Source organism: Brevibacillus sp. SAFN-007a (assembly GCF_051967035.1).
GTDB lineage: Bacteria > Bacillota > Bacilli > Brevibacillales > Brevibacillaceae > Brevibacillus.
Genome location: NZ_JBQCKK010000020.1, coordinates 1 through 52,887 on the forward strand (window position 1 = coordinate 1; position 52,887 = coordinate 52,887).

Annotated in this window: 58 protein-coding genes, 2 riboswitches and 1 other annotated feature; of the genes, 38 read left to right on the forward strand and 20 right to left on the reverse strand. The window is 54.4% G+C overall.

All coding sequences use genetic code 11. The features are described from left to right. Positions 1–187 precede the first annotated feature (187 nt). Positions 188–453 (forward strand) — a binding site (T-box leader). A gap of 110 nt (positions 454–563) precedes the next feature. Then, entirely contained in the window at positions 564–1,829 is a 1,266-nt protein-coding gene (gene ilvA / locus ACTHO6_RS17660) for a threonine ammonia-lyase IlvA (protein ID WP_440243113.1), read from the forward strand. 181 nt (positions 1,830–2,010) lie between these two features. Further along, a complete protein-coding gene (gene yhfH, locus ACTHO6_RS17665; protein ID WP_440243055.1) occupies positions 2,011–2,172 on the forward strand; it encodes a protein YhfH in 162 nt (53 codons plus the stop codon). Positions 2,173–2,284: 112 nt separating this feature from the next. Here the strand turns inward: yhfH and ACTHO6_RS17670 are convergent, their stop codons facing one another. Beyond that, complete coding sequence (locus tag ACTHO6_RS17670; protein WP_440243056.1) at positions 2,285–2,590, reverse strand: hypothetical protein; 306 nt, start codon at positions 2,588–2,590, stop codon at positions 2,285–2,287. 174 nt (positions 2,591–2,764) lie between these two features. On the opposite strand from ACTHO6_RS17670, the gene ACTHO6_RS17675 reads away from it, so the two are divergent. From ACTHO6_RS17675 to ACTHO6_RS17685, 3 genes are all read left to right on the forward strand, one after another. Then, positions 2,765–3,328, forward strand: a complete 564-nt coding sequence (locus ACTHO6_RS17675; protein ID WP_440243057.1) for a hypothetical protein — start codon at positions 2,765–2,767, stop codon at positions 3,326–3,328. 79 nt (positions 3,329–3,407) lie between these two features. Continuing rightward, positions 3,408–3,977: a biotin transporter BioY gene (locus ACTHO6_RS17680; RefSeq protein ID WP_440243058.1), complete on the forward strand. Its 570-nt coding sequence runs from the start codon at positions 3,408–3,410 to the stop codon at positions 3,975–3,977. 113 nt (positions 3,978–4,090) lie between these two features. Further along, positions 4,091–5,434 (forward strand): cytochrome P450, encoded by a 1,344-nt coding sequence (locus ACTHO6_RS17685; RefSeq protein WP_440243059.1) that lies wholly within the window; start codon positions 4,091–4,093, stop codon positions 5,432–5,434. A gap of 153 nt (positions 5,435–5,587) precedes the next feature. On the opposite strand, the gene ACTHO6_RS17690 is transcribed toward ACTHO6_RS17685, so the two are convergent. From ACTHO6_RS17690 to ACTHO6_RS17700, 3 genes are all read right to left on the reverse strand, one after another. Beyond that, a complete protein-coding gene (locus ACTHO6_RS17690) occupies positions 5,588–6,967 on the reverse strand; it encodes a sensor histidine kinase (RefSeq protein WP_440243060.1) in 1,380 nt (459 codons plus the stop codon). Then, on the reverse strand, positions 6,968–7,687 hold the full coding sequence (locus ACTHO6_RS17695; RefSeq protein WP_440243061.1) for a response regulator transcription factor: 720 nt from the start codon (positions 7,685–7,687) through the stop codon (positions 6,968–6,970). A 220-nt stretch (positions 7,688–7,907) separates the two neighbouring features. Next, positions 7,908–8,429 (reverse strand): C40 family peptidase, encoded by a 522-nt coding sequence (locus tag ACTHO6_RS17700; protein ID WP_440243062.1) that lies wholly within the window; start codon positions 8,427–8,429, stop codon positions 7,908–7,910. Between the two features lie 4 nt (positions 8,430–8,433). Continuing rightward, positions 8,434–8,571: riboswitch (cyclic di-AMP (ydaO/yuaA leader) on the reverse strand. 308 nt (positions 8,572–8,879) lie between these two features. Between ACTHO6_RS17700 and ACTHO6_RS17705 the strand changes: the two genes are divergently transcribed. The 7 genes from ACTHO6_RS17705 to ACTHO6_RS17735 all read left to right on the forward strand — a co-directional run bounded on the left by ACTHO6_RS17705 (position 8,880) and on the right by ACTHO6_RS17735 (position 14,354). Next, the gene (locus ACTHO6_RS17705) at positions 8,880–9,284 is read left to right on the forward strand and encodes a LiaF transmembrane domain-containing protein (protein ID WP_440243063.1); all 405 of its coding nucleotides are present in this window, start codon (positions 8,880–8,882) and stop codon (positions 9,282–9,284) included. Positions 9,285–9,351: 67 nt separating this feature from the next. Continuing rightward, complete coding sequence (locus ACTHO6_RS17710; protein WP_440243064.1) at positions 9,352–10,047, forward strand: PspA/IM30 family protein; 696 nt, start codon at positions 9,352–9,354, stop codon at positions 10,045–10,047. 92 nt (positions 10,048–10,139) lie between these two features. Beyond that, a complete protein-coding gene (locus ACTHO6_RS17715; protein ID WP_440243065.1) occupies positions 10,140–10,718 on the forward strand; it encodes a class I SAM-dependent methyltransferase in 579 nt (192 codons plus the stop codon). A 14-nt stretch (positions 10,719–10,732) separates the two neighbouring features. Beyond that, the gene (gene liaF / locus ACTHO6_RS17720; protein WP_440243066.1) at positions 10,733–11,620 is read left to right on the forward strand and encodes a cell wall-active antibiotics response protein LiaF; all 888 of its coding nucleotides are present in this window, start codon (positions 10,733–10,735) and stop codon (positions 11,618–11,620) included. 13 nt (positions 11,621–11,633) lie between these two features. Next, positions 11,634–12,782, forward strand: coding sequence for a HAMP domain-containing sensor histidine kinase (locus ACTHO6_RS17725; protein WP_440243067.1), 1,149 nt, complete (start codon positions 11,634–11,636; stop codon positions 12,780–12,782). 7 nt (positions 12,783–12,789) lie between these two features. Next, positions 12,790–13,419: a response regulator gene (locus ACTHO6_RS17730; RefSeq protein WP_440243068.1), complete on the forward strand. Its 630-nt coding sequence runs from the start codon at positions 12,790–12,792 to the stop codon at positions 13,417–13,419. Between the two features lie 113 nt (positions 13,420–13,532). After that, positions 13,533–14,354 carry a metallophosphoesterase gene (locus tag ACTHO6_RS17735; protein ID WP_440243069.1) on the forward strand — a complete coding sequence of 274 codons (822 nt, stop codon included), beginning with the start codon at positions 13,533–13,535 and terminating at the stop codon, positions 14,352–14,354. Here the strand turns inward: ACTHO6_RS17735 and ACTHO6_RS17740 are convergent. Together ACTHO6_RS17740 and ACTHO6_RS17745 are read right to left on the reverse strand one after the other, a co-directional pair. Continuing rightward, on the reverse strand, positions 14,339–14,632 hold the full coding sequence (locus tag ACTHO6_RS17740; RefSeq protein ID WP_440243070.1) for a hypothetical protein: 294 nt from the start codon (positions 14,630–14,632) through the stop codon (positions 14,339–14,341). The genes ACTHO6_RS17735 and ACTHO6_RS17740 overlap by 16 nt on opposite strands. An 18-nt stretch (positions 14,633–14,650) precedes the next feature. Beyond that, entirely contained in the window at positions 14,651–15,466 is an 816-nt protein-coding gene (locus tag ACTHO6_RS17745) for an N-acetylmuramoyl-L-alanine amidase family protein (protein WP_440243071.1), read from the reverse strand. A gap of 152 nt (positions 15,467–15,618) precedes the next feature. Here ACTHO6_RS17745 and ACTHO6_RS17750 point away from each other — a divergent pair, with 152 nt between their 5' ends. Together ACTHO6_RS17750 and ACTHO6_RS17755 are read left to right on the forward strand one after the other, a co-directional pair. Beyond that, a complete protein-coding gene (locus ACTHO6_RS17750) occupies positions 15,619–15,849 on the forward strand; it encodes a YneF family protein (RefSeq protein WP_440243072.1) in 231 nt (76 codons plus the stop codon). A gap of 18 nt (positions 15,850–15,867) precedes the next feature. Beyond that, positions 15,868–16,053 (forward strand): hypothetical protein, encoded by a 186-nt coding sequence (locus ACTHO6_RS17755; RefSeq protein WP_440243073.1) that lies wholly within the window; start codon positions 15,868–15,870, stop codon positions 16,051–16,053. A 125-nt stretch (positions 16,054–16,178) separates the two neighbouring features. Here ACTHO6_RS17755 and ACTHO6_RS17760 read toward each other — a convergent pair whose 3' ends face one another. Continuing rightward, positions 16,179–16,952, reverse strand: a complete 774-nt coding sequence (locus ACTHO6_RS17760) for a TSUP family transporter (protein ID WP_440243074.1) — start codon at positions 16,950–16,952, stop codon at positions 16,179–16,181. A gap of 191 nt (positions 16,953–17,143) precedes the next feature. On the opposite strand from ACTHO6_RS17760, the gene ACTHO6_RS17765 reads away from it, so the two are divergent. Then, complete coding sequence (locus ACTHO6_RS17765) at positions 17,144–17,752, forward strand: superoxide dismutase (RefSeq protein ID WP_440243075.1); 609 nt, start codon at positions 17,144–17,146, stop codon at positions 17,750–17,752. 222 nt (positions 17,753–17,974) lie between these two features. Then, on the forward strand, positions 17,975–18,769 hold the full coding sequence (locus tag ACTHO6_RS17770; protein WP_440243076.1) for a dioxygenase family protein: 795 nt from the start codon (positions 17,975–17,977) through the stop codon (positions 18,767–18,769). An 84-nt stretch (positions 18,770–18,853) separates the two neighbouring features. Here the strand turns inward: ACTHO6_RS17770 and ACTHO6_RS17775 are convergent, their stop codons facing one another. After that, positions 18,854–19,849, reverse strand: coding sequence for a metal-dependent hydrolase (locus ACTHO6_RS17775; RefSeq protein WP_440243077.1), 996 nt, complete (start codon positions 19,847–19,849; stop codon positions 18,854–18,856). Between the two features lie 157 nt (positions 19,850–20,006). Between ACTHO6_RS17775 and ACTHO6_RS17780 the strand changes: the two genes are divergently transcribed. Further along, the gene (locus ACTHO6_RS17780) at positions 20,007–20,300 is read left to right on the forward strand and encodes a hypothetical protein (protein WP_440243078.1); all 294 of its coding nucleotides are present in this window, start codon (positions 20,007–20,009) and stop codon (positions 20,298–20,300) included. A 20-nt stretch (positions 20,301–20,320) separates the two neighbouring features. Continuing rightward, entirely contained in the window at positions 20,321–21,436 is a 1,116-nt protein-coding gene (gene mutY, locus ACTHO6_RS17785; protein ID WP_440243079.1) for an A/G-specific adenine glycosylase, read from the forward strand. Positions 21,437–21,616: 180 nt separating this feature from the next. On the opposite strand, the gene ACTHO6_RS17790 is transcribed toward mutY, so the two are convergent. Both ACTHO6_RS17790 and ACTHO6_RS17795 read right to left on the reverse strand, forming a co-directional pair. Further along, positions 21,617–21,775 (reverse strand): YrzI family small protein, encoded by a 159-nt coding sequence (locus ACTHO6_RS17790; RefSeq protein WP_440243080.1) that lies wholly within the window; start codon positions 21,773–21,775, stop codon positions 21,617–21,619. 141 nt (positions 21,776–21,916) lie between these two features. Continuing rightward, positions 21,917–22,069: a hypothetical protein gene (locus ACTHO6_RS17795; RefSeq protein WP_440243081.1), complete on the reverse strand. Its 153-nt coding sequence runs from the start codon at positions 22,067–22,069 to the stop codon at positions 21,917–21,919. A gap of 497 nt (positions 22,070–22,566) precedes the next feature. On the opposite strand from ACTHO6_RS17795, the gene ACTHO6_RS17800 reads away from it, so the two are divergent. From ACTHO6_RS17800 to ACTHO6_RS17830, 7 genes are all read left to right on the forward strand, one after another. Beyond that, a complete protein-coding gene (locus tag ACTHO6_RS17800; protein ID WP_440243082.1) occupies positions 22,567–24,534 on the forward strand; it encodes a methyl-accepting chemotaxis protein in 1,968 nt (655 codons plus the stop codon). A 206-nt stretch (positions 24,535–24,740) separates the two neighbouring features. Beyond that, a complete protein-coding gene (gene fabL / locus ACTHO6_RS17805) occupies positions 24,741–25,499 on the forward strand; it encodes an enoyl-[acyl-carrier-protein] reductase FabL (protein WP_440243083.1) in 759 nt (252 codons plus the stop codon). Between the two features lie 110 nt (positions 25,500–25,609). Then, entirely contained in the window at positions 25,610–26,023 is a 414-nt protein-coding gene (locus ACTHO6_RS17810; protein ID WP_440243084.1) for a GNAT family N-acetyltransferase, read from the forward strand. Positions 26,024–26,071: 48 nt separating this feature from the next. Beyond that, positions 26,072–26,608 (forward strand): DUF402 domain-containing protein, encoded by a 537-nt coding sequence (locus tag ACTHO6_RS17815; RefSeq protein ID WP_440243085.1) that lies wholly within the window; start codon positions 26,072–26,074, stop codon positions 26,606–26,608. A gap of 144 nt (positions 26,609–26,752) precedes the next feature. Further along, positions 26,753–28,564 carry an ABC transporter ATP-binding protein gene (locus ACTHO6_RS17820; RefSeq protein WP_440243086.1) on the forward strand — a complete coding sequence of 604 codons (1,812 nt, stop codon included), beginning with the start codon at positions 26,753–26,755 and terminating at the stop codon, positions 28,562–28,564. Next, on the forward strand, positions 28,564–29,784 hold the full coding sequence (locus ACTHO6_RS17825) for an MFS transporter (protein WP_440243087.1): 1,221 nt from the start codon (positions 28,564–28,566) through the stop codon (positions 29,782–29,784). The genes ACTHO6_RS17820 and ACTHO6_RS17825 overlap by 1 nt, the downstream gene beginning before the upstream one ends. A 113-nt stretch (positions 29,785–29,897) precedes the next feature. Beyond that, complete coding sequence (locus tag ACTHO6_RS17830; protein WP_440243088.1) at positions 29,898–31,154, forward strand: MFS transporter; 1,257 nt, start codon at positions 29,898–29,900, stop codon at positions 31,152–31,154. Between the two features lie 254 nt (positions 31,155–31,408). On the opposite strand, the gene ACTHO6_RS17835 is transcribed toward ACTHO6_RS17830, so the two are convergent. The 6 genes from ACTHO6_RS17835 to ACTHO6_RS17860 form a co-directional block, all read right to left on the reverse strand. Continuing rightward, entirely contained in the window at positions 31,409–32,095 is a 687-nt protein-coding gene (locus ACTHO6_RS17835; protein WP_440243089.1) for a hypothetical protein, read from the reverse strand. Positions 32,096–32,394: 299 nt separating this feature from the next. Continuing rightward, entirely contained in the window at positions 32,395–33,258 is an 864-nt protein-coding gene (locus ACTHO6_RS17840; protein ID WP_440243090.1) for an NAD(P)-dependent oxidoreductase, read from the reverse strand. Positions 33,259–33,264: 6 nt separating this feature from the next. Beyond that, a complete protein-coding gene (locus ACTHO6_RS17845; RefSeq protein ID WP_440243091.1) occupies positions 33,265–34,098 on the reverse strand; it encodes a pyrroline-5-carboxylate reductase family protein in 834 nt (277 codons plus the stop codon). A gap of 109 nt (positions 34,099–34,207) precedes the next feature. Next, complete coding sequence (locus tag ACTHO6_RS17850) at positions 34,208–34,888, reverse strand: zinc metallopeptidase (RefSeq protein ID WP_440243092.1); 681 nt, start codon at positions 34,886–34,888, stop codon at positions 34,208–34,210. A 255-nt stretch (positions 34,889–35,143) separates the two neighbouring features. Further along, entirely contained in the window at positions 35,144–35,284 is a 141-nt protein-coding gene (locus ACTHO6_RS17855) for a hypothetical protein (protein ID WP_440243093.1), read from the reverse strand. Positions 35,285–35,396: 112 nt separating this feature from the next. Then, positions 35,397–36,689 carry a glutamate-1-semialdehyde 2,1-aminomutase gene (locus ACTHO6_RS17860; protein WP_440243094.1) on the reverse strand — a complete coding sequence of 431 codons (1,293 nt, stop codon included), beginning with the start codon at positions 36,687–36,689 and terminating at the stop codon, positions 35,397–35,399. Between the two features lie 204 nt (positions 36,690–36,893). Here ACTHO6_RS17860 and ACTHO6_RS17865 point away from each other — a divergent pair, with 204 nt between their 5' ends. From ACTHO6_RS17865 to ACTHO6_RS17875, 3 genes are read left to right on the forward strand one after another with little or no spacing between them, the layout of a single operon-like run. Then, positions 36,894–37,904, forward strand: coding sequence for an ABC transporter ATP-binding protein (locus tag ACTHO6_RS17865; RefSeq protein WP_440243096.1), 1,011 nt, complete (start codon positions 36,894–36,896; stop codon positions 37,902–37,904). Then, positions 37,897–38,691, forward strand: a complete 795-nt coding sequence (locus ACTHO6_RS17870; RefSeq protein ID WP_440243097.1) for an ABC transporter permease — start codon at positions 37,897–37,899, stop codon at positions 38,689–38,691. Before ACTHO6_RS17865 ends, ACTHO6_RS17870 begins: the two co-directional genes overlap by 8 nt. Positions 38,692–38,694: 3 nt before the next feature. Next, positions 38,695–39,492, forward strand: a complete 798-nt coding sequence (locus ACTHO6_RS17875) for an ABC transporter permease (protein WP_440243098.1) — start codon at positions 38,695–38,697, stop codon at positions 39,490–39,492. 201 nt (positions 39,493–39,693) lie between these two features. Here the strand turns inward: ACTHO6_RS17875 and ACTHO6_RS17880 are convergent, their stop codons facing one another. Continuing rightward, positions 39,694–39,789, reverse strand: a complete 96-nt coding sequence (locus ACTHO6_RS17880) for a putative holin-like toxin (protein WP_012684786.1) — start codon at positions 39,787–39,789, stop codon at positions 39,694–39,696. 231 nt (positions 39,790–40,020) lie between these two features. Next, positions 40,021–40,179, forward strand: a riboswitch (FMN riboswitch). A 257-nt stretch (positions 40,180–40,436) separates the two neighbouring features. Here ACTHO6_RS17880 and ACTHO6_RS17885 point away from each other — a divergent pair. Further along, positions 40,437–41,045, forward strand: a complete 609-nt coding sequence (locus tag ACTHO6_RS17885; protein ID WP_440243099.1) for an ECF transporter S component — start codon at positions 40,437–40,439, stop codon at positions 41,043–41,045. A 328-nt stretch (positions 41,046–41,373) separates the two neighbouring features. Then, the gene (proS, locus tag ACTHO6_RS17890) at positions 41,374–42,840 is read left to right on the forward strand and encodes a proline--tRNA ligase (RefSeq protein WP_440243100.1); all 1,467 of its coding nucleotides are present in this window, start codon (positions 41,374–41,376) and stop codon (positions 42,838–42,840) included. Positions 42,841–42,984: 144 nt separating this feature from the next. Here proS and ACTHO6_RS17895 read toward each other — a convergent pair whose 3' ends face one another. Next, the gene (locus tag ACTHO6_RS17895) at positions 42,985–43,617 is read right to left on the reverse strand and encodes a helix-turn-helix domain-containing protein (protein WP_440243101.1); all 633 of its coding nucleotides are present in this window, start codon (positions 43,615–43,617) and stop codon (positions 42,985–42,987) included. A 152-nt stretch (positions 43,618–43,769) separates the two neighbouring features. Here ACTHO6_RS17895 and bcp point away from each other — a divergent pair, with 152 nt between their 5' ends. From bcp to ACTHO6_RS17915, 4 genes are read left to right on the forward strand one after another with little or no spacing between them, the layout of a single operon-like run. Beyond that, positions 43,770–44,240 carry a thioredoxin-dependent thiol peroxidase gene (gene bcp, locus ACTHO6_RS17900; protein WP_440243102.1) on the forward strand — a complete coding sequence of 157 codons (471 nt, stop codon included), beginning with the start codon at positions 43,770–43,772 and terminating at the stop codon, positions 44,238–44,240. A gap of 34 nt (positions 44,241–44,274) precedes the next feature. After that, positions 44,275–45,327, forward strand: coding sequence for a M42 family metallopeptidase (locus ACTHO6_RS17905; RefSeq protein ID WP_440243103.1), 1,053 nt, complete (start codon positions 44,275–44,277; stop codon positions 45,325–45,327). Positions 45,328–45,336: 9 nt separating this feature from the next. After that, entirely contained in the window at positions 45,337–46,095 is a 759-nt protein-coding gene (locus tag ACTHO6_RS17910) for a class I SAM-dependent methyltransferase (RefSeq protein ID WP_440243104.1), read from the forward strand. Positions 46,096–46,134: 39 nt separating this feature from the next. Further along, a complete protein-coding gene (locus ACTHO6_RS17915; RefSeq protein ID WP_440243105.1) occupies positions 46,135–46,683 on the forward strand; it encodes a cob(I)yrinic acid a,c-diamide adenosyltransferase in 549 nt (182 codons plus the stop codon). A gap of 125 nt (positions 46,684–46,808) precedes the next feature. On the opposite strand, the gene ACTHO6_RS17920 is transcribed toward ACTHO6_RS17915, so the two are convergent. After that, positions 46,809–47,714 carry a complex I NDUFA9 subunit family protein gene (locus ACTHO6_RS17920; RefSeq protein ID WP_440243106.1) on the reverse strand — a complete coding sequence of 302 codons (906 nt, stop codon included), beginning with the start codon at positions 47,712–47,714 and terminating at the stop codon, positions 46,809–46,811. Positions 47,715–47,841: 127 nt separating this feature from the next. Between ACTHO6_RS17920 and nth the strand changes: the two genes are divergently transcribed. From nth to ACTHO6_RS17935, 3 genes are all read left to right on the forward strand, one after another. Beyond that, entirely contained in the window at positions 47,842–48,552 is a 711-nt protein-coding gene (nth, locus tag ACTHO6_RS17925) for an endonuclease III (protein ID WP_440243108.1), read from the forward strand. A 160-nt stretch (positions 48,553–48,712) separates the two neighbouring features. Beyond that, positions 48,713–49,147 carry a peroxide-responsive transcriptional repressor PerR gene (gene perR, locus ACTHO6_RS17930; protein WP_440243109.1) on the forward strand — a complete coding sequence of 145 codons (435 nt, stop codon included), beginning with the start codon at positions 48,713–48,715 and terminating at the stop codon, positions 49,145–49,147. A gap of 261 nt (positions 49,148–49,408) precedes the next feature. Beyond that, positions 49,409–51,160: a glycosyl hydrolase family 18 protein gene (locus ACTHO6_RS17935; protein ID WP_440243110.1), complete on the forward strand. Its 1,752-nt coding sequence runs from the start codon at positions 49,409–49,411 to the stop codon at positions 51,158–51,160. Between the two features lie 75 nt (positions 51,161–51,235). On the opposite strand, the gene ACTHO6_RS17940 is transcribed toward ACTHO6_RS17935, so the two are convergent. Beyond that, positions 51,236–51,610, reverse strand: a complete 375-nt coding sequence (locus ACTHO6_RS17940) for a YgzB family protein (RefSeq protein WP_440243111.1) — start codon at positions 51,608–51,610, stop codon at positions 51,236–51,238. A gap of 115 nt (positions 51,611–51,725) precedes the next feature. Between ACTHO6_RS17940 and ACTHO6_RS17945 the strand changes: the two genes are divergently transcribed. Further along, a complete protein-coding gene (locus tag ACTHO6_RS17945) occupies positions 51,726–52,601 on the forward strand; it encodes a hypothetical protein (RefSeq protein ID WP_440243112.1) in 876 nt (291 codons plus the stop codon). Positions 52,602–52,887 lie beyond the last annotated feature (286 nt).

Here is a 52,887-nt window from a genome sequence, read left to right on the forward strand (position 1 = left end):
CTAGGGAATTCAGGGCTACAGCCGCCTAATAATACAGCCTCAATTAATATCTGTCTACTTGACAGGGGTCAGACCATGGTGTGCGCTCTCTTTTTTTGTTCCCGCGCCCAAGCAGGATGTTGGTTTTGTTTGACAAGGAAACAGAGCCGCCTTATAATTTGTAACTAATCATTTGAATAGTTTGATAGTTGTTGCGTAGAAAAGGAAGAGTAGGAACAGTGAGCAGCGTACAGAGAGCCGTTCCCCGTGCTGAAAGAATGGCCGCCTAGCCTGTTTTGAAAATCACCTTGGAGCAGTGTCCTGGAAAGCGACCCGCCAGCGGGGGCAAGTAGAGGACAACGGTTTTCGTCTCCGTTACCGGACGGGAGTTCCCGGCGTGGAACTTCTCTCAAGTCTGTTTTTCGCGAGGAAGACAGAGAAGCTGAGTGGTACCGCGATGCCTTCGCCTCAGCCAGCCGTGCGCAAACCAAGCGCGGCTGGCGGGGCGGAGGCTTTTTCTATGGAACAGGCCAACGCCAATCCCAAAAAAGAGAGAACGAACAGGAGGAAGGGGTATGAGAGACATGCATACGATGAGAGTCGTGCCTACAGGGAGAGTGGAAGAAATTGTGGTGGCGAACCACGGATTGAAAGACGTGGTGGAGAAGACACCGCTGCAAAAAAACGACGTGCTGTCCGAGCGCTACGGCTGCAACGTCTATTTGAAGCGGGAAGACTTGCAGGTCGTCCGCTCCTTTAAAATTCGCGGAGCGTACCATTTCATGCGCAGCCTGTCAGAAGAGGAGCGCGAGCGCGGAGTCGTGTGCGCCAGCGCGGGCAACCACGCGCAAGGAGTCGCGTACTCGTGCCAGCATCTGCAAATCCGGGGCACGATTTTCATGCCGACGACGACCCCGCGCCAAAAAATTTCCCAGGTCAAACGGTTCGGCGGCTCGTATGTGGAGGTCGTGCTGATCGGGGACACCTTTGACGACTCGTTCGCAGAAGCGATGACCTATTGCCTTCAGGAAGACCGGACGTTCGTCCATCCGTTCGACGATCCGCTGGTGGTGGCAGGACAAGGCACGGTAGGGCTGGAGATCATGAACAATCTGGAAGAGCCTGCTGACTTCGTGTTCATGAGCATCGGCGGCGGCGGTCTGGCGGCAGGGGTCGGCACGTATGTCAAAGGCATCAGCCCGGACACGCAGATCATCGGGGTGGAGCCGGCGGGAGCGGCTTCCATGAAGGCGGCGCTGGAGCGCGATGAGGTTGTGACGCTCGAAGAAATCGACAAGTTCGTGGATGGCGCGGCAGTCAAGCAGGTCGGGCAGCTGACCATGAGCATTTGCCGTGACGTGCTGAGCGATATCGTGCTGGTGCCGGAGGGAAAAGTATGTACGACCATCCTGGAGCTGTACAACAGCAGCGCGATCGTGGTGGAGCCTGCCGGAGCCTTGGCGATTGCCGCGCTCGACTACTACAAGGATCAGATCGCGGGCAAAAACGTCGTCTGCATCATTAGCGGCGGCAACAACGATATCGACCGGATGCAGGAGATCAAGGAGCGGTCTTTGCTGCACGAAGGCTTGAAACACTATTTCATTATCAACTTCCCGCAGCGTGCCGGGGCTTTGCGCGAGTTCATGGAAAAGGTGCTCGGTCCGCACGATGACATCACGCGCTTTGAGTACACGAAAAAAACCAACAAGGAAAACGGTCCGGCTCTCGTCGGCATCGAGATGAAAGGCCCGGAGGACTATCAGCCCCTGATTGGTCGAATGAAGCAGCACGGCATTCGCTATGTCGAGATCACGCATGATCCGTATTTGTTTAACCTGTTGATTTAGAGGCGTGTGTTGCAACAGATGCGAAATTGACAAAAATGTGTGAATACAGCGAAAACAGAAGTAAAACAGAGCATGCGAGCGAAAGAAGCAGATATTACACCATAATGTATTATAACAAACTTTTATAAAACAGACGCTGTTGTAGTACAATACAGATATCAAAACACGGGGGGTTATCCTGATGACGCCAATCACTTCTTTTTTCCGGCATCTCGAAGCAAAGTGCTGCGCAGCTTGCGGCCAAACCATTAACGAGCAGGCTGAGTCGTACGCAAACGAATGCTTTACTTGCCAGGAGCAGGCATCCTACGACGCCTACAAGCATTACCACCAAAAACGGTGAGCAGATGAATACAGCATAGACCAGGCGTACCAAACGGCTGCAAGCCAGAGGGTATGCCTTTTTTGTGCGTGCACGCCTTGAGCGCCGGTGCCTGACAGCGGCGCTTTGCCTTTCAGGGAGATTTGGCTTTGGACTTGGCGGCCTGTTCCTTGACGTAGTCGATCAGGCCAAGCTGGAAGCCCTCCTGCGTCAACAAGCGCTGGGCTTCATAGGTGCCCGCATAGTAGGCTTGGACGTGCGGATCGTTTTCCAGCACATGGCGGCAAGCTTCGTCGCGCGAAAGCTCCTTGTACCAATCCGCCTCCTTGATTTGCGCGACCAGCTCCTCATAGGCCGGCTCGGGCTTTTTCCATGGATTCAGCCTGTGAAACAGTTCACCGAAGATCGCAACGACGACTAAAATTCCAATGAGAAACATGTTTGTCACCTCTGACGTTGGTTCCCTCTCATCGTACCACTCCCGGGTTGCTTTTCGCCATGGGGAAGTCTGCTCTTGCTTGCAAATGCGCGAAAAAGCAGGCATGCTAATGGGAGAAAAACGTGCCAAAGCCTGTTCACAGGTATGGCCGTGAGAACAAAAGGAGGGCACCTCATGTTTCATCCGCTGGTATTTGACAATATCAGAGTGGTGCTGGAAGGCGCGGTGTACGACCGCGATTTTGACGGAGCGATCACGATTACCAATCGGTCAGACGTCATGGATATGGCGACGTTCCAACGTTTGTTCCAGATTGACTTCCAGTTGGCCGGACAAGCGGACAACGAACGTGCCGTGCGGGCGCAAATACAGCTGCGCACGAGCCTTTCCGACATAGCCGCGGAGCAACTGGAAACGCCGCTCGTGGAGCATATCGGCTGCACGATTTGCATTCATTTTGTCATGCAACTGGAACAGCCGGACGACATGCCCGGCGAGGCAAAAGAGATTACGGCGATTCTCAACGACATCTGGGGACAGCGTCCGTACATTACCCAGACGCTGTCGGCAAAGCTGCCGGAGCACCGGATGGAATGGCCGCCGCAAAACTGGGAGAACCGCGTGACGCTGGACTTTCACCGCAAGATCGACGAGGGCAACATCGACGACCTGCGGCTGTTGATCGAACACACGATTCAATCGCTGGTCGGTTTGCAAAACTACGTCGATCAAACATAGGGATTTACATTTTCAAGCATGCGTATTATCATTTTGTTAACCTTATTCTATTTTTAGTTAACATTGGAGGCTACTACGCATGAGAAACGAACGTTTGAGATGGCTTTTGTTGTCCGCCATTTTTGCCGCTGTCACGGCCGTGCTGTCCCAATTGACCGTTCCGTTGCCGCTCATTCCGGTTCCGTTCACGGGGCAGACGTTGGCGGTAGGGCTTGCCGCGACGATTTTGGGCAGTCGCTACGGCACGCTCGCTCTTTTGATTTACGTGCTGCTTGGTGCGGTCGGCTTGCCTGTCTTTGCGGAAGCAAGCGGCGGGGTGCAAGTGTTGGTCGGCAAAACGGGCGGGTACATTTTCGGCTTCATCGCCACTGCCTATGTGACGGGCCTGTATTTGGAGAAGCTCGGCTTCACCCTGAAGCATGCGGTCATCGCCAACATCATCGGCATGTTCGTGACGCTCGCCTTCGGCTGCGTTCAACTCAAATACGTGCTGGACATTCCGTGGGACAAAGCGATTGCGTTCGGAGCTACGCCGTTTTTGGTCGTAGGCGTGATCAAAGCGGTACTCGCCGCGCTGATCGGAATCAAGGTACGGGAGCGCCTGATCGCCTCTCGCCTGCTGCGCGTGGAGCAGTCTGTCACACGCTAATGACGGCAAGCATTTTCGCCACCTGATTCTTTCAGGTGGCTTTTTTTCGCATAAACTCCTTTTCATGCCGGATACTATCGGTGATCGAATCGAAGCATAGGAGGAGGATTTTCATGGTGGTGACAATCTCAGGGCCACGCGGTTTGCCGATTTCGGGCAATTTGCTTGCGTTTCGCAAAGACCCGCTCCAGTTTATCCGCGAGGCCGTTGCCGAACACGGCGAGGTCGTTCACTTTCGTTTTGGCCCGAAGCGGCATGTCTATTTGCTGACCAACCCCGACCAGATCAAAGAAGTGCTTGTGACCAAGCAGGATCATTTCAAGAAAGGAAAAGGCTTGCAGGTCGCCAGAGCGGTAGTAGGCGACGGCATTCTCACCAGCGAAGGCCAGAAGCACATGCGCCAGCGCCGATTGATGCAGCCGGCTTTTCACCGGGAGCGGATTGCCGGCTACGGGCAGGTGATGGTGCGCCAGGCTGTCGAGCTGATGGACGATTGGAAAGCAGGCGAAGTGCGTGATATCCACGACGATATGATGCGGGTGACGCTGGCGATCATTACCGAAACGATGTTTGGGAAAAGCATCAAGGAGGGGGCCGACAAAATCGGACAGGCCATCGACGTCGGACTGAAATATGTCGCGAAAAGAGCTTCGTCCTTCATCGACATTCCGCTGTCTGTTCCGACAAAAAGCAATCGACAGTTTCTGGAGTCGAATGAAACGCTGGATCAAACGATTTATTCCTTGATCGAAGAAAGGCGAAGCAGCCAAGACGACAGACAGGACGATCTGTTGGGGATGCTTCTCGCGGCGCGGGATGAGGACGACGGCCAGGGGATGACAGACGAGCAGGTGAGAGACGAGGTCATGACGATTTTCGTGGCGGGTCACGAGACGACAGCCAACACGATGTCGTGGATCTTTTATTTGTTGGCGACTCATCCGCAGGTCGAGGCCAAGCTGCACGAGGAGCTTGCGACTGTATTGGACGGCAGGCTGCCTGCGGTCGAAGATTTGCCGAAGCTCGTCTACACAAGCAATATCGTTTCGGAAACGCTGAGACTGTATCCGGCTGCCTGGACAATCAATCGGGAAGTGGTAAAAGAGGTGGAAATCGGCGAGCATACGTATCAGCCCGGCGAGACGCTGATGATGAGCCAGTTTGTCATGCATCGTCTGGAGCGCTACTACGACAAACCGGATGAGTTTATGCCGGAGCGATTCGCGGGCGATCTGCTGAAGCGCAACCCGACGTATGCCTATTTTCCGTTTGGGGGAGGGCCGCGCATTTGTATCGGGAACAACTTTGCCCTGATGGAGGCTGCTTTGCTTTTGACGACGATCGCACAGCGCTACCGTCTGCGGCTGACAGAACCGGGACAGGTAGTGGAGCCGGAGCCGCTCGTGACGCTGCGTCCGAAAAACGGATTGCCGATGCGCCTGGAAAAGCGCGAGTAAGGCAAAAAAAGAGGCATCCTTGCACTACGGTTTCGCCGTGATGCGCCAGATACCGAACTGGGGGTTATTTATCACTGAAAGCAATATGCTTACAAGAGATACTGTAACAGAGAAATATAAAAAATAAATGAACTGCGCATAAATCTATATAAACTACTTGTGATAAAAGGGAATGGTGAAGGAGAAGCTGCTGCCTATTCCCTGTTCGCTGTTGACCGTGAGCTCGCCGCCGTGGTGGCGCACGATGCTTTGGCAGATGGTCAGTCCAAGTCCCGTGCCGCCATTGTTGCGGTTGCGGGACTTTTCCGCACGGTAAAACTTGTTGAAGATCTTGGGCAAATCCTCGGCGGCGATTCCCTCCCCTTTGTCGATGACGGAGAACAGCACGTGGCCTTCCCGCTGGTCGCAGGTAAGCAAAATGGAGCCATTCGGCTTGTTGTAGTGAATCGCGTTGTTCAACAGGTTTTCCATGACGCGGCGCAGCTTGGTTTCATCGGCCTCGATGTGCAGCTCATTGGACACGCGCAGTTTCCAGTGGAAGGTCAATCCGGCTTCCTTGATTCGCGCGAGGTAGTCCTCGATAATTCCTTTCATAAATCCTTTCACATGAATGCGGCTAATGTTGAGTCGCACTTCTGTGCTTTGCACCGTAAAGTCCTGCAATTCGTCCAGCAGTTTTTCCAGATCGCTCGTCTTCACTTCGATTTTGCTCATTTGCTTCTGAATCCGCGTCAAGTCCGTAACCCGGCCGGAGCCGATATACGAGGCGTAGCCCTTGATCGTGGTCAGCGGCGTGCGAAAATCATGGGCGATGGAGGCGATCATTTCCGATTGCCTTTCTTCGGAAAAGCGCAACTCGTCGACCATATCGCCAAAGTAGCGGAACAGTTGTCCAAACTCGTCATGGGAGCGATACGTAAACGTCACGAGCCGTTTGCCCTCGCGAATTTCCTGCGTCACGCGGGACAGCTCATTGACCGGACGCAAAATCCAGCGGACGAACAAGGCGAGCAGCAGCAGACCGACCAGGACAAGGCTTCCGTAAATAAACCAGAGCATCATGGAGACTCCGGTCGTAGCCATGATATCGTTATCGTCCGTGTAGAAGTAGATGACGATTTCGCCTTCACGGGGCGGTTCCTGTTGAAAATGATACTCGGCGACGACTTTCAGATCGCTTATCTTGGCAGCAGGCTGGCTGGCAGAAGAGGAAGGCATCTTCAAGGTGTAGGCGTGCGACGGCCTGTCGTAGATCGTGTTGCCGTTCGCGTCCTTGACAACCATCCGGTACATGATGTCTTGCGGCAGTTGTTTCTCCAGCTCCTGCCGTTCGATCGGGTCCTTGAAGTTGCTGGAGAGCAGCAACTGGTTGAGCCGGACCTTTTCTGCCGCTTCTTTTTCATATTGATACTGGTTGTGACGGTCGTTTTTCAATTGCTCGACGATGATGTCCTGGAAGACGAACTTGAACAGCAGGATGTTGAGGGTAATCAAGGCGATAAAAGAAAGAAAAAGCTTTTTGCGAAGACTCATCTACAACTTCTCCCCGATGAATACGTAGCCTGTCCCCCATTGTGTTTTAATGAACTGCCGTTCTGTTTCCAGCTTTTCGCGCAAGTTCTTGATGTGTACCGTTACCGTGTTAAGGGAGCCGTAGCCGTATCCCCAGACGCGGTCGTAAATTTGCTCCCGCGTGAACACGATGCCTGCATGTTCAGCGAGGAACGTCAGGAGCTGAAACTCCTTCGTGGACAGCTCGATTTTTTTGCCGTTGACATAGACGGAGTACGTTTCTTTATGGATTTCCAAATCCTTGAATTTCAGGACCGTGATCGGGGAACTGGACGTTTCTTTTTCCGGCTGCTCCTCGGTATGCTTGCGGATGCGCTCGTAGCGTCTCAGATGGGCGCGGATGCGAGCCAGCAGTTCCTCCGTGTCAAACGGCTTCGTAATGTAATCGTCGGCGCCGATTTCGAAGCCGACGACTTTGTCTACCGCCTTACTTTTCGCGCTGAGAAACAAGATGGGCAAATCCCATTCGCGACGGATTTGCGAACACAGCTCGTAGCCGCTCATGTTCGGCATCATGATATCGAGCAAAATGAGATTGGGCCGCTCCCCCTGGCTCAGGAGGGCAAGTGCGTCGTCGCCATTTTCCGCAGAGGAAACCTGAAAGCCTTCGCTCTCCAAAATATCTTCCAGCAGTTCAATAATCTCCTGATTGTCGTCCACGATTAAAATATGTTCTTTCACCGGAATTACCCCCAGTTGCTTCTATATAATGAAGATGAATAAGCGGTATGGCCTACAGGACTAATCCTGTCTATCATATCATGTATTCACGCGATAAGGACAAGTATCGGCCCATTCATGCCGTTTTCCGGACAGGTAGGGCCACCTCTTTAGACCTGGTCCTAAATTTCGACAGAAAAAGCCAGAGACGTGTTGTCCCTGGCTTTTATTTTTTGCCGAACTACTTCTTTTGTGCTTGATTTTCCGGCAACGATGCAGCTTGCACCGCGTTTTCCTTTTTCGGAGCTGCCGCTTCCAGAACAGGTGTGTTGATGCGCTTGGCGCCAACATAACGCTTGCTCCAGTAGTAGGGGTCGTTCAACTTGGTGTTGACGACGCCGCGGCCCGATTCCGAATGCACGAATGTGCCGTTCCCGATGTAGATGCCTACGTGTGAGATGCTTCGTCCATTGGTATTGAAGAACACAAGATCTCCAGGCTGCAAGTCTTTCTTGGCAACCGCTGTCCCCAGTTCATACTGGGCGGCAGAATTGTGAGGCAGGTCTACACCTAACGCATCAAATACGTAGCGTGTGAAACCGGAGCAGTCAAAGCCCTTTTTAGACGTACCGGATGATTTGTAAGGGACGCCATACAGCTCGCTGACCACGTCTTCGAGTGTCGCGCTCTCAGCTGCATGTGCAGCGCCGGCCCCCATTGTAAGTATTCCGGCCATAAGTAAAGAAAGTACCATCTTGCGCAAAAGAAACTGCTCCTTTCGTGAGCCTACGAAGTTAGCTGAAGGGTTCGGTCGAAAGGACGCCCTAGATTGCCAACAGACAACCATTCACCCCAAAAAACTGGTTCCCCCGCTTCCGTCTTGCGGAATTCGGCTATTTTCGATGTTTTTTTACACGCACTTTACGAAGATTCTACGCTTTTCCCGTTTTCCCTCTTTTGTAACGGCTTGTTCATCTTTTTGTCACAAAATTTTGTCTGATGCTGTAACGATTGGCTTCGACAAGGCAAGCGCTGGATGACGAAATGGGCAGGAGCAGGCTCGTCCGATTGTGGCAGGAAAGGCTCTCCGTCCAGGGACGGAGGGAAAAACCAACCGCACGCCCGTTATGGGGAGCCTATGCCGGGGACTACAATAATGGCATAAGGTTCAACAAAGCACCACACGCAAGAGACGATAGGAGGGAAGCGAGCAATGAGCGAACGGTCTGGAAAGGTTTTGCTCGGGCTGGTTCTCTTGCTGATCGGCGGGTTGGTTCTCCTGGATCAGGTAGGGATCGACTTTGGTGATCTGCTCGGGATATTGGTTCCCGCGATCATCATGCTGTACGGCGCTCGAAAGATCATGGGTCGATCCGGTTCGCGTTTTTGGGGAATCGTGATCTTCCTGCTCGGGTTCCTGATGCTGATCGGCAAGCTTCATCTGCTGTTTCATGGCTTGCTGGCCATTGGCGTGATGTATCTGGGGTATCGCTTGCTGCGCCCTGGCCACGTCCCCAAGGAAGCGCCACCGGCCTGGGAGCGTCAGTGGGCGCAAACCGTATTAAAAGAAGACGCGCTGGACGCGTGGGAAAAAGAAGTCATCCGCCGCCAGTTGTAAGTCACCATGTCGCAAGAGCTTTTTGAATGAAATGACACGATGTGATAGGATGAGGAGGAATTCAAACATGAGTATTTTCAAACGTCTGCGTGACCTGACAGTAGCTTCGGTCAATGATGCCCTGGATGCGATGGAAGATCCGGTCGTGATGCTGAATCAATACATGCGCGACATGGAAGTGGAAATCGGACAAGTCGAAGTGGCCGTGGCCCGTCAAGTCGCATTGGAAAAGAAATTCCGCCAGCAGCTGGATGAAGTGAACGCTTTGATCGAAAAGCGCGACCGTCAAATCAAGCTCGCCTTGACGGAAGGGGAAGACGAGCTTGCCCGCCGCGCCCTTGCGGACAAAAAGCAGTACGAAGCGCGCGCAGCCGAGTACGAAGCCCTCTACCGGACCGCGTCCGAGGCCGCTACGCAAATGCGCGAGAAGCTGGCCGAGTTGAAGGAAGAGTTCTATAAAATGCGCGCGAAAAAATTCACGCTCCTGGCACGGGCGCAGGTAGCGCGCACACAAAAGCAGGTGAATCATGCGGTAGCAGGGATTGGCAATCAGTCCGCGAGCCGCGGGTTCGCTCGCATGGAAGAAAAAGTGATGCGCATGGAGGCAGAGGCCCAACTGAGCGGCCAATGGCGCCAAAGCAACCTCGCTTGGGAAACCGCGTTGTCTGATCTGGAAAAAGACGATCTGGATGCGGAGCTTGCGAGCATCAAGGCATCGTTACAAGAGAAAAAACCAGTGTCCGCCCAGCCGGAACAATCTTGATTGGACAGGAACTGGGGGAATGGTTGTAGAATAGAGTGTGTCAATCAGGCAGCCTGTCCAGCAGGCTGCTTTTCCCCTAGGAGGTACGATTCTTGGCAGACTTCATGGTCTTTTTGCGAAGGTTCATTGCGGAGCCTGGACGTATCGGCAGCGTGATTCCCAGCTCGCGGTATTTATGCAAGCGAATGTTGAGCAGCGTCAACTGGGCTTCCACCGATGTCATTTTGGAGCTGGGACCTGGCACAGGCGCATTTACCCAAACCATTTATCAAAAAATCAAACCGGATACGGACTATGTGCTTGTGGAGCGTGACAGCCAGTTTCGAGCCATTCTCCACTCGCGCTTTCCGGATCTTCCCGTCAAGGAAGAAGCGACGAAAATCGGACAATATTTGGAGGAACTGGAGCTTGGCAAGGCAGATGTCATTATTTCCGGCCTGCCGTTTGCCAATTTTCCGAAAGAGTTGCGTACAGCGATCCTGGACGAAGTGCAAAACGCACTGAAACCAGGCGGTCTGTTCATTACCTTCCAATATTCGTTACAACTTCAGGCTGAGCTGCAGGCGCGTTTTCCCTGGGTAGAGACTGACTTCACCTTGCTGAATATCCCACCTGCGTTCATCTATACATGTCGGAACGGACAAAGGGAAAACGATCGGCATGGGGCGTAAGAGAGGAGACTTTTGTGAAACTGTCCCGCTTGCACACAATGTTGGCTGGCGTCCTGGTTATTTTGACAGGCATCGGCCTTTTCTTAGACAGCTTGCATATTATTTCGTTCGGTCTGTTTGATCTGTGGCCGATGGCGCTTGTCTACTTCGGCGTTCGCCTGTGGGGTCAGAACAAGCGGATTGGCGGCGGCCTCCTGTTTTGTTTCGGACTCATGATTGCGCTCGATATGTGGTTTGGCATCGGCGTGGACGATTTGTTTCACCTCGCTGTGCCTATTCTGTTTATTTATTTTGGCTTTCGCTTGATTCGCGGCAAGACCAGGGAGAGAGGAAACCGTCCCCCTCTGCCGCCGTTTTCCGTTCCGGACGAGCGGACAGCATCCGCCACCAGCGGAGGGAGTCACAGGCAAGCGAGCGGGATTCGCCAGGAAGCTGCCCAATGGCTGGACAGCTGGAGCAGATGGAAGAATCCTGCGCGCGGCAAGCTGCCTCTGCCGGAGGGGGAGACTGTCTATCGGGAACGGATCCTGCCCAGGGATTCCCGCAGTTCGCTGATCGGAGACTACCATCTGACCTCCGGACGGTTTGAGCTTGGCGCCCTGCATATCTGGCACGGGATCGGGGATGTGGTCATTGACCTGTCCCGCGCCGTGCTGATGCAGGAGGAAGCGCTTCTGGTCGTGGAAGGCTGGGTGGGAGATGTCACGATTTACGTTCCTGTCGATCTCCCGGTTTCCGTGAACGCCGAACTGAGCCTGGGCGATCTGGAAGTGCTGAGCCACCGTCAGGGAGGAATCAACCGCAGTATCATGATTCGCTCTGACCAGTACGAAACGGCGGCTCAAAAAGTGAATCTCCATATCTCGCTGCTTGTCGGCGATATAAAAGTCAAGTACATCTAGGAGGTACTGGCGGATGCGTCGACAGCGATTGGCGAGTATTCAGTGGCAATACGTGCGCTACGGCGTCCTGCTGGCCGGAAGTGCAGTGATCGTTTCGTTTGTTTGCTTTTTTTGGCTGTATTTTGTGTGGAAGGATATGCCCGAGGTTCATCGCTGGTACCAAAGCCTGGTCGGCGATCCGAAGGTGGTTCTGTGGGCCGAAGATTATTTGGGAGTGGCCTTGCCCGCACAGCCTGACGGGCTGGTGCAGCTGGCGGCGTTTGTCGTGTCGCTTCCGGTCGGTGTGCTGGTTGCCCTGATCGTCTCCTATATTGCCGGGAACTTGTTGAAGAAAAGGCTCAGCGTGCTGTGGGAAGCGGCGATGAAGCTGGGGCGGGGGATGCTCTCCTACCGTGTGCCTGATCTGGGGGGCGATGAGGTCGGCGAGCTGGGCTGGCAATTGAACCGGTTGGCCGCGCAGTGGGAAGAGCAGGTCGCGTCCTTGCAGCGTCTGTCCAATCACAATGCGGCCCTGGCTGAGCAAGTCAAGCAAGCGGCCGTGACGGAGGAGCGGCAGCGCCTGGCGCGCGAACTGCACGATGCCGTCAGCCAGCAGCTGTTTGCGATCGCCATGACGACGGCGGCGATGCGACGGCTGGTGGAGAAAAATCCGCAGCGCGCCGCCCAGCAGATCGAGCTGGTGGAAGAAATGGCAGCGGCGGCCCAGGCGGAGATGCGGGCATTGCTCTTGCATCTTCGTCCCGCCACGCTGCAAAACAAGTCGCTGAAGCAAGCGATTTTGGAACTGTTGGATGAGCTGACGCGGAAAAATGCGATGGAGCTGACGTGGGAGATTGAAGACATCGAAGGCTTGCCGAGCGGCATCGAGGATCATCTGTTCCGGATTTTGCAGGAGTCGTTGTCCAATACGCTGCGGCATGCCAAAGCCAGCCAGATTGCTGTCAAGCTGTTTACCTTGCAGGATCAGGTGCGGCTCAGGGTGACGGACGATGGCGTCGGATTTGATCCGGATGGCGAAAAAATGACGTCATACGGTCTGCGCAGTATGCAGGAGCGGGTGGCAGAGGTCGGCGGCTCGATGGAGATTTATTCAGCGGTCGGCAAGGGAACGCAAATTGAGGTGCGGATTCCCCTGATGTCACAGCCGGAACGGGAAGGGTGAAATTTCTGTGATTCGCGTATTACTGGTAGACGATCATGAGATGGTGCGGATGGGACTGGCTGCCTACCTGTCAACCGAGGAGGATATCGAAGTGGTAGCAGAAGCGGCCAGCGGAGAAGAAGGCGTGCGGCTGGCGGCAGAACTGCGGCCGGATGTCGTGCTCATGGATCTGGTCATGGAAGGCATTGGCGGCGTGGAAGCAACCCGGCGCATTCGCGAAGCTTGTCCCGCCAGCAAAGTTATCGTCCTCACCAGCTTTATTGACGACGAAAAAGTATATCCGGTCATTGAAGCGGGGGCGTTCAGTTATTTGCTCAAGACCTCGCGCGCGGCCGAAATCGCCAGAGCGATCCGCTCGGCAGCAGCCGGAGAGCCTGTACTGGAGTCGCGCGTGGCAGGAAAAATCATGGCCCGCTTCCGCCATGGACAGGAATCGCACCCGCACGAGCAGCTAACCCCGCGCGAGCTGGAGGTATTGAAGCTGATCGGCCAGGGCAAGTCCAACCAGGAAATTGCCGACGAGCTGATTATCGGAATCAAAACGGTAAAGACGCACGTCAGCAATATCCTTGCCAAGCTGAATGTCGAGGATCGCACCCAGGCGGCCATTTACGTCCACACACATCATCTTGGTTGATACGAAAGGGAAAACGGCGAAAAAAGCTCCTCGTGACGGGGAGCTTTTTTGAGTTTTTTTTGCGGATGTGGTAAAGATAGTAAGTAATAGATTGGGAAAGGAGGGGACGGGCTATGAGGCACAAACCTCAGACACGCTCCAAGGTGTTTTCGGCGGATCATGGCGTGGACATCATCGGAGATATCCACGGCTGCTACGACGAGTTTATGGAATTGATCCAGCGCCTGGGGTACGAACGGAGCCGGGACGGCACCTATCGTCACCCGCAGGGCCGAAAGCTCCTTTCCCTCGGAGACATTACAAGCCGCGGGCCGCATTCCATCAAGATGCTGCAATTTTTCCACCTCCACGTTACAGCCGGGCTAGCGGAGATGGTAGACAGCAATCACGGCTGGAAAATCGCGCGCTGGCTGGACGGAAGGCCGGTGACACTGGCGCACGGCGATGAAAAGGTAGAGGAGGAGCTGCGTCTCTACCAGCAAGAGTTTGGACCGAAAAAAGCGTCTCTTTTGCGGGAGCAGAGTCGGCGCCTCTTATTCTCCTCGCCATCGCACATGATGATTCGCCGCCATGACAAGCTGGAAGCCGTTGCCGTCCATGCAGGAATCAAGGATGACTACATCGGCATGGATTCGCCGGCAGTCTATACGTTTTGTCGGTACGGGGACGTAGCCGGAACCGGACCGGATGGCCGCCCGATCCGCAGGGAGTGGGCGAAGGAACGCAAGGCCACAAGCCCGCTCATCGTTTGGGGACACGATCCCCACCCGGAGCCGAAACGAAAAAACGGCACCATCAACATCGACCAGGGCTGCGTGTTTGGCGGAATGCTCACCGCCTATCGCTTCCCGGAGGACGAGGTGTTGAGTGTGCCGGCCAGGAAAAACTATTCAGGTCTGGCGGATACGCCGCTGACCCGTTATACGGCAGATTGAGAATTGTTTTTCTTGTTTCTGCTATTGCTGACTTGCTCGATCGTATTTTTCGCGGACGAGTGAATACCGACACTGGCCAGGCCCGCTGTTACGCCTTCCATCAGCGCTGTTTTCCAGTCAAAGTTCGGCGAATACAGCCATTGGTTGGCCGTGTACAGCCCGACAATCAAGACAACCGCTACCCAACTGCGCAGCTTTTTGGGGATGCGAAGCACATCCGACAAGGTAGCGGTGCCTGCCAGGGCGAAAGCGATGATCAAACCGAGATCAAAGCCCATGTGATCCTGCCTCCTGTTTTATTTTTTCAATTGCTCATACAGACGCTTCAAGATGATGGCCTCCGCCCAGAGCGGCAATGGCTTGTCAGCCTGGTTCCGCCAGTCTTCATTGGTCAAAAGGCCCTGATCAAACATCCAGTCGATTCCTTCCTGTTTCCAATCCGGCAACGTTCCTCCACCTCCATTTCCAGGGCTGGGAGTAGTCGTGGGCGACGGGGTGGGGGCGGGAGTCGGTGCTGGCGTTGGAGCGGGGGTAGGAGCAGGTGTAGGTGCGACGGGAGGACGGTAGGGCAGCTTGGCATATTCGCAAAAAGCGCGGACAACCGCTTCGGCGAGCTGTTTCCAGTCCTTGACGAGCTTATCGGCGTCCAGCGGGTTGTCGGCGAAGCCGTATTCGATAATAACCGTTTCGACGCTGCCGGTTTCCCTGTGCATGTAGTAGTAGTCCAGACTGGGGTTGTTCGGGAGCGTTCGGGTGAAAATCCGGCGATTGGGCATTCCTTCCGCTTCCAGCTCCTCCTGGATCATGCGGGGGAATGCGGCGGAGCCATAGATCGAATAGATGACCTCCGACCCTCGTCCGCCGCCTGCGTTGATATGGTTGGATAGGCAGTAGCGGGCGCCGCTGTTTCGGACAAGCGCTGTCCGTGCATCGCTCGACAGCGTCGTATCGCTTGTTCGCGTCATCGCGACCGGAATGTTCAGTTCCTTGAAGCGATTGAACTGATACAAAGAAATTTGCAGAGTCATATCCTTTTCGAGAAATTGGGCGTTGTTGCCGCCGCCAGGATCGACTCCACCATGCCCGGCGTCCACAATCAGGATAGGAGCCATTTGTGCATCACCTCTTGTTAGTAGGATATGCGGGGGATGGCCAAGATGGCTTGGGGCAGTCTCATCAATTTCAAGCGTTGTCATGTACAGAATGCCCATCTATGGTACAATGAAAGAGTTCGTAACTACGCAAAGAGGATGGTAATGAATTGATGGCTTGGTACAACTGGGTAATCCCGATCGTTACATTGATACTCGGCCTTGTGGGCGGTTTTGCCGGAGGCACCTATTACTTGAAAAAACAGCTGTCCAACATGCAGATGGACGAAAAACAGCTGCAAGCCATGGCGCGTTCCATGGGGATGAATCTCAACCAAAAACAGCTGAAACAAATGAGCCGTACCATGAAAAACATGAAAATGCCAAATAAATTCGGGAAGTAGTGCGGAGGGGGTGGCGATATGGGACCGACCCGTCTGCGCTACACGATGATCGGTTTTATTGCCGGTGTGCTGGTCGTGTACTTGAAAGACCTGCCGATGGGGGAAGGGACTCGATTCGCAGCCCCTTTTTACGGAGCGGGCATCGGCCTTCTTATCGACGGCATCATCGTGCGCTTGAAGCAGCGAAAAGGGAAAGACGAGTAGGGGGGAGCTTGGCGATTGCCAGGCTTTTTTATTTGGCAGCTGCACGGGCGAAAGCCGTGTTTTTCGCATGGGCAGGACAAAGCCGGATCACGATACCGCGATCCGGCTGGTGGAGGGGCGCCTGTTTAGGAATGGGAAAAAATCAGCTCGTAGATCATTTTCGTAATCAGAACGATGGATACGATCAAAAACAGCGGACGGACGTAGCGAACGCCGGTTTTGATGGCGACCCTGGCGCCGATGCTGGCGCCGAGCAGCATGGCAACCCCCATGACAAGCCCGGTCAGAAAAATGACCTTGCCCTCCAGATAGAAGACGAACAGCGCAGAGAGGTTGCTGGCCAGATTCAAAATCCGCCCGTTTCCGGCCGCGATCACGAAGTCATAGCCGAACAGCAGCACCATCAAAAAAACGAAAAAAGAACCGGTCCCCGGTCCGAAGAAGCCATCGTAAAACCCGATCAAAAAGGTAAAAGGAATGCCGAGGCCAAGGGTGAACCTGGTCATCCCTTTGTAGTTGGAGTCTTGGCCGAACCGTTTGTTGAACAAGGTGTAGACAAAAATCAGCCCCATCATCACGATGACGAGCACCTTCAACAGCTCCTGGGGAACGAACAGTACCGTCTTTGCTCCGAAATAGGCGCCTGCGAGCGAAACCGGGAAGAGAATGCCCATCAGCTTCTTGTCGTATTTGCCCGAGCGGATAAAGGTAAAGGAGCTGGTCGCCGAAGAAATCGTGCCGGCAAGCTTGTTGGTGCCGAGCGCCAGATAGGGAGGCATGCCCAGACCGAGCAGAGCAGGCAGCGAGATAAGGCCGCCGCCGCCGACCGTGCTGTCGATGAAAGCGGCGACAAATCCGAAGAAAGCGAGAAACAATACTGTCAATAAGTCCATGTCCATAGCGATCACCTGGTTTTTTTAGGATGGGATACCCCCAGTCTAGCACTCTCCCTTTTGATTGCAAGCGGGAAATCGCGAAAAAGAATGCTAGATTACTATACTTTGCATACCGATTTGTTGTAAAAGTGGTGGTCTTGCAGTATAATAAAGTCGTAGCTTGACCCATACATATTTTGAGGAGGAATGTTACAATGGCACATCAACTTCCTGCATTGCCTTACGCACATGATGCACTGGAACCTCATATCGACGCGCAAACCATGGAGATCCACCACGGACGTCACCATGCTACTTATGTGAACAACCTGAACGCAGCTCTGGAAGCTTATCCTGACCTGCAACAAAAAAGCGTGGAAGAGTTGATTAGCAACCTGGACGCTTTGCCTGAATCCATCCGCACGGCTGTTCGCAACAACGGCGGTGGACATGCCAACCACACCCTGTTCTGGGAAATCCTCAGCCCGAACGGCGGCGGCGCACCAACCGGCGAACTGGCTGATGCGATCAACGCAGCTTTTGGCAGCTTCGATAACTTCAAGGCTGAATTCGCCAAAGCAGCTACTACTCGCTTCGGTTCCGGCTGGGCTTGGCTGACTGCTGAAGGCGGCAAAGTAGCCATCTCCTCCACTCCTAACCAAGACAGCCCGATCATGGAAGGCAAAACGCCTATTCTCGGTCTGGACGTGTGGGAGCATGCTTACTACCTGCGCTACCAAAACAAACGCCCTGACTACATCAACGCGTTCTGGAACGTAGTAAACTGGGAAGAAGTAAGCAAGCGTTTCGCTGCTGCGAAGTAATCCTGGTTCTTTTTGCAATCATAAAGGCTTGTCGCATCTGTATGGCGGCAAGCCTTTTTTATCGTATCCGAAAAAGAGGCTAGCTGCCCGTGAGAAAGCATCGGCGCTGGACTTGGGGCGAGCCGGACTTTCTTTTTTCCGCAGGATGGTCAGGCGAGCGAAGATCCGTTATAATACTTACTAAAAGTAACTTAATTTAAAAAATAAAGAGAGGTGTTTCTCATGCTGCCGGCTTTGTTCGTTGCCCATGGCGCTCCGCTGCTTGCGCTGGAAAACAATGCCTATACCCAAGCCTTGCAACAGTTGTCCAGCCAATGGCCGCGCCGTCCGCGCGCGATCGTGATGTTTTCCGCTCACTGGGAAGCTGTTGACCAGATGGTGGGTACGATGGAGACGTTTCCCACGATCCACGATTTTGGCGGCTTTCCGCAAGAACTGTACGAGATTCAGTACCCGGCAAAAGGCGACGCTGCCGTGGCGCAGGAGGTAGCGCAGCTGTTACGGGACGCTGGCGTGCCTGTCGTCCTGGATACGACAAGAGGGCTCGACCACGGTCACTGGGTCGTGCTGCGCCATCTGTTCCCGCAAGCCGATGTGCCTGTCGTGGCCCTGTCCGTCAATCCGAATTTGACTGTCATGCAGCAGTACATGATCGGCAAGGCCCTCAGTCCTCTGCGGCAAAAAGACGTACTGATTATCGGCTCTGGCGGTACGATCCACAACTTCTCCTACCTCAACTTGCGCGAGACGTCGGACGGTGCCTTCGACTGGGCTCTGGAGTTCGAAGACTGGCTCCAGCAGACGTTGACCGCGTGGCAGATCGAGGATTTGGCGCGTTATCGCGAGCTTGCGCCGCATGCGGACAAAGCGGTGCCCGTCTACGGAAGCGAGCATTTTGTACCGCTCATTTACGTGATGGGGGCGGCCGATGACGAGCGCGCGGCGCAGCGGCTGCATATGAGCTTTCGCTACGGCAGTCTGAGCCATACGATCTGGCAGTTTGGACATTCGAAATAACGGAGGGAGCATGGAGCAGCTCAGTTGCAAAAAAAAACCACCCTTTTTCCTGAAAAGAGCGGTTTTGCGGTCGTGGCTTGCGAGCTACCCGAGCTGTCGCTTCGAGGCCAGCTTTTTCGCGAGCTGCTCCTCTCCGCGGTGAATCCAGCCGACGAAGGAGTCCTTGATATTCAGCTCGTAATCGAGATGGACCACGGCGACGAACATGTAATGGCTCTTGCCTTGAAAACGGGAACGGTAGCGCAGATCAATCCATTTGACTTCGTAGCCGAAGGGGCGTTCCTTCGTTTCTACGTGAGCATGGTGTGTGAAGGCGAGAAAGGATTGGACGTTGGAGCTTTTTTTGGCGGCGGCAATCACTTCGTTTTCAGGCTTGATGGAGAAAGTGTCCAAAATCACCACGTCGCCGGAATGCACCTCGCCCACGTACCAGTGCTGCTCGGTTTTGGCGACAAAGGTCCAGTGCGTCCAGGAAAGGGTAGGGATGATGGTGTACATGCCAGGCTTGCCGATGCGTGCGCGCACCAGCTCGGTCGTCCGCTTTTGCACTTGGCAGCGCCAAGAGTAATACAGGGCGATCACGAGGTAAATCAAGAGAAAGCTCCGCCCGGGATGTGCGCCTGCTGCCCAGAGCATGAAGCCGACGAGATGGGCGGCAAATATGAACGGGTCAAAAATGAAAATGGCGTTGAGGGCGACCCATTTATCGCGAAACGGATACAAGCCCTTTGTGCCATAGGAATTAAACAAATCGACGAAAACGTGCAGGCAGACTGCCAGAAAGATCCAGGCTAGCAGATGAAGCCAGTCGGTCTGCGGCATTAATGCCTGAATGAGGACAAAAATAGCTCCTGTCCAGACAAACAAGGCCGGTACAGAGTGAGAAACGCCCCGATGGTTGCGTATATAGGCAGCTGTACCGCGGAGGCGGACCAACCCATCCAGATCGGGTGCTTGCGAACCGATGACCGTTCCGATCATAACAGCTGCCGCAAGCGAGGGAGAAGAAGCGACGACAGGATCAAGGTAGGCGAGCCCGGCCAATCCGAAGCCCATGGCAAAGTGTGTGGCAGTATCCATGAAATCGTTGTTTTCCTCCTTTCCTTCCAGACTGTTGTTATTGTTTATTATAGCGTGTGAGGCGACATAATTCTCTCCCCTGCTGAAAAAAATTGTGAGCTTGTTCCCGCTTTTGCAAAAAGGGTATGATGAATACGAGCAAGGAGGGACATCTCGCATGTTAACCGTGTTTATCGAGTACAAGCTGCAATCGGACAAACGGGATCAGGCTCTGCGGCTGCTCGCATCCATGGCTGAACGCATGGAAGCGTTGGGCGCGCGCCAGTACCGCTGTATGGAAGGGCTGGATCAGCCGGGTTTGTTTGTCGAAGCCTTTGAAGTTGAGACTGTGCGCGCATACGAACAGATCAAGGCACACCGCTTGGCAGACCGCGCGTTTTGCGACTGTGTATCGGGCGGAGCGGACAAGCTGCACGTTTGGGCGTTTCGTCCAGCCGCGTTACCACAATAGAAGGAGCAGACGACGAAGAAATGGCAAGGAAAAAAGAAACCGGCTTGCGGTACACTCTCCCGGAGGAATTTCACGTCTTCGGCTTTTCGCGCGATTTGCTAGCCTGGTACGACTCGCAGAAGCGGGACCTGCCATGGCGGATCAACCGTGACCCCTATCGGGTCTGGGTGTCGGAAATCATGCTGCAGCAGACGAGAGTCGAAACCGTTAAGCCTTATTATATGAATTTCATGGAAAAATTTCCGACGGTGGTCGATTTGGCACAAGCACCGGAGGAGGAAGTATTAAAAGCGTGGGAAGGACTTGGCTACTATTCCCGTGCCCGCAATTTGCAGGCGGCAGCGCGCGAGGTGACGGTCCGCTACGGGGGAGTCGTGCCGGACACGCCGGAGGAGATCGCCACCTTGAAAGGCGTAGGGCCGTACACAGCCGGCGCGATTTTAAGCATTGCCTACGAAAAGCCGGAGCCTGCTGTCGACGGGAACGTCATGCGCGTCTTTTCCCGGCTATTGTACTTGACGGATGACATTGCCAAGCCCGCTACCCGCATCAAGATCGAGCATCTCGTGCGCCAGGTGATCCCGGAGGGCCGAGCGGGCGATTTCAACCAGGCGCTGATGGAGCTGGGGGCGATGGTCTGTGTGCCGCGTTCGCCCCACTGTCTGACCTGTCCCGTGTTTGATTACTGTATGGCCCGACAGGAGGGTGTGCAGGAGGAGTTGCCGATCAAGGGCAAAGCGAAACCGCCCCGTCCTGTCGATCTGCAAGTGGCGATCATCGAACGCGACGGCAAGGTGCTGATTAACAAACGCCCCGATCAGGGGCTGTTGGCAGGCATGTGGGAGTTTCCCATGGTGGAGACAGAGCAGCAAAAAGATGCCGCCAAAAGAGAGGCGCTGGCGCGTGGAATCAGCGAACGATTCGGAATCGACATCGAGGTTCTGGAGCCGCTCGGCGCGGTGCAGCACGTCTTTTCCCATCTACAGTGGAACATGCAGGTCTGGTCCTGTGACTGGATTGAGGGAGGCGAACTGCCGGGCCATGCCCGTTTTGCCAGCTGGAGCGAGCTGGACACGTATACGTTTCCTGTCGCCCACCACAAAATCCGCGAGCTGTTCGGGCAAAAAACGAAATAGCGCACGACTTCTCAAAAAACTGGCGAGGCTCTCTCGGCAGTTTTTTGTCCAAGTAGCGCTAATGCTGCCCAACCTGGCGCGCGCTGGATGCCATGCTTTTCGCCCCCTCCCAAAAAAGAAGATCATGCCAAGCGGGACATGATCTTCCGGGATTTTATCGTTGTTTGCAAAGCGGATGGCTTATCGGTAGAGAAATTCCGGAAACTGCATCGCGATCTGATGCTTCCGATCTTCCCATTCTGCGATCGCTTTTTGCTGCAAGTACTGCTTTTCGAGCTGCTCAGGCGTCGGTTTCCGTTTCTCGATGATAATCGTGAAGAAAATCATTGGAATGTACATGAAGGTCCACCTCCCATCCCTGTTGTGTGGTGCAGTCAGCCGCCGTCTATCGCTTTGACTCCTGTAAATCTCATCATTTGACGTCTTTGTCTGTTTTTCATCAACAATCCCTCCCAGTGAGTGTTATGCGAATCCCAACCATTAGATGCGGCTGACAAGTTGTGCGGCTTCCATCGCGTGAGCCTCGGCGCGTTCCTCCAGATAACGAGCGCGGGCATAAGCTGCCAGGCGTTGTTTCGGGGGAACCTGTTTGCGCTCGATCTTGACAGTGAACAGCAAGAAGTTCAGTACCATAGAGAATCACCTCCTTTCAAATGGGAAAATTTGGGTTTTAGTCGCCAAGAAAAAGACCACGGGCGAATGCCTGCGGTCTGTTGGCTGCACGAAGAAATCGAAAGACCACAAGCTACAACGCCTATGGCCTGGTCATGGACGAATGAGAATGCAAAAGATGCGAAACCATCTACCGTTCGTCGGTCCAGGAGGCGCTGTTATATGCAGTTTTGGCAACGATTGAATGATCGGCGAATGCAAGTGGAAAAGCCAATACAGGTATCATCATGTTGCAGCCTCCTTCCTTCGAGTAGTGGGATCGTAAAATGTAAACTTAGCATATGGCATTTTTTTCTTGTTGTAAAGCACTTTTCACCTAATTTACAAAAGAAAGTGAATTCAGAAAATAATAAAATATAATAAAAAGTAAAGATATGCGCGATTATTGGTTTAGCCAGCGCGATAGAGCGGGTAAGTATATGTGACGACGAGACTATGCGAAAAGGTGATGAATTCGAATGAAAATGCCCAGATTGACCGTTCGAACCAAGCTGATTGCTTCGTTCTCCTTTATTTTGATTGTTCCCGTGCTCGCTCTTGGCCTGCTCTCCTACCAGAGCGCCAAGGATCGGCTGGAGGAGCAGCTGCTGGTGACAGCCTCCGAGAACGTTCGCCTGGTGGACGAGCTTTTGGACCGCACGCTGGAGGCGCAATCCCGCGATTTGGCGCTGATCGCCTCGGAGGTCGGGAGAGAGGAGCTGACGGAAGAGGCCAGAAGCGCAACCCGCGCCAAGCTGCAAACCTTCCACAAGCTGCATCCTGACATTGGCGAGGTCTACATCGGCGAGGAAAACGGCAAGATGATGATGGCGACGGACGCCAAGCTAAGCGACGATTTCGATCCGCGAAAACGCCCCTGGTACCAGGCGGCCATGGCTCAGCCTGACAAGACGATCATTACGGACCCTTTTATTGATGCGGTGACGGGCAACGTAGTCGTAGGGTTGGCCAAAGCTTTGTCGGACCGCTCCGGCGTCCTTGGAATCGACATTCAGTTGACCACGCTCAACGAAACCGTGAAGCAAGCGAAAATCGGCGAGAAAGGATACCTGTCCCTCCTCGACGCCAACCGCAAGCTGCTGCTCCATCCGACCGGAACAGCAGGCGCCGATGTGACGCATCCGTGGGTGGATAGCCTGTACGCCCAAGCCAATGGGCAGTTTGACTTCGAGGATGAAGGCTACGCGGCGCGAGCGACTTTTGTCACCAACGAGCAAACAGGCTGGAAGCTGATGGGCGTCATGTACCGTACAGAAGCAGAGACCGCCTCCAGTCCGATCTTTTACCGGATGCTTGTGGTCATCGGGATCACGATCGCCATCGGCGCGGGAATCGTGTACAGCATTTTGCGCTCGCTGTTGCGTCCACTGCAACAATTGACGGATGCAGCGGAAAAAATGAGCCAGGGTGACGTGACGCAGCAGGTCGAAGTTAAAAGCGACGACGAGTTGGGCGTATTGGCCAAAACGTTCAACCATATGGCCGAATCGCTGCGTTCCCTGCTGTACTCGGTGAACGATTCGGTTCAGCAGTTGGCTGCATCCGCCGAGCAGCTCTCGGCAAGCGCAGAACAGACGAGCAAGGCGACCGAGCAGATTGCGACGACGATGCAGGACATGGCGGCAGGCACCGAGCAGCAAGTGTCCCACACCCAAAAGAGTACCGCGGCAGTCGGGCAAATGTCGCAACGGATTACCCAAATCGCTGATTATACGCACGAAGTATCCGAAACGGCAAAGCAGACGGCAACCGTGGCGGCGGAAGGAAACCGCTCCGTACAATCGGCGGTGCAGCAAATGACTGCCTCCAGCGAATCGATCCTGAGTCTGGCCAAAGTGGTGGACAACCTGGGAGTGCGCTCGCAGGAAATCGGCAAAATCGTCGACGTGATTACGGCCATTGCCAGCCAGACCAATTTGCTGGCGTTGAACGCAGCCATTGAAGCGGCGCGGGCGGGCGAGTCCGGTCGCGGATTTGCGGTAGTAGCGGACGAGGTGAGAAAACTGGCCGAGCAGTCATCTGCGTCGGCAGAGCAGATCAGCCATTTGATTGCGGCAATCCAGCAGGAGACGGAAATTGCCGTTGACGTCATGGAAAAAAGCAAGCGGGAAGTGACGGAGGGGATCGGAAAAGTATACGAGGCTGGGCGTTCGTTTGACCAAATTCAGTCGGCGGTCGATGAAGTGGCGCTAAAAATTGGCCGAGTCTCCCAAGCTTCGCAAGATATTTCCGAGCAGACCCAGTTGGTCGTCCAGCTCATCAACCATATTTCCGAGGTGACCCTGCAGGCTTCGGATGGGACGCAAAGCGTATCGGCAGCAGCCGAGGAGCAGCTCGCCTCCATGGAAGAAATCGCGTCCTCCGCTACATCTCTGGAGCGATTGGCGGAAAATCTGCAAGATCAGATCGGCAAATTCAAGATGTAAAGCAAAAACCCGGTGCAACGGACAGCTCGTCTGCCGTGCAGCCGGGTTTTTTCGCCTGTTTCGAAGGGCATAGGGCGACAGGGCTTAGGGCAGCAGAGATTTTGGCTCCCGGTAGCAAAAGCAGGAGCGGAGTTGTATAATGAATAAGTAATTTTGATTGATTAGTACCTGATATTAATAGTTGGTGTGTAGGAGGCAATGCTTTTATGAATACGACAAACAAAGTGGCATTGGTGACTGGCGGGACGCGCGGCATCGGCAAAGCGATTGCGATGCAGCTGGCTGAGCAAGGCTACGATCTGGTTTTGAACTATTTGCGCAACCGTTCCGCAGCGAGAGAGGCAGCTGCGGAGCTGGAGGCAAAGGGAGTGCGCGTGCATCTGGTCAAAGCCAACGTAGGTGACGTGGCCAAGATCAAGGAGCTGTTTGCAGAGATTGACCGCGAGTTCGGTCGACTGGATGTGTTTATCAACAATGCGGCTTCCGGTGTTCTGCGTCCGTTGATGGAGCTGGAAGAGAGCCATTGGGACTGGACGATGGAAATTAACAGCAAAGCCCTGTTGTTCTGTGCGCAAGAAGCGGCAAAACTAATGATCAAGGGCGGAAATGGCGGGAAAATCGTCAGCCTGTCCAGCCTCGGCTCCATTCGCGTACTGGACAACTACACAGCGGTTGGCGTCTCGAAGGCGGCGGTAGAAGCGATTACACGCTACCTGGCTGTCGAGCTGGCACCGCACAATATCGTGGTCAATGCGGTCTCCGGCGGCGCCGTGGATACAGATGCGCTCAAACACTTCCCGAATCGCGAAGAACTGCTCGGCAACTCCGCGCAACGCACGCCGGCAGGGCGGATTGTAGAACCGGAAGACCTGGCGAACGCGGTGATGTTCCTGATCTCCGACAAGGCTTGGATGGTGCGCGGACAGACCTTGATCGTTGACGGAGGCATTTCTCTTTTGACCTAATTCGTCCTCATGCGGTGACCAGGAGTTGGCGACTTTGACGCCTGACTACACAAGACAAAGTTGTCCTTGTGTTGTACAATAGAGGAAGAAGGTTACGAAGGAGGCAACGTATGCTGATTCGTCCGTTTCGACTCGGTGACTATTCGGCTATCACAAGTATCTGGCAACAGACGGGTTTGGACCAATCGGGCACGGAGTCGTTGAACGATTTGGCCCAACAGTTGGCATGGGACAGCGATTTGGTTATGGTGGCGGAAAAAGACGGCAGAGTTGTTGGAGTCGTGGTCGGCACGATTGACGGAGCGCGCGCCTATTTTTACCGGCTGGCGGTTCTCCCCGAGATGCAAGGTTCCGGTATTGGCCGCGAACTCGTGTCTGCCATCGAAAAGCGCTTCAAACAACGCGGCGTCAATAACGTCCTGATTATGGTCAATCAGGCGAATCCGGAAGTCCTTCCGTTTTACCTTTCGCTTGGCTACGAAGTACAAAAATTTGTAACGCTTTCCAAAAAGCTCTCTTCCTAAAGGAGGCTTGTCCCCATTCAAATAGAGAAGAGAAGAAAGGGGAGAGTCATGTCACCAACTCCGGGCTCCAATATCCGCATTGAAAGTTATAAACATGATCATTCGCTGCACCGCATTTGGGACAAATCTACGCTGATCCATACCAGTGATGCGGTGGTGATTGGGGGGAACGATCGGGTCAAGGTGACAGAAGCAGACGGGCGGGAGTGGCGCACGCGCGAGCCGGCCATTTGTACATTTGGTCGGGGCCAGTGGTTCAATACCATTGCCATGATTCGCGACGACGGCATCTACTATTACTGCAACATTGGTTCGCCCTTCACCATGAAGGGACAGCTGCTCAGCTACATAGACTATGATCTCGATGTAAAGGTGTTTCCCGATATGACGTATTCGATTCTGGATGAAGAGGAGTTTCTGTTGCACAGCAAACAGATGAACTACCCTCCGTTTGTCGTGGAAAAAGTACAGACCGCGCTGCGAGAAGTGCTGGATTGGATCAGCGCGCGCCGCGGCCCTTTTCAGAACGGCTTTGTGCAACGCTGGTACGAGCGGTATCTTTTAGTGCGAGACGATGAGGAATAATCCCTTTCCCGTGATCCGGGGGAGGGATTTCCTTGTCCTGTCGGAAACTTGAAAAAAGGCGAAGCACGATCACCTGCGTGCAAAATTGGCTGTGCCTGGACGAATCGGGCACAGCCACGTTTCTATGTAAGGGAGGTATGCTGGTTGAGCATACGTCGCTATTTGGCCTATGTGATGCCCTACTGGAAACAAATCGTGGGCACCATATTCATAGGCATCATCAAATTTTCCATTCCGCTTGCTCTGCCGCTCATCATCAAATATGTGATTGACGATTTGCTGCCAAGCCCGATGCCCCGCGAGGAAAAACTGGCGCAGCTGTTCTGGCTGATGCTCGCCGCGTTTTTTGTGTTTACGGTGGTGCGTGCGCCTGTCGAGTACATCCGCCAATACTTCGCGCAGTGGGTTTCCAGCAGAATCTTGTTTGACATTCGCAATCAGCTCTACTCGCATTTGCAGCGACTTTCGATGCGGTACTACAACAACACGAAGACGGGCGAGGTCATTTCCCGGGTCATTAACGACGTGGAGTCCACAAAAAGCTTTGTGGAGACAGGTCTGATGAATCTGTGGCTCGATCTGATTACGATCGGGCTGACGCTTTTGATTATGTTCTCGATGGATGTGGAGCTGACGCTGGTCGCCATCGTCGTCTTTCCGCTGTACAGCTTTTCCGTCAAATACTTTTACAAAAGGCTGCGCCAGCTGACGAGGGAGCGTTCTGCGGCGCTTGCTCGGCTGCAAGGCTATTTGTACGAGCGCGTGAACGGCATGTCGCTGATCCGCAGCTTTGCGCTGGAAAGCCACGAGAGCAAAAGCTTCGCCAAGGAAAACAATCAGTTTCTGGACAAAGCGCTGGAGCATACGCGCTGGAATGCGCGGACGTTTTCCGTCGTCAATACGGTCACCGATATCGCGCCGCTTTTCGTCATCGCCTACGCGGGCTACCAGGTGATCGGCGGCAGCATGAGTGTAGGGACGCTGGTAGCGTTTTACGCCTATTTGGAGCGGCTGTACACGCCGCTGCGTCGTCTGGTCAATTCCAGCACGGTGTTGACGCAAGCGATCGCCTCCATGGACAGGATGTTCGAGTTTCTCGATGAATCGTACGACATCGTGGACAGCCCCCATGCGCGCGAACTGCCAGTCGATCCCGCGACGGGACGAATCCGGGGCGAGATTTGCTTTGAGCATGTTTCGTTTCGCTACCGGGAAGACGGGCCGCTCGTGTTGCAGGACGTGAACCTGACGATGAAACCGGGAGAGACAGTGGCGATCGTCGGGATGTCCGGTGGCGGCAAATCGTCGCTGATTAGCCTGTTGCCGCGCTTTTGGGACGTGACAGAAGGGCGGATTACGATAGATGGCATCGACATTCGTGAGCTGAAGCAGCAAAATTTGCGCCATCATATCGGCCTGGTGCAGCAGGATACGATTTTGTTTAGTGAATCGGCCAGAATCAATATTTTGATGGGAAATCCTGCGGCGGATCAGCAGGCCGTCGAGGAAGCGGCGCGCGCGGCGAACGCGCATGAATTCATCAGCGAGCTGCCGCAGGGCTACGACACCGAGCTGGGCGAGCGAGGCGTGAAGCTCTCGGGGGGCCAAAAGCAGCGAATTGCCCTCGCGCGGGTTTTCCTGCGCAATCCGGGCATTCTCATTTTGGACGAAGCGACCTCTGCCCTTGATCTGGAGTCGGAGCACATGATTCAGGAGTCGCTGGCCCGCCTGACCAAAGGCCGAACGACGCTGATCGTAGCGCATCGTCTGTCCACAATCACGCATGCGGACAAAATCGTCGTCATGCGCGAGGGGCAGATTGTCGAGCAAGGCAAGCACGAGGAACTGCTTGCGCAAAAAGGAGTGTACGAGAGCCTATGGAGCGTCCAGGATTTTGGAGGTGTGTCGGAAACAGGCGTGCGGGATGAGCGCTCAGGGCGAAGGGAGGGATTCTGATGGAGATATGGCGACGCAATTTATACGTGCTCTGCGGATCGCTGTTTGTCGTCATGCTGGCGATGAGCATGATTATGCCGTTTTTGCCGCTCTATATTCAGCAAGACTTCGGGATAGACGATCCGCACCAGGTGACGGCATGGGCGGGGATAATTTTTGGCGCCAATTTTTTGACCGCAGGGCTTGTGTCCCCGATCTGGGGCAATCTCGCTGACAAGCACGGGCGCAAGATCATGATTTTGCGTTCCGGCTACTTCATGTCGATCACGGTTGCGTTGACGGGCTTTGCCGGAAGTTTGTGGCAGCTGTTGGCGCTGCGGCTGATTAACGGGCTTGTGGGCGGGATCATTCCGGCCAGCACGGCGCTCGTAGCTTCGTCTGTGCCGAAAGAACGGATCGGCTGGGCGCAGGGGTTGCTGCAATCGTTTATTACGGCGGGCACGATCATGGGACCGCTTTTTGGCGGTGTGCTGGCGAATCAGATCGGCTTTCGGATGATCTTCGTGGTGACAGGCAGTCTGCTTTTGCTCGCTACTTTGGTCATTACGTTTACGGTTAAAGAGACGTTTGTTCCACCAGAAAAAAAGGACCGCTCCAGCCTGAAGGAAGATTTTCAGATGATCTTTTCGTCCAAAGAGCTGCCGGCACTCTTTTTTGTAACCGTGATGATCCAGTTTGCGCTGTTCAGCATCGTGCCTGTCTTGCCGATCTACATCGCGCAGCTGGTCAGCTCGGAAGGGGCGAAGGTAGCGCTGTGGGCGGGAATTGTCCAGGCGGCGATGGGGATTGCCAACGTGTTCGCTTCTCCGCAGCTGGGACGGCTGGGAGATCGGTTCGGCTCGCAAAAAGTGCTGTTGTTCGCTTTGCTCGCGGCGGCCTTCCTGTTCATTCCGCAAGGGCTGGTCTGGACGGTGTGGCAGCTGGTGGTCCTGCGCTTTTTGCTCGGGCTGTCGCTCGGCGGGCTGCTGCCTTCTGTCAACGCGCTGCTGCGCCGCGCAACCCCTGCGCATATGGTCAGCCGCGTCTACGGCTACAACAACAGCTTCGTCAGCATCGGGAGCATGCTCGGGCCGATGATCGGCGGCTTTATGGCCGGGTACGTGAGCATCAACGGCGTGTTTTTCATGACGAGCGCCTTTTTGTTCATCAATGCGGGCTGGGTGTATTACAGTTTTTTCCGCAACAAATCTGTACAGTCTACAGAATCTGGAATAGAATAAGGCATATGTGACGAAACGAGGTGCACCTCCATTGTGATAAGAAGTCGGCAGGAATAAGTGCATATTCCGTCAGGAGCCGGGAACGGTCCTGAACCGACAGGAGGTTGTGCATCGTGTGGCAAAGACGATTCGTTTGCCTCTGGGCGGGTCAGACATTGGCCAATCTGGGGGATGTTTTTTACATTGTGGCGTTCATTTCGGTCATCTACGCGGCGTCCGGCTCGGTGATGTACACGGCGTTTGTGTCCGTAGTGATTTTGTCGGCGCAGTCTGTCAGCGGCTTGACCGCGCCGCTCTTTTTTCGCAGATGGACGCTTTCGCGCATGCTCGTCTTGTCGCAGGCACTGAAAACGGCTCTGCTCGCGGCAGCGGCTGTGTGGGTGGACAGGGAGACGGGGACGCAATGGCTCTGGCTGCTCTTCAGTCTCGGGGCGATGATCGCCTTCATGGACGGCTGGGCCAATCCGGCGCGCAACGCGCTAGTGCCGCAGCTTGTGCCCCGCGAAGAGCTGATGCGGGCAAACGGCCTGCTTGCAACTTCCGATCAGACGGTTCATTTTGCCGGATGGGCGGCGGGGGGCTTGCTCGTGGCCTGGTTGGGAGCGAGCACCGTTCTCTGGGGCACAGTGGCCGCCTACGTCTTGGCAACGCTCGCTATGCTGGGAGTCAAGCCGGAGGATGCCGAAGTTGCCGAGGATGCTAAAGATACCGAAGCCGGCCAGCGGATTTCTCCCCAGCAGCCGCAGGGAGATTGGCTTACGGGCTGGAAAACGATCCGCGCTGTGCCGCTGTTGCGGCAACTGGTGGCGCTGGATGTCGTCATGGGCATCGCGGGCACGGTCTGGATCGCGGCGATTTTGCTGCCTTATGTCCTGGAAGTGCTGGGGCAGGGCGAAGCGTGGTGGGGATACATCAATGCGGGCTACCTGCTTGGCTCGATCATCGGCGGCACGTTGCTTTTGAAGTACGGCGGGCAGATGAATCGGCAGCTGCCTCGCTGGCTGTTGGCGGGAGTGAGCGGTACCGCGCTGATGACCTTGCTGTTTGGCAGCGTATCGTATCCGTTGGCGGCTTTGCTGTTTTCCTTTGCGCTGGGTCCGTTTCTGGAGATGGCGCTGGTGAGCAAGCAGACGATGTTGCAGCAGGAGACAGAGCCAGCGGCATTGCCGTACGTCTTGTCTGCCAAAGGCACGCTCGACGCGCTTGTTTTCGGGCTGTCCTCGCTGGTGATGGGAGCTTTCGCCCAGTGGCTTGGCACCCGTGCCGTTTATTGGCTCTCCGGTCTGCTGCTGGTGGTGGCAGTTGGCTTGGCATGGCGGCTGTGGCAAAAGCGGCCCGCGCATGCGGGTGAGCAGGGGCAAACTTTTTAGAGAATGATAGGATCCCCCCTTTAAGTAGACAGTAAAAAGAAAGACTTTACTGTTTATTTGGAGGGGATTTTTTACGGGGAAAACGAGAGGAATCAAGCGCGTTTACGCAACCTCAGCTCAGATCCTGACGGGATGAGGCTGCGTAAAGCAAGGGCTTGTTTTCAGCTGTCCGCTTGACGGGGTTGCGGTCAATGTCAACGTATAAGCTATTCCTGCTCCCGGATTAACCCCATAAAAATTGGATTCATGCAAATCTATTGCTCAAATAACAGAAAAAGCTCTTCTCGCGTTAATTTTCTTACCTCATCAATTGTGAGAACAGAAAAGATGAAATCTCGGACTTGTTCTTCTTCTTTGGTAGCAGGATCGGGTAAAAGTTCCCCCTCAGAAGTGTTGAAACGCTGGTTAAACTTTTCAAAGTTCATGTTAGCCGTCATGGAGACTTCCATATTCTTATGCTGTCCGTTTTGTAGGACAAGTTCATACTGAGCTGTAACCGTTATGCTTTCAGCACTGTATGTATCAATGGATATATTTGTTACCGTGTATTCTTTTGCCGGCAGCACACCTTCTTTTAATAACCGGACATACTCCTGGTATTCTGGATGAAGGGTGGAAAGGTTCTTTTGCAAACGTTGTTTAGCTTCTGGAAGGATATGCCAAGTGATGAAAGAGTATCTTTGTAACAGTTCTTCTTCTGTTTTCACAGTAAAGAGTGTTGGCCATTCGGATTCCAGTTTTTGAATCAGAATGGATAATACGGATTCAGGAGATTTTATACGTTCCATCATTTCGGACTTTTTCTTGTAGTCAATCTTCGAAACGGTCATGGTAGGTGTCTTTTCCTCCAGATTGCTGGATGTTGTAACAGTCTCGGCTGAGCATGCCATTAATCCAACTGCAACGGGAATGAATACAAACAGCTTCCGCACCTTACTCATAATCAACCTCCCTAGAATAGGAATAGCGAACCTAATTCGGCTCGCCACCGCAACGTTCATGGAGTTTTCTATCCCCCTCCCTATTTGATTACGTCTAGTATCATATATTTAACTCAAATTGTAAAAAATTCCTTTTTACCCACCTTCCCTATTTTCTGGTTTCTCTTATTTTTCAAATCAAAAGCAATTCACGGGCGGGGGCTGTCTAATCAGTCTCACTGGATCAGAATCGTCTACATTCGTAATCTGTGCAAAAAAAAGACCGGAAGCGACTCCGGTCTTTTCCATTCATTCCGCGGCTATTTGGTAAGGGTAGTGCCTTGCAGATGACGCAGAATCGCCATCAGGTCCAGCTCGCCCAGTCCTTCCTCCAGGGCATGGCGGTAGGTTGCCTGCGCCGATTCCGCAAGCGGAGTAGACACGCCAGCCTCGCGGGCCAGGCGCAGGTCTTTGGCCATATGCTTCAAGGCAAAAGCCGCCGGATAGTCGTCTGCAAGAATCGAGGCCGCTTTTCCGCGAATCAGCGGGGTGCCTACAGCGCTTTGCGAAATAATCTCCAGCATTTGCTCCGTCTCAATCCCGAGCGAGCGGGCGAACAGCAGCGTTTCCGACACGCCCTGGACCGTGATGCCGAGCAGGAGATTGATCGCCAGCTTGGCAGAGGTGCCCGCGCCGTTCGGTCCCAGGTAAAGGGCAGCCTTGCCGAGCTTGTCCAAGAGAGGCTTTGCTTCGTCGTAGTCCGCTTGTTCGCCGCCAACCATGATGACGAGCTGCGCTTCCTTTGCCGGACCGACACTGCCTGAGACCGGAGCGTCGAGAAAACGCAGCCCGGCTTTTTGCGCTTGCTTCGCCAAAAAGCGGGATGTCTCCGGCGCAATCGTGCTCATGTCAATCGCCAGCTTGCCGGATACACGCGCCGACAGCACGCCGTCTGCTCCGGTGTAGATCGCGGTTACGGCATCATCGTCGCTGACCATCGTAAACAGTACGTCGCATTCCTCGGCGAGCCGGGGGAGAGACGCCACCTGCTTCGCGCCGAGCGAAACCAGCGGAGCCGCCTTGTCCGGCGTACGGTTCCAGACGCGCACGTCATAGCCCGCTGCCAGCAGATTTCCCGCCATTGGTATGCCCATCTTGCCCAAGCCAATCCAACCTACGATCATGTCTGATTACTCCTTTTCGTCGCTTTGTTCACCGATCTGCTTTTGCACAAGTTCTTTCAAGGCGGCGTGCTTGGCCGCTGTCATGGCAAACAGCTCGTCAAAGCCGCCCGGCAAGGTTTTGGCGAGGACGCGCAGCCCTTCCTCGGTAATGCCGCCTTTAGTGGCGACGCGCTCGATCAGCTGGTCGAAGCCAAGCTGCTCGTTTTTCAGAAGCAACGCCGTTCCCAGCATCGTCTCCACGAGGATGCTGCGGGCCTTCTCGATTCCCAGCTCCGGCGTTTTGCGAACAGCTGCCTGGGCAAACGAATCGAGGATCCCCGCAAGCAGCCCAGGCGCACTGCTGCTCAAAATCGTCGCCGTCTCGATTTCCGTATCGGCAACCTCCTGCACCTCGCCGATGGCAGACAGCAGCGCAAGCAAATGTCCGCGCTGTTGGGCGTTGACTCTATCGCTGTGCGTGTACAGCGACACCCCGTGCAGCTCCGAGGAAACGACAGTCGGGATCACTTTGCTGACCGGCCCGTCATGCACGGTTTCCAAATCCGCGATGCTGACCCCGGCAGCGACCGAGACAATATGCTTCTCGGCAGACAGCGACAGCCCGCGTAAAACAGGCAGAATGTCCAGCGGCTTCGTACAGAGGAAAATCAGCTCCGCCTGTTCGCACACTGCTTGTGCGCTTGCCCCGGCGACCACGCCGTATTCCGCTCGCAGCTGCTCGGCCTTTGCTGGTGTGCGGTTGAAGACAACGACGTGTTCCGGTTGAATCACTGCGCTTTTGCAAAATGACTTCGCGAGCATTTGCCCCATACTTCCCAACCCGATAATCCCGATGCGCATGTACAAAACCTCCCGCCTCATTGTAACGCAAGTCCATAAAAAAGGTACAGCCTCCCGCAGGGGAAGAGGCTGTACCTGCTTTTGTCTGTTCGTATTTTGGCAAAGGCGATTATTCGTCAGAGCTTCTGAAAATCATAATGTATTTGACCAGCTCCAGTACGGAGATCAGCGCGGCGGCCACATAGGTCAGCGCGGCGGCGCCCAGCACCTTGCTTGCTCCGCGTTCTTCCTCGTTGCGAATAAAGCCCATTTTCAGCATCAGATCTTTGGCACGGCTGCTTGCGTTAAACTCGACTGGCAGCGTGATGAGCTGGAAGGCAACGGCGCTGGAGAAGAAAATAATCCCGAGCAGCAAGAGACCTGTCATTTGGAAAAAGAATCCACCGAGCAAGAGCAGCGGCGCAACACCGGATACCATGTTGACAAGCGGGAAAATGCGGTGGCGCGCTACAAGCATCGGATACGAAACCTTGTGCTGAATAGCATGGCCGACTTCGTGACAAGCCACGGACAACGACGCAATGGAGTTGCCGAAGTACACGGGATCGGACAGGCGAACGACGCGGGATATCGGATCGTAGTGGTCGGTCAACGTGCCGGGAATATGTTCGACCGGAACGTTGGTCAAACCGTTTGCATCGAGCATGCGTCGCGCCGCTTCGGCTCCGGTGAGGCCGGAGGAAGTAGGAACCTCCGCGAACTTGGAAAAGGTTCCCTTTACGCGGAATTGAGCCCAGAGCGACAGTCCGAATGCAATCAGGATCAGAAAATCCATCGGGTGAAACAACATTGAGCACTCACTCCTCGTTTTTATCTACGAATATTAGGCACAATAGCAGTTCCTTATACATTTTGTCCCCTATCCATGTTTACGAATAACGGGTAGGTCCGTTTCACTATTTTTATTGTACAATCTCTGACCTTCTTTGACAATATCATCATCGACTTATATGTGTCGGCCAAAGAGCTGGCAACCGCGTCAGCTTCCGTCCTTCCATAAAAAGACAGACGCATCCTCTGTCGGGAATGCGTCTGTCTGGCACGCTTAGCGATCGTGGTTCTGCGTTTTGTGATGCTCGGTCTTGCGCGGATTTTGAAAGCCGACGACCTCGAGCATCTTGCTACTCATTTTGGAATCCAGCGTTTTTTCCGGAGCTTGCGGGTACGTTTTTTCGCCTTTTGACACCAGGAACTCCTCCTTGCGATGTGACTCCCTTGCCGTCGTTAGTATCCCCAAAAAGGAGGGAACCAGCTTGGCAATGCTTGTCTTTGGCGTCAGGCTCACGCATGCGGCTACGTTACGCGTTCAACTGCGCAAACGCGCGGTCGACAGCTGCGATCGTCTCTTGGATGTCGTCCTCCGTGTGCGCGGTGGTGATGAACCATGCCTCGTATTTGGAGGGAGCGAGGCAGATGCCTTCGTCCAGCAGGAGGCGGAAAAAGCGGGCGAACAGCTCGCCATCGGCTTTTTGCGCGGTCTCGTAGTCGCGGACAGGTTCATCGGTAAAGTAAACAGCCATGGCTCCTTTGACGCGGTTGAGCTGGATCGTTACGCCGTGTTTTTTCGCCGCCTCGCGGATACCTGTTTCCAGCAGCGCACCGAGCCGTTCGAATTCCTCGTAGACACCAGGCTGCTTCAGCACCTCCAGGCAGGCGATTCCGGCGCGGATGGAAGCGGGATTGCCCGCCATTGTCCCTGCTTGGTAAGCAGGACCGAGCGGCGCCACCTGCTCCATAATCGCGCGACGTCCGCCATAGGCTCCGATCGGCAAGCCGCCGCCGATGATTTTGCCGAGCGCGGTCAGGTCAGGGGTGACGCCCAGTAGGTTTTGCGCACCGCCGTAGCAAAAGCGGAAAGCGGTAATCACTTCGTCATAGACGACGAGCGCGCCTGCTTCGTGCGTGATCCGGTTCACTTCCTCCAAAAATCCCGGCTCCGGTGTGACGATCCCGAAGTTGCCCACGATTGGCTCGACCAGCACGCACGCTGTTTCGTTGCCCCATTTGCTCATCGCTTCGGCGAACGCCGCGATGTCGTTGAATGGAACGGTAATCACTTCGTTGGCGATGCTTTGCGGAATGCCGGCGCTGTCCGGGATGCCGAGCGTGGACGGGCCAGAGCCTGCCGCCACCAGCACGAGATCGGAGTGGCCGTGGTAGCAGCCAGCGAATTTGATAATTTTGGCGCGTCCGGTGTAAGCGCGAGCCACGCGGATGCAGGTCATCACGGCTTCCGTACCGGAGTTGTTAAAGCGGATGCGCTCCATCGAAGGAATCGCTTCGCGGATCATGGTGGCAAACGTAATTTCCCACGGCGTCGGTGTTCCGTACAGCGTGCCGTTCGCTGCCGCTTCGCTGATCGCTTTGGTGACGTGCGGATGGGCGTGGCCGGTAATGATCGGACCGTACGCCGCCAAATAGTCAATATATCGGTTGCCGTCCACGTCCCAGAAATACGCGCCCTGGGCTCGCTCCATCGTCACGGGCGCTCCCCCGCCGACGGCCTTGAAAGAACGGGAAGGGCTGTTGACCCCACCGAGAATGACGTCCAGGGCTTGTTCGTGCAGTTGCGCGGATCGTTCACGTTTCATCCGTTTTTTCCCTCTTTTCTGTTCAAAAAACTCCTTCCCTATCTTACCACAGCGAAAGACCGCCTGGATATGACAGAGAGAAGCCTCGGATGGTCCTAGTTTTGCGCCGGCAGTTTGCTACAGTTTGCCTTTTGCACATTTTCGCGTGCTCCTATACACTAACAGTTGTTCATTTGTAAGCAAGAACAAAAAGGACGGTTTTCCATGATTGAAGTGAGACATTTGCAAAAGGAGTTCCGCATTCACCAGGCCAGATCCGGTCTCGGGGGTGCTTTTCGTGATTTGTTCAGCCGCGAGTACAAGACTGTAAAAGCGGTGGATGACCTTTCTTTCACCGTGGAAGAGGGGGAGATGTTCGCCCTGATCGGGGAAAATGGCGCGGGGAAATCGACGACGATCAAGATGCTGACGGGCATTTTGACCCCGAGCGACGGCGAGATCGTCATCAATGGCTATGTTCCGTTCAAACAGCGCGAGGAATACGTGCGCTCCATCGGCGTCGTCTTTGGGCAGCGTTCGCAGCTGTGGTGGGATTTGTCCCCGCTGGAGTCGTTTCGCCTTTTAAAAAGCGTCTACAAGGTCGACGACACAGAAGGCGAAAAGTGGCTGACGCGCCTGATCGAGGAGCTGGAAATCAGCCCGTTTGTCAGTCAGCCGGTGCGCAAGCTGAGCCTCGGCCAGCGGATGCGCTGCGAGGTAGCCGCCTCTCTGATTCACAAGCCGCGGCTTTTGTTCCTCGACGAGCCGACGGTCGGGCTGGATGTGCTGGTGAAGCAAAAAATCCGCGAGTTTTTGCGCAGCTTAAACGAGACGGAAAACATGACGATCCTGCTCACCACCCACGACGTTTCCGATATCGAAGCGCTCTGTAAACGGGTGTTGGTCATGGACAAGGGCAAGCTGATTTTCGACGGCCTGCTCAGCGATCTGAAGGAAAAGTGGGGCAATGGCACAGAGGTATCCTTTCAGATGAAAAAGCGCACCTCTGCTGAAGAGTTGCGCCGGGCACTGGGGGATATGCCCTGCGAGATCACGCAGGAAAACGAGTACACGCTCAGCGTCCTGGTGCCGCAAAGCCAGGAAATGCTGCCGTTTGTGCTGTCTACCGTCATGTCGTCGTTCGAGGTCAGCGACGTGAAAATGCTGGAGACGAGCACAGAGGATATCGTCCGCAATATTTACCAGGTCGATTCAGAGGTGCGGGGCCATGCATAAGCTCTACATGGAACTGATCCGCATGCGTTTTTTGACGATGCTTGCGTACCGCGTGAACTACTACAGCGGCATCATCATCTACGCGATCAACATCGGGGCGTACTACTTTTTGTGGGGGGCGATCTACGGCGATCAGCAGCAACTGGGCGGGCTGTCGGTCGAGCAGATGACCTCCTACGTGGCGATTGCCTGGATGTCTCGCGCGTTTTACTTTAACAACATTGACACGGAGATCGCCCAGGACGTGCGGGAGGGCAAGGTCGCCATCGAGATGATCCGCCCCTACAACTACTTGTCCGTCAAAACGGCGCAGGCATTCGGGGAAGGGATTTTCCGATTTCTGTTTTTCGCGGGGCCGGGGATTTTTCTCATCAGCCTGATGATTCCCTTTCACTTCCCGGCGACCGCGACTGGCTGGGGGCTGTACCTCATCAGTCTGATGTTCGCTTTTCTCATCAATACGCAGATTAACCTGGTGACGGGTCTGTTGACCTTTTTCCTGTTCCGCAACGACGGGATGATGCGGGCGAAGCGGGTCGTCGTCGATCTGATGTCCGGGCTTGTGTTGCCGATCAGCTTTTTTCCCGGCTGGGCGCAGACCGTCATGGGTTTTCTGCCGTTTCAGGCCGTCAACTACTATCCAAGCCTGATTTTTACCGGAGCGATTACCCCTGGACGCGCCTGGGAATTGATCGGCTTTCAGGCGATCTGGATGGTGGTCATTCTGGTCCCCATTCTGGTTTTGTGGCGGATGGCCCGAAACCGGTTGGTCGTGCAAGGAGGGTAGACGATGCAAAACGTAAAACATATCATCGGCATTTTTGTCGACTACCTGGGCCAGTATTTCAAGACGAGGCTTGCCTACCGGGCTGACTTTTTCGGGGAGCTTGTGTCCAACCTCGTCTCCGAGCTGATTAACCTCGTGTTCATCATCGTCGTGTTCACGCACGTCCCGATGATGAAGGACTGGACGCGGGACGAAATCATTTTCATTTACGGGTTCTTTTTGGTGCCGTATGCGCTGTTCTCGATGTTTTTCGGCTTTTGGGACTTCAACGAGCGCTACATCATCCGGGGCGAAATGGATCGCATCCTGACCAGGCCGATTCACAATCTCGCGCAGGTCTGTCTGGAATCCATCGCGCCGGACCGGATTTTCGGTATCATCACGGGTCTGATTATCATGGGCTATGCGTCGATCCAGCTCGATCTGTCGTTTTACTGGTACGACCCGCTGATCTTCATCGGGCTGGTCGTGAGCGGCGCCCTCATCTACGGCGGCGTGTACACGGCAATTGCGGCCGTCAGCTTTTTCTCCGATTCGCGGACGGGCATTGCCCCGATGATTTACAACATTCAGCAGTACGGCCGCTATCCGGTGGACGTGTACAACAAAGCCATTCGCTTCGTGCTGACCTATGTACTGCCGTTTGCTTTCGTCGGCGTCTACCCGGCTGCCTACTTTTTGCGCAAAGAAGTCTGGTACACCTACGCCGCGTTTACTCCGCTCGTGGCAGTCGTTTTCTTTGGCCTTGGCCTGTTCGTCTGGAACTGGGGCGTCAGCAAATATCGGGGAGCGGGTTCGTAGCAGTAGCGACCTGATTCGATGCCGGAGGAGCCGAGTGTATATGTTTATTTGCGGTTCGTTATGGTAATATTAGAGGCAACAAGCGAAAAAAAGACCGTCCGGCGGCAACCGGAGCGGTCTGTACAATGGAAGCTTCCCTCAAGGGGTTCGGCTCAAAATTTCTGGAAGAATAGACCGCTGGAGTTGGGACTCAAGGGCGGTCTATTTCTTTTTGGTCAAGGTAACTACCAACCCGATCAAAGCGACCAGGAACAACCCAAACTGGAATAGCAGTCCGAGCGTTTCGTTTGTTACCATAGGCTCACCCCCTTTCTAACGGGGGTGAGCCGCGACCACCCTTGAGGAGCCAAGCTTCAATTGTACAGGCAGATTATAGCATAGGGCGACTTTAGGCTGAGAAGCCCTTTTTTTATGAAAAATCAATATCCCATTAATTCCATCGGAAAATAAACAAAAAGTGTCGATGTAGCCGTTTTCGCTATTGTCAAATCAAAAAAGCGCAGTATAATAAGCAATAGACAACTACAAAAATTCCTTCGGGGCAGGGTGCAATTCCCGACCGGCGGTGATCGTGCCACAAGCACGTTAAGCCCGCGAGCCTCCCGAGCTGGCAAGCAAAAGCGACGGAGTGCAGGATCTGGTGAGATTCCAGAGCCGACAGTACAGTCTGGATGGGAGAAGGATGACGACAGTACGTTCTCTACACGTGCTTGTTTGCCTGTGCAAACGGGCAAGAGGCAAAAGGGGCATGCGGGTTTCGCCTCTTTGTTTCTTGAGCCTGTTTTCTGCGCATGCTTTGTCATACGCCTGGAATCTGCCCTGAGAATCTTTCTCAGGGCATTTTTGCGTTTGGCACAGACAACAGCAAGCGGATTGGGCACGTGTAGCACGATGACTGTTGCCATTCCTCAAAGAAGGAGAAAAAGTGAGGAGATGGTATTCTTATGAGAGAAACAGCCCTGCATACTTCCCGCAGAGCAACCCAGCGGATGGTGACGATTCCGATGCTGGCCGCAGTCGCGTTTATCCTGCAATATTTGGAGGTTCCCGTTCCGCTGATGCCGAGCTTTTTGAAGCTTGATTTCAGTACGCTGCCAGCGCTGATCGGCGGGCTGATGTACGGTCCGGTAGCCGGAATCATCATTGAGGTTTTGAAAAATACATTGCACTTTTTGTTTAAAAATGCAGACGGACTCTTGATCGGCGAGCTTGCCAACGTGATTGCCGGCGCCAGCTTCATTTTGCCGGCTATCCTGCTGCAACGCAGCGGCCAAGGGAAAAAAGGTTTTCTGACAGGGCTTGCGCTCGGGACCTTGCTGATGACGATCGTCATGGCTGTAGCCAACGCATACGTCCTGCTCCCGGCTTATGCGGCGCTCTACCAGATGCCGATGGCAGATCTGCTCGCGATGTTCCATGCGACGAGCGTCTGGTCCCTCGTCTTGGTCGGCATCGTGCCGTTCAACGTGTTCAAGGGCCTTGTGCTCACCCTGGTCGCTTATCCGGTTTACGCCAAGCTGGGCGCTCGCCTGGCCCTTCGTCCCACAAATTGACATTGGCTTTTCGACTTGCTAAGATAGGCTCATAAACGAAGCATGTTTGGCAAAAGGCTATGAAAGGACCCGCAGCTATTTCCCTGGTTCCAGAGAGTCGGCCCTAGTCTGGAAGGCTGATACGAGGCGTACCTGCACCCCATCCTGAAGCCGTCAGCGACGAGCTGGTCCGGTTGCCCCGCCGTTATCGGGTTTTCGAGAGGACTGTGGCCCAGGCCATGGTCAATCAGGGTGGTACCGCGGAAGTCAATCCTCCGTCCCTTTTCGGGATGGAGGATTTTTTTCATGCTTTTCGCGAGAACAAATGAGGACGAAGGAGCGTAGAAGGATGAAAGAGGACAAGGCGTTTGTAAAAGAAATCACACCGCAGTCGGAAGATTTTTCGCGCTGGTACATCGATGCGATTAAAAAGGCGGACTTGATGGACTACGCCCCGGTGCGCGGCTGCATCGTCTTCAAACCGGACGGCTTCGAGCTGTGGGAGCGGATTCAGGAGGCGATGGACAAACGGTTCAAGGAGACAGGCCACCGCAACGCCTATTTCCCGATGCTGATTCCCGAGTCGTTTTTTCAAAAAGAAAAAGAACACATCGAAGGCTTCAATCCTGAGCTGCCGTGGGTGACGGAAGCGGGCGGCGAACCACTGGAGGAAAAGCTCGCCCTGCGCCCGACCTCGGAGACGATCATCGGCCACATGTACAGCCAGTGGATTCAGAGCTACCGCGACTTGCCGATCCTGATTAACCAATGGGCCAACGTATTCCGCTGGGAGAAGCGCACCATGCCGTTTTTGCGCACCTCGGAATTTCTCTGGCAGGAAGGCCATACCGCCCATGCGACAGAAGAGGAAGCACGTCAGGAAACGATGCAGATGCTCGAAATCTATCGCGAAGTAGTCGAGCAGGAGCTGGCAATTCCCGTATGGAAAGGGCAAAAGACGCCGAGCGAGCGATTTGCAGGCGCCGTTGACACGTACTCGATCGAAGCGATGATGAAGGACGGAAAAGCCGTGCAGGCGGGTACCTCGCACTATTTGGGCGACAAGTTTGCGCGCGGCTTCGACATCAAGTTCCTGGATCGAGACAATCAGTTCAAGTACGTGCATACGACCTCGTGGGGAAGCTCTACGCGCCTCATCGGCTCGATGATTATGGTGCATGGCGACGACCGCGGCCTGGCGCTGCCGCCCCGGATGGCGCCTACGCAAGTCATCATGATTCCGGTAGGTCCGATGAAGCTGCGGGAGCAAGTGATGGCGGCGTTCGATCCGCTTTTCGACGAGATCAAGGCGGCAGGAGTTCGCGTGCGTGCCGACTTGCGCGAAGAGACGCCGGGCTGGAAGTTCAACGAGTGGGAAATGCGCGGGGTGCCGCTGCGCCTGGAGCTGGGGCCGCGTGACGTGGAAAACGGTCAGGCGATTCTGGCCCGGCGCGATACGGGCGAAAAAGTAACGGTGCCGCTGGCGGGGATTGCGCAGACGATTGCGAAGCTGCTCGAAGACATCCAGCAAAACATGTTCCAAAAAGCGCTGGCCTTCCGGGAAGCTCATTCCCATCTCGACGTCGACACGATGGAGCAGTTGGCTACGCACATCGCCACCTGCGAGAGCGAGAACCGCCCAAGCGGCTGGGTACTGGCCGGCTGGTGCGGAGACGACGCTTGCGAAGCCAGGGTCAAGGAAGAGACCAAATTCACGTCCCGCAACATTCCGTTCGATCCGCCTGCCCGAAAAACAGCCTGCATCTGCTGCGGCAAAGAGGCGAAGCATACGGTCTGGTTCGGGCGGTCGTACTAGACGCTTCTGATCCGGATCGCTTGAAGGGAGTGCTTCTCGCGCGATAGCGAGGACGCTCCCTTTTGCTGTGTCCTTCGATTTGTCCTGCCTAACAAAGAAAAACCATCTCTACTTGATGGTTTTCCCGGTGTGGGTGTTCGGCTTTTACAGAGGCTTGTCCGGATCGTCTGCATCCTCGAACAGTTCTTCTGAATCATCTGTCGGATCGGCAGGCGTCAACGGAAACAGGACGTCAAAAAACTTGAATTTGCGACGACCCGGTTCGTTTTTAAAGCCTTTGTACTTTTGCAAAAGCTCGCTGATCTCGTCTACCAGTTGATTGCGTTCTTCCTGGCTTAAATAAAATTCTGTCAGGTTAAAAGCAAACGTGTTTTGGTATTCTTTGCGTACATCCTGATCGCTGGCGACAAAGCGGTTGAGTGTCCTCATGAGATCCTTTTCGGTGGTACGAAACGGCGTGAACATGACGTCACTCAATTGCTGTGCGTTTTCTTCAATCATGAGTTGAAGCTTGACCTGAATCACCTTGGCGACTGGCTCGTAATATTTCTCAACGATGGAACCTTTGACGCGGGTATCCACCTGTTCGAGCAAACCAACACGCACGAGCTCCTTCACGTGGTAGTGAAGACGTGCAGCATTTTCGCCTAGTTCCGTAGCGATTTGTTTGGCCGTACGCGGTTCCAAATCCTCGAAGAGCTCAAGAATCTTCACCCGTTCTGCTATGGCAAGGGATTTGAGCGCTTCTGGATCGGTTACTTCAAAAAACTCTTTCATGCCAATTCTCACCATCCAACTGACTAGGCCATTTTTTTATTTTTCTTAAATTAATTCTATCGTTTTCTGTTGGAAAGCGCAACGTATATGCGGATGAAGTGCCTGTAAGCTTGTGGTAAAATGAGACAAATGATTTTTACGGAGGGATGAACATGCTCCAAAGCGGACAAGCTGCGCCGCTGTTTACTTTGCAGGCCAGTCAGAACCAAACGATCTCCCTTTCCCACTATCGCGGGAAAAATGTGGTGCTTTATTTTTATCCGAAAGACATGACGCCAGGCTGCACGACCGAAGCGTGTGATTTCCGCGACTATCACCCGCAGTTCGCCGAGCTGGATACCGTCGTTCTGGGGATTAGCCCGGATTCTGTCCAATCGCATGACAAGTTTATCGCCAAGCACGAGCTGCCGTTTCCGCTGTTGGCAGACCCGGATCATCAGGTGGCGGAGGCGTACGGCGTGTGGGTACTGAAAAAAATGTACGGTCGCGAGTACATGGGAATTGAACGGACGACTTTTGTGATCGACAAAGAGGGCAAGATCGCGAAGGTCTGGCCAAAAGTAAAGGTGAAAGGGCACGTGCAGGAAGTGCTTCACTTCATCAAGGAAGAGCTGCAAAAGTAACCAGCAGGTTTGATACATAGAGGAGGAGCATTCCATGAATGTGTCTACAGCGTATATGGTTCAGTCTTTTTGCCAGTTGGCGAACATCCCCAGTCCGTCCGGCAACACAGCCAAAGTCATGGCGTGGGTTGCGCAGGAGCTGGAGCAGCTCGGCGTACAGTACAAGCGGACGAACAAGGGCGCGATTGTAGCGACGGTGCCGGGAGCGCGTGACGACAAGGCGCGCCTGCTGACCGCGCACGTCGATACGCTTGGCGCGATGATCAAGGAAATCAAAAGCAACGGTCGGCTGAAGCTGACTTTGATCGGCGGCTTTACGTTTCATGCAATTGAAGGGGAGCATTGCACGGTGGAGACCGCGAGCGGCCGTCTCGTCACCGGAACGATTTTATCCACGAAGGCTTCCGTTCACGTGTACGGCGGCGATGCAGGCAAGGCGGAACGGACAGACGCCAACATGGAAGTGCGCCTGGACGAAAAAGTGACAAACAGGGAGCAAGTGCAGGAGCTGGGCATTTCCGTCGGGGATTTTGTCTCCTTCGACCCGCGCGTGACCGTCACCGACAGCGGCTTCATCAAGTCCCGGCACATTGACGACAAGGCGAGCGTCGCCATTTTGCTCGGTGTGCTGAAGGCGCTTCGTGAATCCGGGCAGCAACTGCCATACACCACGCACTTTTTTATCAGCAACAACGAAGAGATCGGCTATGGCGGCAATTCCAGCATTCCGGCCAACGTCGTGGAGTATGTGGCGGTGGATATGGGCGCGATCGGCGACGGCCAGACGACGGATGAATACGGCGTCTCCATTTGCGCGAAGGATTCCTCCGGGCCGTACCACTACGGCCTGCGCAGCCATTTGACCCGACTGGCCCAGGAGAACGGCCTGAATTACGCGGTAGACATTTATCCGTTTTACGGATCGGACGCGAGCGCGGCGCTGCGAGCAGGATACGACATCGTCCACGGGCTGATCGGTCCTGGCGTCGACGCCTCCCACTCCCACGAGCGCACGCATACCGAGGCGCTGGAAAATACGGCAAAGCTCATCATGGCTTACCTGGCCTCAGAGGAAATGCAAGCATAGGAGGACGGCATGAGCAATATGTATCAATGGGCCGATTACTACGATTTGACGCAGCGCGGCGTTGCGGGCGACGTCGATTTTTACCTGGAAGAAGCGAAGCAGGCTGGCGGCAACGTGCTCGATCTTGCTTGCGGCACCGGAAGAATCGCGATTCCGGTCGCTTTGGCCGGGATTGAGGTGACGGGCATTGACCTGTCGCAGGAGATGCTGGCGCGCGCGCAGGAAAAGGCTAAGGAGCAAGGCGTGACAGGGCTTACGCTGCTGCAGGGAGACATGCGCAGCTTTGATCTCGGCGAGACGTTTTCGCTCATCATGATCCCGTTCCGCTCGTTTTTGCACCTGTTGCACATTCAGGAGCAGATGAAGGCACTGGCGTGCATTCGCAAACACCTGAAGCCGGGCGGAAAATTGGTGATGAACGTGTTCGTGCCCAAGATCAACCATATGTATGAGGAAAATGAAAAGATGTCGCTGCGCGGAACGTATCCGCTGCCGTCCGGGGGAGAAGTGTTGATGTGGGATTACACCCGATACGACCACTTTCAGCAGTTGTGCGAAGTGACCCGGATGTACGAGCGTACGGATGCACGGGGCGCTGTGGTGGAGCGCGTGAACGGACGTTTTGCGCTGCGCTACATCTATCCGACCGAACTGCACCACCTGTTGCGCTTGAACGGACTGAAGGTAATCAAGCGGTACGGGAACTTTGCCAAAGCGCCTTTTGATGCGAGCAGCACGGAATTGATTGTCGTTTGCGAGGCGTTGTAGCGTTTTTTCAGACAAAGACCAAAAGAGGCGGGGATACGGATGAAGATTTACACGAAATCAGGGGATAAAGGCGAGACCTCTCTGGTGGCAGGCGTGCGCGTGCCGAAGTTCGCGGACCGCGTCGAGGCGTACGGCACGTGCGACGAGGCCAATTCCCAAATCGGGCTGGCCCTGTCCTTATTGCCTGCATCGGATGCGTGGCAGGAATTACAGGGTGTGTTCCACATCATCCAGACCAAGCTGTTTCATGTCGGCGCGGAGCTTGCCACGCCGGAAGGGAAAACAGTAGGCTGGCCGATCGGGGAAGAGGATGTGACGTTTCTGGAGGAACAAATCGACAAGCTGGATGCAGGACTGCCGCCGCTCACCAACTTCATTTTGCCAGGCGGTCACCCGGCTGCTGCCGCTTTTCACGTTGCCCGCACGATTGTCAGACGCGCGGAGCGCAAAGCCGTCCACGTGGCGCAGCAGGAGCAGGTAAACCCGGCGGTCGTCAAATATCTCAACCGATTGTCTGACTATCTCTTCGTCGTGGCCCGCCACGTGAACAAAGAGACAGGCGGCGCGGAAAAAACGCTGCATGAATAAGCAAAAGGGGGTGTCCCGGCAGTCGCGAGCCGACCTGGAGACACCCCTTTTTTTGCTATCCCTGCCGGGGCGAAAATTGTTCATGCGGTTCCTTCGGACAAGCTCCTGCTCTCTTGGAGCCAAAGCTAGCGAAGATAGGTGGAGATTCCCGGACGAAACGCGATTTTTTCGGTAGAAAACGTATCGTATAGCCGCTGGCCGTCACGGCAGGCATTGCCTTCGAGCAGCATGGTCAGCTGCGTATTGGTGAGCGGAAAAAACGAGAAACCCTCCAGCGTATGGACGACAGGCTTCATGAGGGCCAGCGGGATGTGAAGCTTGCGAACCCGCTTTTTGCCGATGGCCTCTCCGATGGCATCGAGTATTTCCCCGTACGAGAGCGGATCAGGCCCGCCTGTCTCATAGATTTGATTGGTCGCGGCCGGCAGGCTCAATGCCTGGACAAACACGTCCGCTACGGTTTGCCTCGCCACGGGCTGGAGCGGATAGGAGCCGTCCCCGATCACAGGAGTGACAGGCAGGCGCACCAGATTCGCCAGCATGTTGACGAATTCGTCGCCCGGCCCGAAGATGACCGATGGCTGAAAAACGACGTAAGGAATTCCGCTTGCGATCACGAGCTGTTCGGCTTCGTATTTCGTGCGATGGTAGGCGCTCGTCGCATTGGGCCGGGAGCCGAGCGCGCTCATGTGGACGAAGCGCTGTACGCCCGCCTGCTTGGCCGCCTCCACGACGTTTCGCGTGCCTTCGACATGGATGTTCGGAAACGTAATCCCTTTGCCCGGCTGCTCACGAATGATTCCCACCAGATGAATGACCGCCTCGCAGCCTGCCATGGCGCTTTTCAGCGATTCCACGTCCAATATGTCCCCGGCTGCCGGAGAGACGCTCCCCGGCCCCTGTTGCTCATGGCGCAGCTTCCCCTTTGAACCAGGCCGTGTCAAACAAACGGTATCGTGACCTTCTGCAATCAACCGTTCCAGCACGCCTTTTCCCACAAATCCGGTCGCTCCCGTCAGGAATACCTTCATGCGTATCGCCTCCCGTTCTCTTTTTCCCTCTCCATTCTACATCAGTACGGCAGTCTCTTGCTATCGCGTGCGACGATTGCCGAGCCGACCAAGATCGGTATAATGTAGGAAAAAGGGGGATATATTTATGGCACAGCGCAAAGTACCCGTCGCAGACATTTTGGATACGCTCCAGCAGATGTACCCGGATGCCCACTGCGAGTTGAACTATACAACCCCGTTTGAGCTGTTGATTGCGACCATTCTTTCGGCACAGTGCACCGATAAGCGGGTGAATGAGATTACCGCGCCGATGTTCAAACAGTTGAACCGGCCAGAGCACTACCTGCATCTGACCCAGGAAGAAATGGAAGAGCATATAAAAGGGCTGGGTTTGTATAAAAATAAGAGTAAAAACATTTTGGAGACCTGTAGAATCTTGTACGAAAAGTACAACGGGGAGGTGCCGCGAACGCATGCCGAGCTGGAAGCGCTGCCGGGCGTAGGAAGAAAGACGGCCAATGTCGTTCTCTCCAATGCGTTTGGCATTCCGGCGATTGCGGTCGACACCCATGTGTTTCGCGTGGCAAACCGTCTCGGGCTGGCCAAAAGCGACAACGTTGATGAAGTGGAACGCCAGCTGATGAAGCGCATCCCGCGCGAAAAATGGTCGGATGCCCACCATTGGCTGATTTGGCACGGCAGAAGAATCTGTGCGGCGCGCAATCCGAAGTGCGATCAATGTCCGTTGCAATCCATGTGCAAGTACGCCTTGGCCGAGGCCAAAAAAGCGCCTGCGAAGCAAGCTGCCAAGTCGAAAGCGAAGCCCAGGGCGAAAAAGGAGGCCAGCCTGTCTTGAGGCGGAAACCGATTTCCATTTTTTTCTCCTTGAGGAATCCGCGTAATGGATATTGACAGTTTTCGCCGAATCGACGTACACTTATTTAAAGTAATTCTAATCAATGACAAACAGGATTAACCGATCTTTTGTCTTGCGAAGACTGTGGGGTGTGACAATTATGACACAGCGTGTGGAAAAAGCTGTAGAAATCCTCAAAAACACCGGGGTTCGAATGACACCTCAGCGCCATGCCATTTTGACGTACTTGCTGGAGACGATGACCCACCCGACGGCTGACGAAATATACAAAGCTCTCGAAGGTAAATTCCCTAACATGAGTGTCGCGACGATTTACAACAACCTGAGGGTTTTTAAAGATGCGGGACTGGTGATCGAGCTTACCTACGGGGACGCGTCGAGCCGCTTCGATGCCAATGTGGAAGAAGATCATTACCACGCGATCTGCTCCAGCTGCGGAGCGATTTACGACTTCCACTTTCCGTATTTGCGGGAGGCAGAGGAAGCTGCTGCGAAAGACATCGGGTTTAAAGTCACCGGACATCGCATGGAAGTATATGGCATTTGCGAGTCCTGTCAAAAGAGCACCCACTAAAATGCGCTGTACGGACGAACACCTTTTGTCTCAACGAAAGCTGACAGGTTGAGGCAGAAGGTGTTTTTCTGTTGAATGGTGTAACTTTTTCGGCGCTCTACCGTCTTTTCTGGGGGAGGGCGAGGCTTGTCTCTCGTTCTTTTCCAGTAGACAAAAGGTTGTGAATCATTTGAACAGGCGCTATGATCGAAAGGATAGACGAATGGAGAGATCAGGTCCGCATGCAGTCGGGCTTTATTTGGCTGGGAGGAGGGATCGGCCATGAACGTGCAGCTTGGAATGGCGCCTCGCCCCAGGCGTAGAAGGAGAAGAGCGCTAGGCAGACTATTTGCGCTTTCGCTTTTCTTGCTTGCGATTTTTGGCAGCATCTACTGGTTTTTCGTGCTTCGCGCTTCGACCGAGCACGTTCAGCCGTACGACGGGGACAAAGCGGTCATCGTCTTTGAAGGAGAGCGGGTGGATTCGTCGTATTTGCTGGAGGCGGAGCAAATCTTGCTGCCGTTTGATTTTATCAAGGAAAAAATCGATCCGGCGATCTTTTGGGATGAGCCTACCAAGTCGGTGATCGTGACGACGAAGGACAAGGTGCTGCGGATGGAGAGCGGCGAAGCGGTCGCCCATCTGAACAAGCAGCCGGTCCATTTGCAGGTGCCGGTGAAGGAAGTGGACGGGACTCGCTACGTACCGCTTGATCCGTTGGAAAAGCTGTATTCGTTCGCTTTTGTGCACAAAGCCGATACAGGCGTCCTTCTCGTCGAGCAGGAAGGGTATGAAGTCCGAGAGGCAAAAGTCGTTAGCGACGAGGAAAAGCAGCCCGTTCGCGTTGGCCCCTCGCATCGCACGCCGATCGTTGCCGAGCTGTCCGCCGGAGAGGTAGTGGATGTGCTCGGGCAGCAGGAAGGTTATTACCGCGTGCTGACTGCTTCCGGGATCGCGGGCTTTCTCCCGGAGAAGAGTCTGGAGATGGCGGGCAAGCGTAAGGTCAGCTTGCAGCACGCCGCTTCTTCGGAGGGGCAGGCCGCGTGGAAGCCGAATGGGCAAAAGATCAACCTGGTCTGGGAGCATGTGGTCAACAAAAATCCGGACGTCGCCCGAATCGGGGCTTTGCCTGGCGTCAATGTCGTCTCGCCCACCTGGTTTGAATTGAAGGATGCCGAAGGGACGCTCTTGAACCGGGCAGACCCTGCGTATGTCAAATGGGCGCACAAGCGCGGCTATCAGGTGTGGGGGCTGGTGACGAATGGCTTCAATCCGGACTGGACGCAAGCAGTGCTCGGCAGCTACGACAAACGAGACAAGCTGATCGTTCAGCTCCTTCACTACGCGCACCTGTACGATCTGGACGGCATCAACATCGACTTTGAAAATGTATATTATGAAGACAAGGAGCGGCTCGTTCAGTTTGTTCGCGAGCTGACGCCGTATCTGCACCGGCAAGGACTGACTGTCTCCATGGATGTCACGATCAAGTCCAATGCGAAGACGTGGTCGATGTTTTTGGATCGCAAGGCGCTGGCCGAGGTGGTCGACTACATCGCTGTCATGACCTATGACGAGCATTGGGCGGCCAGTCCAAAAGCAGGCTCTGTGGCTTCGCTGCCTTGGGTGGAAGCAGGCTTGCAAGGCGTGCTTGCGGAAGTGCCGAACGAAAAGCTTTTGCTGGGCGTTCCTTTTTACACGAGACTGTGGACGGAAGCCAAGCAGGCTGACGGCACAATCAAGGTAAGCTCCAAAGCGCTGTCCATGTCGAGAGCGCAGGAATGGGTGCAGGAGCGAAAGATTACGCCCGTTCTCGACGAAGCATCCGGTCAGCACTACGTGGAATATCGCGATCCGAAAGACGGGAATGTCTACAAGATGTGGCTGGAGGATGTCTCTTCTATGAAAAAGCGGATCGAGCTGGTCAAAAAGTATGATTTGGCCGGAGTCGCTTCGTGGCGGCGCGGATTCGAGCAGCCGGAGATTTGGCCGGCCATCGAGGAAGGCTTGAAAAGCTCCCTAACCGCTCAGTAAAAAATAAGCCACCTGCTGCCCGAAAGACGGGAACGTGCAGGTGGCTTATTGTGTATCGAAAGGGCGAGGCGCAGATCATGTCTGGTTTTGCTGCGGCTGTCCGTCGTCCAGGCGCAATGGCTGCCCGCAAAACATACAGGCATCTTCTTTTCCCAGCATCTTCGTTACCTTCAGGCACGAAGGACACTCCACCTGGGGAGCCGACGTAGAAACCATTCCGGAAATCATAAACAAGACCGTGCTGCCCATCGTCAGGATAAAGCCAATAATCAAAAGCAGTGTCATGAAAATGTGAGAGCCTTTTAACAGATTGCCAAGCACAGGTATAAAGTCCAGATATCCCCCGAAAAAAGCGTACCCTGCATACATCAGCAAAATGCCGATCACCATGCTCCAGTTGCCCCATGTGCGCATGCGCTTGATTTTGCTCAGGCGTTCAGTTTTTTTCATCATCATTCCTCCTACCTTACAGTATAGCATACAAAGGATTTGTCTGTTGACAAGCAGGAAACGAACAAATCGTGTAGAATCCATAAGTTCAACCCAGGGCAGGGAGGAACACGACATGGCTATGAAGCGAGAGGAGAGTCAGCAAACGTATCTGAAGAAGCTACAACAGCGTCCGGATGTACAAGCAGTGCTGGTTTTGCCTGTTTCGGATTTGCTGGTCCCGTTTCGTGATGGCGCCTTTTACTTTGTAGTGGTCAACCAGCCGCAAGCTGAGGGGAAAATCCGCCGCCTGCACCTTCAGGGTCGAGTGGTCATGGAGCAGCAGATTAGCACATGGCAGCTGGAAAAGGGAGCCGTCTGCGGTCTGGATGAGCGCCTTGCCACGCTGCTTGGCAGAGCTGAGATTTTGTGGGACAAGGACGGCTATATGAAGCAAATGAAGCTTCGGCTGAGCCGTTTGCCGTCAGCGCTGCAAAAGAAGCTTATTTGTAGGGAGTATTCCCAACTTCTCCGGTTTTTTCACGAGACAAAGGAGTTTTTGCAGCAAGGATTGATTTTGGATGCGCATCAGTCGCTTATACAATCGCTGCATTCGTGGGCGAGGCTGATCGTGTATGAGGCTGGCGAGCAGCCACAGGCTGCGCTGTGGTCGCAGGTGAAGCAGATGGATTCTTCGGTATTCAAGCTGTACGAGGAACTGTCGGTGAACGGAGAGGCGCTTGAGAAGCGGATCGAGCTGCTTGTGCTTGCGATCGAGTTTTGGATCACCTCCAAGGTCAAGGAGTCCGTTGCGTTCCTGATGGAAGTGATGGAAGCCAAAGCAGGACCTTGGCGGCTGGAGGAATTGATGAACCATCCGGCGATTGTAGATGCGCAAATCGAAGTCCCCCTCTTACTAGACAAAATGATTCAAAGGCTGTTAATCCAGGAGGTCGTCTTCACAGAGGGCGCAAATGGCGACAAAGAGATCGGATTAATTTTGCTCAGGTAAAAATTTTTAAACACTATTGACTTTTGTTTTGGACACGTGCTATATTAACAAACGTCGCTGTTACACGAACAAAATGTTGGTGGCAAAAAAATGAAAAAAACACTTGATTTAAAAAGTGGATATGTGGTAAATTAAAAAAGTCGCCTCTGGGCGGCAGAGAAAAATGCTCTTTGAAAACTGAACAGCGAAAGCGTTGATGAGTCTATCATTTTTTACATGATTTGCCAGCTTGAACCAGCAACAAACTTTATTGGAGAGTTTGATCCTGGCTCAGGACGAACGCTGG

Excerpts from the sequence above, each read along its gene's own strand:
- fabL (WP_440243083.1), top strand. The coding sequence starts at position 24,741 with ATGAATACGACAAACAAAGTGGCATTGGTGACTGGCGGGACGCGCGGC.
- ACTHO6_RS17815 (WP_440243085.1), top strand. The coding sequence starts at position 26,072 with ATGTCACCAACTCCGGGCTCCAATATCCGCATTGAAAGTTATAAACAT.
- ACTHO6_RS17915 (WP_440243105.1), top strand. The coding sequence starts at position 46,135 with ATGAAGATTTACACGAAATCAGGGGATAAAGGCGAGACCTCTCTGGTG.
- nth (WP_440243108.1), top strand. The coding sequence starts at position 47,842 with ATGGCACAGCGCAAAGTACCCGTCGCAGACATTTTGGATACGCTCCAG.
- ACTHO6_RS17940 (WP_440243111.1), bottom strand. The coding sequence starts at position 51,610 with ATGAAAAAAACTGAACGCCTGAGCAAAATCAAGCGCATGCGCACATGG.
- perR (WP_440243109.1), top strand. The coding sequence starts at position 48,713 with ATGACACAGCGTGTGGAAAAAGCTGTAGAAATCCTCAAAAACACCGGG.
- ACTHO6_RS17750 (WP_440243072.1), top strand. The coding sequence starts at position 15,619 with ATGGCTTGGTACAACTGGGTAATCCCGATCGTTACATTGATACTCGGC.
- ACTHO6_RS17690 (WP_440243060.1), bottom strand. The coding sequence starts at position 6,967 with ATGAGTCTTCGCAAAAAGCTTTTTCTTTCTTTTATCGCCTTGATTACC.
- ACTHO6_RS17865 (WP_440243096.1), top strand. The coding sequence starts at position 36,894 with ATGATTGAAGTGAGACATTTGCAAAAGGAGTTCCGCATTCACCAGGCC.
- ilvA (WP_440243113.1), top strand. The coding sequence starts at position 564 with ATGCATACGATGAGAGTCGTGCCTACAGGGAGAGTGGAAGAAATTGTG.
- ACTHO6_RS17775 (WP_440243077.1), bottom strand. The coding sequence starts at position 19,849 with ATGGATACTGCCACACACTTTGCCATGGGCTTCGGATTGGCCGGGCTC.
- ACTHO6_RS17735 (WP_440243069.1), top strand. The coding sequence starts at position 13,533 with ATGAGGCACAAACCTCAGACACGCTCCAAGGTGTTTTCGGCGGATCAT.
- ACTHO6_RS17710 (WP_440243064.1), top strand. The coding sequence starts at position 9,352 with ATGAGTATTTTCAAACGTCTGCGTGACCTGACAGTAGCTTCGGTCAAT.
- ACTHO6_RS17705 (WP_440243063.1), top strand. The coding sequence starts at position 8,880 with ATGAGCGAACGGTCTGGAAAGGTTTTGCTCGGGCTGGTTCTCTTGCTG.
- ACTHO6_RS17780 (WP_440243078.1), top strand. The coding sequence starts at position 20,007 with ATGTTAACCGTGTTTATCGAGTACAAGCTGCAATCGGACAAACGGGAT.
- mutY (WP_440243079.1), top strand. The coding sequence starts at position 20,321 with ATGGCAAGGAAAAAAGAAACCGGCTTGCGGTACACTCTCCCGGAGGAA.
- ACTHO6_RS17880 (WP_012684786.1), bottom strand. The coding sequence starts at position 39,789 with ATGGTAACAAACGAAACGCTCGGACTGCTATTCCAGTTTGGGTTGTTC.
- ACTHO6_RS17680 (WP_440243058.1), top strand. The coding sequence starts at position 3,408 with ATGAGAAACGAACGTTTGAGATGGCTTTTGTTGTCCGCCATTTTTGCC.
- ACTHO6_RS17825 (WP_440243087.1), top strand. The coding sequence starts at position 28,564 with ATGGAGATATGGCGACGCAATTTATACGTGCTCTGCGGATCGCTGTTT.
- ACTHO6_RS17905 (WP_440243103.1), top strand. The coding sequence starts at position 44,275 with ATGAATGTGTCTACAGCGTATATGGTTCAGTCTTTTTGCCAGTTGGCG.
- ACTHO6_RS17760 (WP_440243074.1), bottom strand. The coding sequence starts at position 16,952 with ATGGACATGGACTTATTGACAGTATTGTTTCTCGCTTTCTTCGGATTT.
- ACTHO6_RS17675 (WP_440243057.1), top strand. The coding sequence starts at position 2,765 with ATGTTTCATCCGCTGGTATTTGACAATATCAGAGTGGTGCTGGAAGGC.
- ACTHO6_RS17840 (WP_440243090.1), bottom strand. The coding sequence starts at position 33,258 with ATGATCGTAGGTTGGATTGGCTTGGGCAAGATGGGCATACCAATGGCG.
- ACTHO6_RS17670 (WP_440243056.1), bottom strand. The coding sequence starts at position 2,590 with ATGTTTCTCATTGGAATTTTAGTCGTCGTTGCGATCTTCGGTGAACTG.
- yhfH (WP_440243055.1), top strand. The coding sequence starts at position 2,011 with ATGACGCCAATCACTTCTTTTTTCCGGCATCTCGAAGCAAAGTGCTGC.
- ACTHO6_RS17870 (WP_440243097.1), top strand. The coding sequence starts at position 37,897 with ATGCATAAGCTCTACATGGAACTGATCCGCATGCGTTTTTTGACGATG.
- ACTHO6_RS17875 (WP_440243098.1), top strand. The coding sequence starts at position 38,695 with ATGCAAAACGTAAAACATATCATCGGCATTTTTGTCGACTACCTGGGC.
- ACTHO6_RS17895 (WP_440243101.1), bottom strand. The coding sequence starts at position 43,617 with ATGAAAGAGTTTTTTGAAGTAACCGATCCAGAAGCGCTCAAATCCCTT.
- ACTHO6_RS17860 (WP_440243094.1), bottom strand. The coding sequence starts at position 36,689 with ATGAAACGTGAACGATCCGCGCAACTGCACGAACAAGCCCTGGACGTC.
- ACTHO6_RS17810 (WP_440243084.1), top strand. The coding sequence starts at position 25,610 with ATGCTGATTCGTCCGTTTCGACTCGGTGACTATTCGGCTATCACAAGT.
- ACTHO6_RS17765 (WP_440243075.1), top strand. The coding sequence starts at position 17,144 with ATGGCACATCAACTTCCTGCATTGCCTTACGCACATGATGCACTGGAA.
- ACTHO6_RS17845 (WP_440243091.1), bottom strand. The coding sequence starts at position 34,098 with ATGCGCATCGGGATTATCGGGTTGGGAAGTATGGGGCAAATGCTCGCG.
- ACTHO6_RS17685 (WP_440243059.1), top strand. The coding sequence starts at position 4,091 with ATGGTGGTGACAATCTCAGGGCCACGCGGTTTGCCGATTTCGGGCAAT.
- ACTHO6_RS17740 (WP_440243070.1), bottom strand. The coding sequence starts at position 14,632 with ATGGGCTTTGATCTCGGTTTGATCATCGCTTTCGCCCTGGCAGGCACC.
- ACTHO6_RS17800 (WP_440243082.1), top strand. The coding sequence starts at position 22,567 with ATGAAAATGCCCAGATTGACCGTTCGAACCAAGCTGATTGCTTCGTTC.
- ACTHO6_RS17755 (WP_440243073.1), top strand. The coding sequence starts at position 15,868 with ATGGGACCGACCCGTCTGCGCTACACGATGATCGGTTTTATTGCCGGT.
- proS (WP_440243100.1), top strand. The coding sequence starts at position 41,374 with ATGAAAGAGGACAAGGCGTTTGTAAAAGAAATCACACCGCAGTCGGAA.
- ACTHO6_RS17725 (WP_440243067.1), top strand. The coding sequence starts at position 11,634 with ATGCGTCGACAGCGATTGGCGAGTATTCAGTGGCAATACGTGCGCTAC.
- ACTHO6_RS17920 (WP_440243106.1), bottom strand. The coding sequence starts at position 47,714 with ATGAAGGTATTCCTGACGGGAGCGACCGGATTTGTGGGAAAAGGCGTG.
- bcp (WP_440243102.1), top strand. The coding sequence starts at position 43,770 with ATGCTCCAAAGCGGACAAGCTGCGCCGCTGTTTACTTTGCAGGCCAGT.
- ACTHO6_RS17790 (WP_440243080.1), bottom strand. The coding sequence starts at position 21,775 with ATGTACATTCCAATGATTTTCTTCACGATTATCATCGAGAAACGGAAA.
- ACTHO6_RS17935 (WP_440243110.1), top strand. The coding sequence starts at position 49,409 with ATGAACGTGCAGCTTGGAATGGCGCCTCGCCCCAGGCGTAGAAGGAGA.
- ACTHO6_RS17770 (WP_440243076.1), top strand. The coding sequence starts at position 17,975 with ATGCTGCCGGCTTTGTTCGTTGCCCATGGCGCTCCGCTGCTTGCGCTG.
- ACTHO6_RS17850 (WP_440243092.1), bottom strand. The coding sequence starts at position 34,888 with ATGTTGTTTCACCCGATGGATTTTCTGATCCTGATTGCATTCGGACTG.
- ACTHO6_RS17835 (WP_440243089.1), bottom strand. The coding sequence starts at position 32,095 with ATGAGTAAGGTGCGGAAGCTGTTTGTATTCATTCCCGTTGCAGTTGGA.
- ACTHO6_RS17945 (WP_440243112.1), top strand. The coding sequence starts at position 51,726 with ATGGCTATGAAGCGAGAGGAGAGTCAGCAAACGTATCTGAAGAAGCTA.
- ACTHO6_RS17910 (WP_440243104.1), top strand. The coding sequence starts at position 45,337 with ATGAGCAATATGTATCAATGGGCCGATTACTACGATTTGACGCAGCGC.
- ACTHO6_RS17795 (WP_440243081.1), bottom strand. The coding sequence starts at position 22,069 with ATGGTACTGAACTTCTTGCTGTTCACTGTCAAGATCGAGCGCAAACAG.
- ACTHO6_RS17745 (WP_440243071.1), bottom strand. The coding sequence starts at position 15,466 with ATGGCTCCTATCCTGATTGTGGACGCCGGGCATGGTGGAGTCGATCCT.
- ACTHO6_RS17885 (WP_440243099.1), top strand. The coding sequence starts at position 40,437 with ATGAGAGAAACAGCCCTGCATACTTCCCGCAGAGCAACCCAGCGGATG.